This window comes from Sulfitobacter sp. M22, assembly GCF_021736025.1.
GTDB lineage: Bacteria > Pseudomonadota > Alphaproteobacteria > Rhodobacterales > Rhodobacteraceae > Sulfitobacter > Sulfitobacter litoralis.
In genome coordinates, this window is sequence record NZ_WMEC01000001.1 from 618,826 (window position 1) to 675,527 (window position 56,702).

Annotated in this window: 54 protein-coding genes and 1 tRNA gene (2 of these 55 only partly in view); 34 read left to right on the forward strand and 21 right to left on the reverse strand. The window is 59.0% G+C overall.

Going from position 1 to position 56,702, the window contains the following annotated elements; all coding sequences use genetic code 11:
• Positions 1–2,800, forward strand: the 3' portion of a protein-coding gene (locus GLP52_RS03025; protein ID WP_237271534.1) for an indolepyruvate ferredoxin oxidoreductase family protein. Its footprint begins 620 nt before the window's first position; the window shows 2,800 of its 3,420 coding nt (coding positions 621–3,420); the start codon falls outside the window, past its left edge; its stop codon occupies positions 2,798–2,800.
• Positions 2,801–2,897: 97 nt separating this feature from the next.
• Here the strand turns inward: GLP52_RS03025 and GLP52_RS03030 are convergent, their stop codons facing one another.
• Together GLP52_RS03030 and GLP52_RS03035 are read right to left on the reverse strand one after the other, a co-directional pair.
• Positions 2,898–3,605: an endonuclease/exonuclease/phosphatase family protein gene (locus GLP52_RS03030; RefSeq protein WP_237271535.1), complete on the reverse strand. Its 708-nt coding sequence runs from the start codon at positions 3,603–3,605 to the stop codon at positions 2,898–2,900.
• Positions 3,602–4,966 (reverse strand): phospholipase D-like domain-containing protein, encoded by a 1,365-nt coding sequence (locus GLP52_RS03035; RefSeq protein WP_093733618.1) that lies wholly within the window; start codon positions 4,964–4,966, stop codon positions 3,602–3,604. Before GLP52_RS03035 ends, GLP52_RS03030 begins: the two co-directional genes overlap by 4 nt.
• Before the next feature lie 371 nt (positions 4,967–5,337).
• On the opposite strand from GLP52_RS03035, the gene GLP52_RS03040 reads away from it, so the two are divergent.
• Positions 5,338–5,946, forward strand: a complete 609-nt coding sequence (locus GLP52_RS03040; RefSeq protein WP_237271536.1) for an outer membrane protein — start codon at positions 5,338–5,340, stop codon at positions 5,944–5,946.
• Positions 5,947–6,102: 156 nt separating this feature from the next.
• Here the strand turns inward: GLP52_RS03040 and GLP52_RS03045 are convergent, their stop codons facing one another.
• Positions 6,103–7,281, reverse strand: a complete 1,179-nt coding sequence (locus tag GLP52_RS03045) for a pyridoxal phosphate-dependent aminotransferase (protein WP_237271537.1) — start codon at positions 7,279–7,281, stop codon at positions 6,103–6,105.
• Between the two features lie 225 nt (positions 7,282–7,506).
• On the opposite strand from GLP52_RS03045, the gene cysS reads away from it, so the two are divergent.
• The 3 genes from cysS (at position 7,507) to GLP52_RS03060 (ending at position 11,494) form a co-directional block, all read left to right on the forward strand.
• Positions 7,507–8,997: a cysteine--tRNA ligase gene (gene cysS / locus GLP52_RS03050; protein ID WP_237271538.1), complete on the forward strand. Its 1,491-nt coding sequence runs from the start codon at positions 7,507–7,509 to the stop codon at positions 8,995–8,997.
• Positions 8,998–9,103: 106 nt separating this feature from the next.
• Positions 9,104–10,720: a citramalate synthase gene (cimA, locus tag GLP52_RS03055; RefSeq protein WP_237271539.1), complete on the forward strand. Its 1,617-nt coding sequence runs from the start codon at positions 9,104–9,106 to the stop codon at positions 10,718–10,720.
• Between the two features lie 6 nt (positions 10,721–10,726).
• Complete coding sequence (locus GLP52_RS03060) at positions 10,727–11,494, forward strand: squalene/phytoene synthase family protein (RefSeq protein WP_237272636.1); 768 nt, start codon at positions 10,727–10,729, stop codon at positions 11,492–11,494.
• Position 11,495: 1 nt separating this feature from the next.
• Here GLP52_RS03060 and GLP52_RS03065 read toward each other — a convergent pair whose 3' ends face one another.
• Positions 11,496–12,719: an MFS transporter gene (locus tag GLP52_RS03065; protein WP_237271540.1), complete on the reverse strand. Its 1,224-nt coding sequence runs from the start codon at positions 12,717–12,719 to the stop codon at positions 11,496–11,498.
• 75 nt (positions 12,720–12,794) lie between these two features.
• Between GLP52_RS03065 and GLP52_RS03070 the strand changes: the two genes are divergently transcribed.
• The 12 genes from GLP52_RS03070 to GLP52_RS03125 all read left to right on the forward strand — a co-directional run bounded on the left by GLP52_RS03070 (position 12,795) and on the right by GLP52_RS03125 (position 25,061).
• Entirely contained in the window at positions 12,795–13,553 is a 759-nt protein-coding gene (locus tag GLP52_RS03070) for a precorrin-6A/cobalt-precorrin-6A reductase (protein WP_237273357.1), read from the forward strand.
• Entirely contained in the window at positions 13,550–14,182 is a 633-nt protein-coding gene (locus GLP52_RS03075) for a DNA-3-methyladenine glycosylase family protein (RefSeq protein ID WP_237271542.1), read from the forward strand. The genes GLP52_RS03070 and GLP52_RS03075 overlap by 4 nt, the downstream gene beginning before the upstream one ends.
• Positions 14,179–14,844 (forward strand): alpha/beta hydrolase, encoded by a 666-nt coding sequence (locus GLP52_RS03080; protein ID WP_237271543.1) that lies wholly within the window; start codon positions 14,179–14,181, stop codon positions 14,842–14,844. The genes GLP52_RS03075 and GLP52_RS03080 overlap by 4 nt, the downstream gene beginning before the upstream one ends.
• Before the next feature lie 213 nt (positions 14,845–15,057).
• On the forward strand, positions 15,058–15,642 hold the full coding sequence (locus tag GLP52_RS03085) for an HNH endonuclease (protein WP_093733627.1): 585 nt from the start codon (positions 15,058–15,060) through the stop codon (positions 15,640–15,642).
• A gap of 180 nt (positions 15,643–15,822) precedes the next feature.
• Complete coding sequence (locus tag GLP52_RS03090) at positions 15,823–17,013, forward strand: ROK family transcriptional regulator (protein ID WP_336885917.1); 1,191 nt, start codon at positions 15,823–15,825, stop codon at positions 17,011–17,013.
• A 3-nt stretch (positions 17,014–17,016) separates the two neighbouring features.
• Positions 17,017–17,958 carry a carbohydrate kinase family protein gene (locus GLP52_RS03095; RefSeq protein ID WP_093733628.1) on the forward strand — a complete coding sequence of 314 codons (942 nt, stop codon included), beginning with the start codon at positions 17,017–17,019 and terminating at the stop codon, positions 17,956–17,958.
• A 192-nt stretch (positions 17,959–18,150) separates the two neighbouring features.
• Positions 18,151–19,182, forward strand: coding sequence for a LacI family DNA-binding transcriptional regulator (locus GLP52_RS03100; RefSeq protein ID WP_093733629.1), 1,032 nt, complete (start codon positions 18,151–18,153; stop codon positions 19,180–19,182).
• Between the two features lie 115 nt (positions 19,183–19,297).
• The gene (locus GLP52_RS03105) at positions 19,298–20,602 is read left to right on the forward strand and encodes an ABC transporter substrate-binding protein (protein ID WP_237271544.1); all 1,305 of its coding nucleotides are present in this window, start codon (positions 19,298–19,300) and stop codon (positions 20,600–20,602) included.
• Between the two features lie 118 nt (positions 20,603–20,720).
• Complete coding sequence (locus tag GLP52_RS03110; RefSeq protein WP_237271545.1) at positions 20,721–21,587, forward strand: carbohydrate ABC transporter permease; 867 nt, start codon at positions 20,721–20,723, stop codon at positions 21,585–21,587.
• Positions 21,588–21,599: 12 nt separating this feature from the next.
• Complete coding sequence (locus tag GLP52_RS03115; protein WP_237271546.1) at positions 21,600–22,430, forward strand: carbohydrate ABC transporter permease; 831 nt, start codon at positions 21,600–21,602, stop codon at positions 22,428–22,430.
• A gap of 15 nt (positions 22,431–22,445) precedes the next feature.
• Positions 22,446–23,450 (forward strand): ABC transporter ATP-binding protein, encoded by a 1,005-nt coding sequence (locus GLP52_RS03120; protein ID WP_093733633.1) that lies wholly within the window; start codon positions 22,446–22,448, stop codon positions 23,448–23,450.
• A gap of 72 nt (positions 23,451–23,522) precedes the next feature.
• Positions 23,523–25,061, forward strand: a complete 1,539-nt coding sequence (locus GLP52_RS03125) for a mannitol dehydrogenase family protein (RefSeq protein WP_237271547.1) — start codon at positions 23,523–23,525, stop codon at positions 25,059–25,061.
• On the opposite strand, the gene xth is transcribed toward GLP52_RS03125, so the two are convergent.
• Positions 25,028–25,810, reverse strand: coding sequence for an exodeoxyribonuclease III (gene xth, locus GLP52_RS03130; protein WP_237271548.1), 783 nt, complete (start codon positions 25,808–25,810; stop codon positions 25,028–25,030). The two genes, GLP52_RS03125 and xth, sit on opposite strands and share 34 nt — an antisense overlap.
• A gap of 361 nt (positions 25,811–26,171) precedes the next feature.
• Between xth and GLP52_RS03135 the strand changes: the two genes are divergently transcribed.
• A complete protein-coding gene (locus tag GLP52_RS03135) occupies positions 26,172–26,399 on the forward strand; it encodes a hypothetical protein (RefSeq protein WP_237271549.1) in 228 nt (75 codons plus the stop codon).
• Between the two features lie 60 nt (positions 26,400–26,459).
• Complete coding sequence (locus tag GLP52_RS03140; RefSeq protein ID WP_237271550.1) at positions 26,460–27,551, forward strand: DUF6902 family protein; 1,092 nt, start codon at positions 26,460–26,462, stop codon at positions 27,549–27,551.
• A gap of 70 nt (positions 27,552–27,621) precedes the next feature.
• Here GLP52_RS03140 and GLP52_RS03145 read toward each other — a convergent pair whose 3' ends face one another.
• A complete protein-coding gene (locus tag GLP52_RS03145; RefSeq protein ID WP_237271551.1) occupies positions 27,622–27,945 on the reverse strand; it encodes a HesB/IscA family protein in 324 nt (107 codons plus the stop codon).
• Between the two features lie 85 nt (positions 27,946–28,030).
• Between GLP52_RS03145 and GLP52_RS03150 the strand changes: the two genes are divergently transcribed.
• The 7 genes from GLP52_RS03150 to GLP52_RS03180 all read left to right on the forward strand — a co-directional run bounded on the left by GLP52_RS03150 (position 28,031) and on the right by GLP52_RS03180 (position 34,818).
• A complete protein-coding gene (locus GLP52_RS03150) occupies positions 28,031–29,173 on the forward strand; it encodes a deoxyguanosinetriphosphate triphosphohydrolase (protein ID WP_093733637.1) in 1,143 nt (380 codons plus the stop codon).
• A 63-nt stretch (positions 29,174–29,236) separates the two neighbouring features.
• The gene (gene argS, locus GLP52_RS03155; protein WP_237271552.1) at positions 29,237–30,979 is read left to right on the forward strand and encodes an arginine--tRNA ligase; all 1,743 of its coding nucleotides are present in this window, start codon (positions 29,237–29,239) and stop codon (positions 30,977–30,979) included.
• A 162-nt stretch (positions 30,980–31,141) separates the two neighbouring features.
• The gene (locus tag GLP52_RS03160) at positions 31,142–32,059 is read left to right on the forward strand and encodes an SPOR domain-containing protein (RefSeq protein ID WP_237271553.1); all 918 of its coding nucleotides are present in this window, start codon (positions 31,142–31,144) and stop codon (positions 32,057–32,059) included.
• A complete protein-coding gene (gene nagZ / locus GLP52_RS03165) occupies positions 32,059–33,063 on the forward strand; it encodes a beta-N-acetylhexosaminidase (protein WP_237272638.1) in 1,005 nt (334 codons plus the stop codon). Before GLP52_RS03160 ends, nagZ begins: the two co-directional genes overlap by 1 nt.
• A complete protein-coding gene (locus tag GLP52_RS03170; protein ID WP_093733640.1) occupies positions 33,056–33,841 on the forward strand; it encodes a segregation and condensation protein A in 786 nt (261 codons plus the stop codon). Before nagZ ends, GLP52_RS03170 begins: the two co-directional genes overlap by 8 nt.
• Before the next feature lies 1 nt (position 33,842).
• Positions 33,843–34,496: an SMC-Scp complex subunit ScpB gene (gene scpB, locus GLP52_RS03175; RefSeq protein WP_093733641.1), complete on the forward strand. Its 654-nt coding sequence runs from the start codon at positions 33,843–33,845 to the stop codon at positions 34,494–34,496.
• Positions 34,497–34,575: 79 nt separating this feature from the next.
• On the forward strand, positions 34,576–34,818 hold the full coding sequence (locus GLP52_RS03180) for a hypothetical protein (protein ID WP_093733642.1): 243 nt from the start codon (positions 34,576–34,578) through the stop codon (positions 34,816–34,818).
• A 28-nt stretch (positions 34,819–34,846) separates the two neighbouring features.
• On the opposite strand, the gene GLP52_RS03185 is transcribed toward GLP52_RS03180, so the two are convergent.
• The 8 genes from GLP52_RS03185 to GLP52_RS03220 all read right to left on the reverse strand — a co-directional run bounded on the left by GLP52_RS03185 (position 34,847) and on the right by GLP52_RS03220 (position 40,560).
• Positions 34,847–35,926: a 2'-deoxycytidine 5'-triphosphate deaminase gene (locus tag GLP52_RS03185; RefSeq protein WP_237271554.1), complete on the reverse strand. Its 1,080-nt coding sequence runs from the start codon at positions 35,924–35,926 to the stop codon at positions 34,847–34,849.
• Positions 35,927–35,990: 64 nt separating this feature from the next.
• Positions 35,991–36,067 (reverse strand) — tRNA-Pro (locus GLP52_RS03190).
• A gap of 69 nt (positions 36,068–36,136) precedes the next feature.
• On the reverse strand, positions 36,137–37,114 hold the full coding sequence (locus GLP52_RS03195; protein WP_237271555.1) for a MerR family transcriptional regulator: 978 nt from the start codon (positions 37,112–37,114) through the stop codon (positions 36,137–36,139).
• A gap of 4 nt (positions 37,115–37,118) precedes the next feature.
• Entirely contained in the window at positions 37,119–37,421 is a 303-nt protein-coding gene (gene ihfA, locus GLP52_RS03200) for an integration host factor subunit alpha (RefSeq protein ID WP_093733680.1), read from the reverse strand.
• A gap of 96 nt (positions 37,422–37,517) precedes the next feature.
• A complete protein-coding gene (locus GLP52_RS03205; RefSeq protein ID WP_093733645.1) occupies positions 37,518–38,489 on the reverse strand; it encodes a beta-ketoacyl-ACP synthase III in 972 nt (323 codons plus the stop codon).
• Positions 38,486–39,562, reverse strand: coding sequence for a phosphate acyltransferase PlsX (gene plsX, locus GLP52_RS03210; protein ID WP_237271556.1), 1,077 nt, complete (start codon positions 39,560–39,562; stop codon positions 38,486–38,488). The genes GLP52_RS03205 and plsX overlap by 4 nt, the downstream gene beginning before the upstream one ends.
• Positions 39,563–39,604: 42 nt before the next feature.
• The gene (gene rpmF, locus GLP52_RS03215) at positions 39,605–39,811 is read right to left on the reverse strand and encodes a 50S ribosomal protein L32 (protein WP_093733647.1); all 207 of its coding nucleotides are present in this window, start codon (positions 39,809–39,811) and stop codon (positions 39,605–39,607) included.
• A gap of 194 nt (positions 39,812–40,005) precedes the next feature.
• A complete protein-coding gene (locus GLP52_RS03220) occupies positions 40,006–40,560 on the reverse strand; it encodes a YceD family protein (protein ID WP_237271557.1) in 555 nt (184 codons plus the stop codon).
• A 91-nt stretch (positions 40,561–40,651) separates the two neighbouring features.
• Between GLP52_RS03220 and GLP52_RS03225 the strand changes: the two genes are divergently transcribed.
• The 3 genes from GLP52_RS03225 (at position 40,652) to GLP52_RS03235 (ending at position 43,772) form a co-directional block, all read left to right on the forward strand.
• Entirely contained in the window at positions 40,652–41,116 is a 465-nt protein-coding gene (locus GLP52_RS03225) for an outer membrane protein assembly factor BamE (RefSeq protein WP_093733648.1), read from the forward strand.
• Positions 41,117–41,125: 9 nt separating this feature from the next.
• Positions 41,126–41,875: a GNAT family N-acetyltransferase gene (locus tag GLP52_RS03230; protein WP_237271558.1), complete on the forward strand. Its 750-nt coding sequence runs from the start codon at positions 41,126–41,128 to the stop codon at positions 41,873–41,875.
• 85 nt (positions 41,876–41,960) lie between these two features.
• Positions 41,961–43,772, forward strand: coding sequence for an ABC-F family ATP-binding cassette domain-containing protein (locus tag GLP52_RS03235; protein ID WP_093733649.1), 1,812 nt, complete (start codon positions 41,961–41,963; stop codon positions 43,770–43,772).
• Positions 43,773–43,812: 40 nt separating this feature from the next.
• Here the strand turns inward: GLP52_RS03235 and tyrS are convergent, their stop codons facing one another.
• A complete protein-coding gene (gene tyrS, locus GLP52_RS03240) occupies positions 43,813–45,063 on the reverse strand; it encodes a tyrosine--tRNA ligase (protein ID WP_237271559.1) in 1,251 nt (416 codons plus the stop codon).
• A 65-nt stretch (positions 45,064–45,128) separates the two neighbouring features.
• Here tyrS and GLP52_RS03245 point away from each other — a divergent pair, with 65 nt between their 5' ends.
• Together GLP52_RS03245 and GLP52_RS03250 are read left to right on the forward strand one after the other, a co-directional pair.
• Positions 45,129–46,280, forward strand: coding sequence for an anhydro-N-acetylmuramic acid kinase (locus GLP52_RS03245; protein WP_237271560.1), 1,152 nt, complete (start codon positions 45,129–45,131; stop codon positions 46,278–46,280).
• 328 nt (positions 46,281–46,608) lie between these two features.
• Positions 46,609–47,295 (forward strand): hypothetical protein, encoded by a 687-nt coding sequence (locus GLP52_RS03250; protein WP_237271561.1) that lies wholly within the window; start codon positions 46,609–46,611, stop codon positions 47,293–47,295.
• 81 nt (positions 47,296–47,376) lie between these two features.
• On the opposite strand, the gene eno is transcribed toward GLP52_RS03250, so the two are convergent.
• On the reverse strand, positions 47,377–48,654 hold the full coding sequence (gene eno / locus GLP52_RS03255) for a phosphopyruvate hydratase (RefSeq protein ID WP_237271562.1): 1,278 nt from the start codon (positions 48,652–48,654) through the stop codon (positions 47,377–47,379).
• 69 nt (positions 48,655–48,723) lie between these two features.
• Positions 48,724–49,593: a DMT family transporter gene (locus GLP52_RS03260; RefSeq protein ID WP_237271563.1), complete on the reverse strand. Its 870-nt coding sequence runs from the start codon at positions 49,591–49,593 to the stop codon at positions 48,724–48,726.
• A gap of 133 nt (positions 49,594–49,726) precedes the next feature.
• Between GLP52_RS03260 and GLP52_RS03265 the strand changes: the two genes are divergently transcribed.
• Together GLP52_RS03265 and GLP52_RS03270 are read left to right on the forward strand one after the other, a co-directional pair.
• Positions 49,727–50,770 carry an AbrB family transcriptional regulator gene (locus tag GLP52_RS03265; RefSeq protein ID WP_237271564.1) on the forward strand — a complete coding sequence of 348 codons (1,044 nt, stop codon included), beginning with the start codon at positions 49,727–49,729 and terminating at the stop codon, positions 50,768–50,770.
• A gap of 315 nt (positions 50,771–51,085) precedes the next feature.
• Positions 51,086–52,387 (forward strand): DEAD/DEAH box helicase, encoded by a 1,302-nt coding sequence (locus GLP52_RS03270; protein WP_237271565.1) that lies wholly within the window; start codon positions 51,086–51,088, stop codon positions 52,385–52,387.
• 161 nt (positions 52,388–52,548) lie between these two features.
• On the opposite strand, the gene GLP52_RS03275 is transcribed toward GLP52_RS03270, so the two are convergent.
• From GLP52_RS03275 to GLP52_RS03290, 4 genes are all read right to left on the reverse strand, one after another.
• Positions 52,549–53,787 carry a multidrug effflux MFS transporter gene (locus GLP52_RS03275; RefSeq protein WP_093733658.1) on the reverse strand — a complete coding sequence of 413 codons (1,239 nt, stop codon included), beginning with the start codon at positions 53,785–53,787 and terminating at the stop codon, positions 52,549–52,551.
• Between the two features lie 100 nt (positions 53,788–53,887).
• On the reverse strand, positions 53,888–54,361 hold the full coding sequence (locus GLP52_RS03280; protein WP_093733659.1) for an adenylyltransferase/cytidyltransferase family protein: 474 nt from the start codon (positions 54,359–54,361) through the stop codon (positions 53,888–53,890).
• Between the two features lie 115 nt (positions 54,362–54,476).
• On the reverse strand, positions 54,477–55,118 hold the full coding sequence (locus tag GLP52_RS03285; protein WP_237271567.1) for a DsbA family oxidoreductase: 642 nt from the start codon (positions 55,116–55,118) through the stop codon (positions 54,477–54,479).
• Positions 55,115–56,629 carry a class I adenylate-forming enzyme family protein gene (locus tag GLP52_RS03290; protein WP_237271568.1) on the reverse strand — a complete coding sequence of 505 codons (1,515 nt, stop codon included), beginning with the start codon at positions 56,627–56,629 and terminating at the stop codon, positions 55,115–55,117. The genes GLP52_RS03285 and GLP52_RS03290 overlap by 4 nt, the downstream gene beginning before the upstream one ends.
• 64 nt (positions 56,630–56,693) lie before the next feature.
• Here GLP52_RS03290 and GLP52_RS03295 point away from each other — a divergent pair, with 64 nt between their 5' ends.
• Positions 56,694–56,702, forward strand: the 5' end (the start) of a protein-coding gene (locus tag GLP52_RS03295; protein WP_237272639.1) for a helix-turn-helix domain-containing protein. It continues 615 nt past the right edge of the window; the window shows 9 of its 624 coding nt (coding positions 1–9); it begins with the start codon at positions 56,694–56,696; its stop codon lies off the right edge, out of view.

Consider the following 56,702-nt stretch of genomic DNA (forward strand, 5'->3'; position numbering starts at 1 on the left):
CTCTGAAACGGTTGAAAGCGGACAATCCGTGGCGTTGCAACCTGACCGCACATTCACGCTGCCGCAATTCACCCCACCGCCCGGCGGTCTGCATGTACGCCGCTCTGATATGCCGAGCCCCGAGATCGAGACACGTCTGGAACACAAGCTGCGAGCCGTCGAAGCCTTTGTCGAAGCCAACCCGATCGACAAGCGCATCTATGATCTGGAAGACGCGATCTTTGGCATCGTCACCACCGGCAAGGGCCATCTGGACCTGATGGAGGCGCTGCGCCTGCTGGGTCTGGACGAGGCGGCGTGTCGGCGTCTTGGCATCGATATCTACAAGGTCGGCATGGTCTGGCCCTTGGCGCGACGGGATGCGCTGGCATTTGTGTCCGACACCAAAGAGGTCCTGGTGATCGAGGAAAAACGCGGCATCATCGAAAGCCAGCTTAAAGAATATTTTTACGATTGGCCGGGGCACAAGCCCGGTCGCATGGTCGGCAAACACCGGGCGGCAGGCGACCCTCTGCTGCCATGGACCGGAGAGCTAAGCCCGCTGGCCTTGGTGCCGGTCGTGGCTGAACGGCTTGATGCGTTCTTTCCGGATGAAAACCTGCCACGAAAAGCGCGTGCGCTGACTGAAAAGCCGCCTGTTTTGTTGAACGTGCCAGGGGCCAAGCGCACGCCCTATTTCTGTTCGGGGTGTCCGCATAATACATCGACAAAACTGCCCGAAGGCTCGCAGGCTGCATCGGGCATTGGCTGTCATGTCATGGCGGGGTGGATGGACCGTGAAACCGGCGGCTATGCGCAAATGGGCGGCGAGGGCGTGCCGCATGTGGTGGCGTCCAAGTTTAACGGTGGCAAGCATTTATTCCAGAACCTGGGCGAGGGCACGTGGTACCACTCGGGCTCGCTTGCGATTCGTCAGGCGGTCGCGGCTCAGACAAATATAACTTATAAAATCCTTTATAACGATGCGGTTGCGATGACCGGCGGGCAACCGGTGGACGGGCCGATCAGTGTGGCTGGTATCGCACAAACATGTCGTGCCGAAGGGGTGGCGCGGGTCGCGCTGGTGTCGGATGTCATCGACAAATTCGCCCGTGCTGATTTCCCGCAAGGCACCAGCTTTCATCCGCGTGAAGAGATGGACACCGTGCAGCGCGAACTGCGCGAGGTCAAAGGCGTGTCGGTGCTGATCTACGAGCAAACCTGCGCCACCGAAAAGCGCCGCCGCCGCAAACGCGGCCAGATGGAAGACCCGAAACGCTTTGCCTTTATCAACCCGGCCGTCTGCGAAGGCTGCGGCGATTGCTCGCTCGAAAGCAACTGTCTGAGCATCGAGCCGCTGGAGACTGAACTGGGCCGCAAGCGCAAGATCAACCTGTCGAGCTGCAACAAGGATTTTTCCTGTCTGAACGGTTTCTGCCCGAGCTTTGTGACCCTTGAAGGGGCTGTGCGGCGCAAGAAAACCGGTGCCGAGGTGGATATCGACGCGCTGCTGTCTGACATTACCCCGCCCGCTTTGCCAAAGTTACAGAAGCCGTTTGACCTACTGGTCACAGGGGTTGGCGGCACGGGGGTCATTACCGTGGGCGCGTTGATCACGATGGCGGCGCATCTGGAAGGCAAAGGGTCAAGCGTGCTGGATTTCACCGGCTTTGCGCAGAAATTTGGGACCGTGCTGAGCTTTATCAGGATCGGGATGTCGCCGGATGCGATCCATCAGGTGCGTATTGATCACGGGGCGGCGGATGCCGTGATTGGATGCGATATCGTTGTGTCTTCAGCCGCGCAGGCCTCGGTCTACTACGGGGCCGACACCAAGGTTGTGCTGAACCTTGCGGAAATGCCGACGGGTGATCTGGTGTTGCACCGTGATGCGCAGCTGCACACCGATCTGCGTGAGGAGGCTATCCGCGCGACGGTGGGGGCTGGCAACCTTATAGGTTTTGACGCCAATGCCATGGCCGAACGGTTTTTGGGTGATACGGTTTTTGCCAATATGATGATGCTGGGCTTTGCGTGGCAAAAAGGGCTCGTGCCGGTTTCTCATGGGGCATTGCAACAGGCGATTGTATTGAATGGCGTAGCGATAGACAAAAACCACCGCGCCTTTGATTTGGGGCGCATTATGGCAGCAACGCCCGATGCGCTTGCCCTGCCGCAAAAGACAAAGCCCTCAGCGGACAGTCATGCGATTATTGCCGACCGAGCTGAACGGCTACGTGCGTATCAAAACGATGGATATGCGCAGCGCTATGTCGATCGCCTAGCGCAATTCCGCCGCGCAATTCCAGATGCTCACGCCGAAGATCTGACGCAGGTTGCCGCCAAAGCTTTGTACAAGCTGATGGCGTTCAAAGATGAATACGAGGTTGCGCGTCTGCACAGTGACCCCGCCTTTGCTGCGCAGCTGGAGGAGGAGTTCGAGCCGGGGTTCAAGATCAACTACCACATGGCCCCGCCGATCGTATCCTTGCGCAAGGATGCACGCGGGCGCCCGGTTAAGCGTGCTTTTGGTGCGTGGCTCAGGCCTGTGCTGTCCGGCCTTGCGAAGCTCAGCCTGCTGCGTGGTACGACGCTGGATGTGTTTGGCTACACGCAAGAGCGCCGCGAAGAGGTTGCCCTGATCCGCTGGTACGAAGGTTTGATGGAGGAGCTGCCGGCCAAGGTTGACGATGCACGCAGTGAGGTCGTGCATAAGCTGCTGGCGTTGCCGTTGGATATACGCGGTTTCGGACCGGTAAAACACGCCGCTGTCGAAGCCGCGCGTGTGCAAGAGCTACAGTTGAGAGCGGCGCTAGAATAGAACTTAATATTTCAGTTTAACTTTGGATCTAAATCAAATAATATCAGTGGGATACGGTGGTTTTGTAATGTTATGCTTCAGCGCTAAGTGTCGGAATTCACTGACCCGCTGACTGCGTAAAATCAAGCCAGATCGGCAGGTGATCCGAGGCGCGGCGGGCGTCGTCCGTCTCGCATACGCCGCCGTCTGTGACATTCAGCGCGGCGTCTACCGCGATGCGGTCCAGTGCTGCCAGCGGCAGGCGTGCGTGATAGCTTTTGCCCGGAGCATAAATCTCAAAATGATGCGCCAGCCGTCCAAGACCGACGTTCAGCGACCACTCATTCATGTCTCCCGCGATAAGCGTCGGACGTTGAGACTGTTCATCCAGATGCGCGATTAACGCTGAAAGTTGCGCGCGACGCGATCGGCGCATGAGACCGAGGTGAGTAGCGATGATGCGCATGGGAATGTCGGCGAGGTCGAAATCGACCACCATTGCACCCCGGGGTTCAATTCCCGGCAGGTTCAGGTGTTTTACATCAACCAGCTTTGCATCAGGGCTTAGTAGGACGGCGTTGCCATGCCACCCGATGCTAACTTCGCTGGGGACGGGCACCGCGATCAAACCGGTTTGGGCGGTCACCTGATCCACCGGCAGTGCCGAGGGGCGGGGCCCAAGCCGCATGTCGGCCTCTTGTAGCACGACAATGTCGGCATTGAGCGTCTGTATCACCCGCATCACGCGGTCCGGATCGCGTTTGCGGTCCGTGCCCATGGCCTTGCGCATATTATAGCTGGCGATGCGAAGGGTGGTTTGGGTCACAAGATCGGTGCTCCTATGCGAAAGACGCCCTCGGCCAGGCGGCGGGGTAAGTGTGGGCTTGGCATATTCTCGTGGCACTCTGCCTCTCGGGCGTTGAACCAGTCCGACAGGATTGCCACGCTGCTTGCATCATAAACGAACAACATCGCCTCAAAGTTCAAAAGCATACTGCGAACGTCAAAGTTTGCCGTACCCACGAGGCCCACATCATCAATCAACGCGGCTTTGGCGTGGATCATGGCGGGTTCAAAATATTTGACTTTAGCACCCGCCGTATGGGCATCGCGCAAGTATCCGCCACGTGCAAAGTCGGCGATATGCTGGTTTGATTTATGCGGTACCAAAATACGCACATCGACCCCGCGCAACGCGGCGATGCGCAACGCATTCGCCAGCGGCTCTGTCGGGACAAAGTACGGCGTGGCGATCCAGATACGGGTTTGCGCCAGATGCAGCGCACGAATGATCCCGTCGTGCAGCGGGTCTTCGACGATATCAGGGCCCGACGGGATAAGCTGTACCGTGGCATTGCCCGCCGTTGTGGGGGCGGGTGTAGTAATATGGTCTACATCTTCGCCACAGGCGACTTCCCAGTCTGAGCGGAACACATCGCAAAATGTCTGTACCGACTGACCTTCTAGGGTAAAGGCCAGATCAACCCAGTGATCCGCGTGGGGATGGTCAGACATATAGTGTTCGCCAATATTCATCCCGCCCGAAAAAACGCGGGCGTGATCGGCGATGATCATCTTGCGGTGATTGCGCAGGTTCAGGTGGCCACTGCTGGGCAGTTGCAGGATCGGGGAAAAGAACAGCACCTCCCCGCCGGCCTTGCGCAGTGCCTTGACTGCCTTGGAGGGGCCGCGCAACGTGCCCAATCGGTCCATCAGCAAGCGGACTTTAACGCCGTTGCGGGCTTTCTCGGTCAGCGCAGTGACGACATGATTACCGGTATCGTCATCTGAGACGATATAAAACAGCACGTCGATGGTCTGCGTTGCGCTGGCAATCAGCTCCATCGCGGCGGTGTAGGCGGTTTGCGGGGTCTCGTACAAGTTGAACCGCTGCGCCTCTAGCGCGGGGGGCAGGCCGAAGTTCTGGAACATCTGGTCAAGCGCATGCACCGGCGTTTGGGGATCTTCTTTTTGAGTAAAGTGGATGGGCTCGTAGCGTTTCCCTTGTTTGCGGAACCCCAGTGCCAGAAACAGCGGAGCGGCAACATAAGGCATGACCACCAAAAACAGGATCCACGCGGCCGTTGATTGCGGGCTGCGGCGCTGTTGCAAGAGAATAAAGGCCACACCAAGCGTCAGCAAGATAACGCCAACAACCTCTATATGGGTGGTGAGAAATGCGATCATGGTCGTTTTGCCCCTGAGTCGAAGAAAATCCCGCCATCCGGGCTGCTCAGCTACCTAGCACATAGCGGTCTAGACGCCACATTTTGCAGCATTTTTGCCCAATTTTGACTTCAGTGCGCGTGGGTATGGTTCCAACTTTAGGAAAATTTATTTTCGAGTGTTGTGTCAGGGTGCGGTGAAACCGCCTGTGTGGCGTTATTTTTAAGGGGCTACGGCAGCAATGCCCTGCCGAAGGAATGTGCATTTGAGCAACATATTACCGATCACCAACCCGTGATTGGGAAATCCTGCAACCAGAGCTTAGCTGCCGTGTTGTGTCGATGAAGCGGGAAGCGCCCGCTCCGATGTAAACTGATCGAGGAGTTACGATTATGAAACGCACTATGAAACTTGCATCCGCAGCCGTTCTGGCATCTTCCGCATTCGCAGGCGCAGCATTCGCTGGTAGCCTGTCGGAGCCAGTGATCGAGCCCGTAATGACCGCGCCCGTTCCTGCACCAAACCTGGGCGGCGACTGGACAGGCTTCTACACAGGTCTGCAGTTGGGCTATTCCGAAGCCGACACCAACTTTGGTGTTGACGGCGACAACGGTTCCTACGGTTTCCACGCTGGTTATAACTACGACTTCGGTCGCTTCGTACTGGGCGGCGAGCTCGACTATGACAAAACAGACATCGACCTGGATGACGCAGCCGGCGTAACCCAAGGCAGCATCGACTCCGTTGCTCGTGCGAAAATCAAAGGCGGCTATGATCTGGGCAACACTCTAATCTACGCAACCGGCGGTTACGCTCGTGCCGACACGTCCATTGGTGACGAAGACGGTGCCTTCTACGGTATCGGCATGGATTACAAAATCACCGAGCAATACAGCGTTGGTGCAGAACTGCTCGAGCACAAGTTTGATGACGTAGGCGGTGTTTCCGGTGCAGACGCAGATGTAACCACATTCAACGTTCGTGGTTCCTACCGTTTCTAAGCTGATAAGCTGACAACTGGCGGTGTATCTGCCGAGGGCGTCGCAACGCGATTTCTTCGGCAGATGATATATAAAAAGTGCCAGTCAAAAAGGCCGGAGGATTATCCTCCGGCCTTTTTAGATTCTTTCATATCGGTTCTTGCCGGGATGCCGGTGTCAGGCCGCGAGCGCCTCGGCGAAATCGCACACTGTCGCCAGCGCTTGGGCAAAGCGCGTGTCCTCGATCGTCATTGCGACACGGATATGTCCCGCCGCGGCCTCGCCAAAACTTTCGCCAGGCATGACCGCGATGTGGTGTTTCTCGAGCAGGGCATAGGCAAAGTTCTCGCCCGTCATGCCGGTGCTGCGAATATCCAGCATCACGTACATCGCGCCTTGGGCAGGAACGAGGCTGACGGCGTTTTGCCGTGCCAGAATATCCTGAGCTAACAACCGGCGACGTTGGAAGGGGGCCGAGATTTCGGTCTCGAACGCGGTGCCTTGGTTCAGCGCGAACAAGGCGGCGTCCTGAATGTATCCCGGCACGCCATAGGTCGTGTGGGTCGCAAGATTGGTCAGATGTTCAATCGCGTCGACCGGCCCAACGATCCAGCCACAACGGGAACCGGTCATAGCGTGGCTTTTCGACATCGACCCCACGACCAGCGTGTGATCTGCCATACCGTCCAGCGCGCGCGGAGACAGATGTTCGCCTTCCCAAACCTGCGTGTCATACACCTCGTCCGAGATCAGCCACATGTTGTGATCCCGGCAGACCTGCGCGATGCCTTCAAGCGTCTTGCGGGAATAGACGACGCCGGTGGGGTTATTGGGGGAATTGACCAGCAGCGATGTTGCTCCGGTCTGCTTGGCTGCGGCGGCTATCGCGTCGGGTCGGGGCTGAAATGCATCATCGGCACTGGCGAACACGGCATGGGGCAGGGCGCTGACACCGCGGATCGTGCCGGGGTAGGTGGCATAGTACGGATCGATATAAAGCGCGGTATCGCCGGGGTTGCAGGTCGCCATATGCGCCGCAAACAGCGCACTTTGCCCACCGGGTGTGATCAGCACATTATCGCGCGTTGTGGGGACGCCGGTGCGTTCTTGCAGCCGCGCGGCCACGGCATCGCGCAGGTCGGTGGTGCCGGGAATGGCAGCATAGCCCGTGTGACCGGCCAGCGCTGCACGGTACATATCTTGCAAGATCGGCGCGGCAGTACGGATGTCGTGTTCGCCAATAGTCAGTTCGGTTACATCGGTACCATCTGCGATCATCTGGCGCGCGCGCAAGAATACGCCCCAACCGTCTGATCCGCCGCCAAGCAGTCCTGTAATACGCGATGATAGTTGCATGCCGTCTCTCCCTCGTAACGTGAAGACGCAGGGGCGCAGAGCAGGGTTGATTTGTCAATCAGGCTTGACCGCCACGGGCGGGTCGGGCTACGCAGACCGCATGAAGATGATGCCACCCCTTATTTGCTGTATTACCTGCTAAGACCTTCCGGCGGGCTTGCTCACATCGTTTTCTTCCCGAGATTTCAGTGCCATGCCCGCGCAATCCTTGCGTAAGGACGCGCCATGACCACAATCAAGCTGCACAATACGAAAACCCGCAAGCGCGAGGATTTCATCCCAATCGATGATAAAAACGTGCGGATGTATGTCTGTGGGCCGACGGTGTACGACCGCGCCCACTTGGGCAACGCGCGCCCTGTCATCGTGTTTGACGTGCTCAACCGGTTGCTGCGCCATGTCTATGGCGAGGATCATGTGACCTATGTGCGCAATTTTACGGATGTGGATGACAAGATCAACGCGCGGGCGGCCGAAAGCGGGCGGTCCATTGGCGAGATCACCGCTGAAACAACCCAGTGGTTTCTGGAGGACATGGCCGCCGTTGGCGCGCTAGAGCCCGACCACATGCCACGCGCCACGGCATATATCCCGCAGATGGTCGAGATGATCGAAGGGCTGATCGCCAAGGGGCACGCGTATCCTGCGGAAGGGCATGTGCTATTCCGCGTGCGTAGCTACAAGAATTATGGCGCGCTGTCAGGGCGCTCGGTCGATGATATGATCGCGGGTGCACGGGTGGAGGTGGCCCCCTACAAAGAAGACCCGATGGATTTTGTCTTGTGGAAACCGTCGGACGACGCGACGCCGGGGTGGGACAGCCCGTGGGGTCGGGGCCGTCCGGGCTGGCATATCGAATGTTCGGCCATGGCGGACGAGCTGCTGTGGAAAGAGCCCCTTCGTCAGGACCGTCTGTCTGAAGAGGCAAAGAGCCAACCGCACGTTTTTGACATTCACGGCGGCGGGCTGGACCTGCAGTTCCCGCACCACGAGGACGAAATCGCCCAAAGCTGCTGCGCCAATGGCACCGACGAAATGGCCCGCTACTGGCTGCACAACGAGATGTTGCAGGTCGAGGGCAAGAAGATGTCGAAGTCCCTTGGTAACTTCTTTACGGTACGGGACTTGTTGGATCAGGGCGTGCCGGGCGAAGTGATCCGTTTCGTCATGCTCAGCACCCACTATCGCAAGCCGATGGACTGGACGGAGAAGAAGCGCGACGAAGCGGAAAAGACGTTAGAAAAATGGTATCTTCAATTGGCTAAGGCTGGCTACTCGTCCGATATGGTGGAGTTGCTAATTGCAGAAGGACGGTGGAAACCAGCCGAAGAAGTAATTTTAGCTCTATGCGACGACCTAAATACGCATGGTGCAATCACAGCTTTACGAAAGCTGAATTCGGACGGCACAGCGGTTTCGATTAGCGAGTTTGCGGCAACGCTCGATTTCTTAAATCTAGTTGGCGATTGGGATCAACTTGCTTTGAAAGCGGGCATTGGAGTTACCTCCGTTGGGGATGATGAAAGCTACGACGAAATTGCCAACGCTCTGCTGAACCGCCAACAGGCGAAGAAATCGAAGAATTTCCAAGAAGCGGATAGAATTAGGAAAATCTTAGAAGACGCAGGCGTTAAGGTGATTGATGGTGTTGGCGGCACTTCGTCGTTTGAGTTGGCTCCCAACTTCGACCCTGACAAGCTGGATGCTTTGAAGTGATGTGCTTCGCGTTCAGCTCTGGTGCTTTTGCAACGTGCGGGAGTGAGGGGGCAGCCCCTCACGCTCCCCGGAGTTTATCTGGCAAAATGAAGGAGGGATCGCTGCGATGACCCGCGAACGCCTTTACCTTTACGACACCACGCTGCGCGACGGGCAGCAGACCCAAGGGGTGCAGTTTTCGACCGCGGAAAAGGTGACGATTGCCACTGCGCTCGACACTTTGGGCGTTGATTATATCGAAGCCGGCTGGCCGGGGGCGAACCCGACGGATAGTGCTTTTTTCGATGCCGCGCCCACGACGCGGGCGAAGATGACGGCCTTTGGCATGACCAAGCGCAACGGCATGTCGGCGCAAAATGATGATGTACTTGCGGCGGTGATGAACGCAGGGACGGATACGGTCTGTCTGGTGGGCAAAACCCATGATTTCCACGTCTCGGCGGCCCTTGGCATCACGCTGGAAGAAAACACCGACAATATCGCAAGGTCGATCGCGCATCTGGTGGCTCAAGGACGCGAGGCGCTGTTTGATGCAGAGCATTTCTTTGACGGCTACCGCGCCAATCCCGATTATGCGCTGACCGCGATCAAGGCGGCCTATGACGCGGGCGCGCGCTGGATCGTGCTGTGCGACACCAATGGCGGCACCATGCCAGCCGAGGTCGGGCGCATCACCGGCGAGGTCATCGCCGCAGGCATTCCCGGCGATAGTCTGGGCATCCACACCCACAATGACACTGAAAATGCGGTCGCCTGTTCGCTGGCCGCCATTGACGCAGGCGCGCGGCAGATACAGGGGGCGTTGAACGGTCTGGGTGAACGCTGCGGCAACGCCAACCTGACCACGCTGATCCCGATCCTACTGCTGAAAGAACCTTATATCAGCCGCTTTGACACGGGAATCCCCTTGGACAGCTTGGCCAACCTGACGCAGATCAGCCGCGCGCTGGACGAGATATTGAACCGCGTGCCGACCAAGCAAGCAGCCTTTGTCGGGTCGTCGGCCTTTGCGCATAAGGCCGGGCTGCACGCCAGCGCGATCCTGAAAGACCCGTCCACCTACGAACATATTGACCCCGCGCTGGTCGGCAATACGCGCATCATTCCCATGTCGAACCAAGCCGGCCAGTCGAACCTGCGCCGCCGACTTGAAAGCGCAGGGTTGACCATCGCCAGGGGAGATCCCGCCTTGGGGCAGATCCTTGATGAGGTGAAAGCGCGCGAGGCCGAAGGCTATAGCTATGACACCGCGCAGGCGAGCTTTGAGCTGTTGGCGCGCAAGGCCTTAGGGCAGATGCCGGATCTGTTCGAGGTCAAACGCTACCGCGTCACCGTCGAGCGGCGCAAAAACAAATATGACCAGATGGTCAGCCTGTCTGAGGCCGTTGTCGTTGTGAAGGTCGACGGCGAAAAACGTCTGTCGGTGAGCGAAAGTATGGACACAGAGGGCTGTGATCGCGGACCCGTCAATGCGCTGAGCAAAGCGTTGGTCAAAGATCTGGGGCAGTATTCTGCCTTGCTCGAAGACATGCATCTGGTCGATTTCAAGGTGCGGATCACTCAAGGCGGCACCGAAGCGGTGACACGGGTTATTATCGATAGCGAAGATGGGCAGGGGCGGCGCTGGTCCACGGTGGGGGTGTCGGCAAACATCGTTGATGCGTCATTCGAGGCGCTGCTGGACGCGATCCGCTGGAAGCTGATCCGGGACCGTAAAGGGTAAGACATGATGGAGTTTGATGCCGATCTGAACGCCTGCGCGGGAATCGTCGAGCGCGCCGATCCGCTGCGGTTTCGCGCCAGCATGGCCGCACCTGTTGCGGCGCGGCGCGTGCTTTTCCCGCTTTATGCATTTAACATCGAAGTGGCGCGGGCCCCATGGGTGACGCAGGAAACCATGATCGCAGAGATGCGGCTGCAATGGTGGCGCGACGTCTGTGACGAGATCGCGAACCGTGGTGTCGTACGGCGGCACGAGGTTGCGACACCCCTTGCACTGGCCATCTCGCCCGAGGACGCGTTACTGCTGGACACTCTGGCCGCGGCACGTCGGTGGGATATCTACCGCGACGCCTTTGAGGATACCGCGCATTTCGACGCCTATATCGACCAGACCGCCGGCAATCTGATGTGGGTGGCCGCGCGGTCTTTGGGTTCGGCGGAGGAGGCGACGGTGCGGGATGCGGCCTATGGTGCGGGGGTGGCGGCTTGGCTGCACGCAATCCCGCAGCTGGTCGAGCAGGGGCGCGTGCCGCTGTTGGACGGCACCGATGCAGGCGTCGTGGCGCTGGCGGAAAAGGCGCGGGCGCGGTTGCGACAGGCGCGGGCCAACCGTGGCAAGATCTCGAAAGCAGCGCGACCGGCGATGTATAGCCTCGGCGCGGCTGACAAGGTGCTCAGCGCGGCGATGGCCTCTCCCGCATGCGTTAGCGCGGGGGAATTGCCGCCGATGAATGATTTCCCGCTGTCATGGCGTGCTATGTCGGGGCGCTGGTAGGCTAGACCCGCTCGCTGCGCTGGCGCAGCATCAGCCAGATCAGCGACCCGCCTGCCAGCACCAGAAACGGGATCATCGCGATGTTGACGGCGGCCCAGCCTTCGACAGGGTTGCCGCCGGAGCAGTTCATCAGCCCGCCGCTTGACAGCGACGCAAAGGTCACCCCGCCAAACACCAGCAGATCGTTCAGCCCCTGCATCCGCCCACGTTCGTGGGGCTCGTGCGCACCGGCCAGCATGGATGTCGCGCCGATAAAACCAAAATTCCAACCGATGCCAAGCAGGATCAGCGCGATGTAGAAGTTGTTCAGATCAACCCCTTGCAGCGCGACCACACCGGCCCCCGCAAGGATCGCGATGCCAAGGCCAAGGATCTTCTCGACCCCGAATTTCGCGATCAGGTGGCCGGTGAAAAATGACGGCGCATACATGGCAAGCACGTGGCCGGTCACCACGTGGGATGCATCGACGATGTCATAGCCGCGGCCCACAACCGCCAGCGGGGTCGATGTCATCACGAGGTTCATCAGCGCATAGGACACCATCCCGCAGATCACTGCGACGGCGATGCGCGGGGTTTTCAAAAGCTCCATCCGGCTGCGGCCCTTGGGGGCATCCACGGCAGGCACGGGTGGTTTGGGGATGTTGAGAAAGGTGAAAAGCACCATGCCCACAGCGTTCAGCGCAATCGCGGCCAGATAGACCGGATAAAAGCGCATGACGGTCGCGTCACCGTTCGCGCCGGTCAGAATGCCCACCAGCTGCGGCCCGATGATGGCCGAGATCAACCCGCCCGCCATAACATAGGAAATCGCTTTGGGCCGGTACGCGTCAGAGGCGGTGTCCGTGGCGGCGAAGCGGAAAAAGCCTTGGGAGCTCATGTAGATGCCGATCAGATAACTGCCCAACAGGAAGATCATGAAGCTTTGCACCGTCAGCGCATATGCGCAAAGTGCGGCCCCCGTCATACCGCCAACCGCGCCCGTAACGAACCCCGCACGGCGGCCAAAGCGCTGCATCACAGTTGACAGCCAAGGTGCCGTGGTCATCGACCCGAACACGATCATCGAGATCGGCAGCGTGGCAAGGCAGACATTGGGCGACAGCTGCTGCCCCGCCAATCCGCCAACGACAAAATACATCGGCATCTGGCTGCCAAGAAAGGCCTGCGCGGTCACCAGCACGGCAACGTTGCGCTTGGCGCGGGTGTCATCAATCACTGTCATGGTGAATGCGTAGACCGGGCTTTGGGGGGCTGCAAGGGCCTTGCGTCCGGCGGCGGGCTCAACGATGGTCGCGCCATGAACCAGAGCCCGAATATCCTGCTGATCGCAGGCAGCGCTGAGGCGCATGAGATTGCTACTGCCATGGCGGCGGCGGGCGTGTCTGCACGGGCGGTTTTGCGACGGGCGGAGCGGAGCTTTGGCCCGTTGGCCGTACCTTCTGAAATCTGGTCACCGCGCGATGTCGATGAGGTTGAGGCCTATCTTTGCGTGCATAAATTTACCGCTGTTCTGGACGCGGGGCACGGGTTTGACGCTGATATATCCCAGATCGCTTTCGCCGCAGCGGCGCAGATGAACCTGCCCTATGTGCGAATAGTGCGGCCCATGTGGGATATCACCGCGCCAGCAGAGCGGGCTGCGTCAGTGGCCGAAGCTGCGCTGATGATCCGACCCGAGGCGCGCGTCTTTGCCGCGACCGGGCGGAGGACGTTAGACCAGTATCACCCTTTCTCAGGTGCGCGGCTGTATCTGCGTCAAACCAACGCACAGGCGCGATCCGCGCTGCCACCCTTTGCCGAAGCCGTCTTTGGTCAGCCGCCGTTTACGCGGGCAGCCGAAGCAGATTTGTTTCGCCGATTGCAGATCGACACGCTGGTCTTGCGCAATGTCGGAGGCGCGCCAAGCCGCCCTAAACTGGATGCGGCGCTTGACCTTGGGATGCGGGTGATCGCCATTGATCGCCCGCCACCGCCCGCAGGCGCTCAGGCGCTGGATGGGGCAGAGGCGGGGTTGCGGTGGATTGAAGCCTTGCCACGAAAGGGGGTAGGCCTATGAGTACTGGTCCGATTATTTCCTGCGACGCCGATGTCGTCGAAGGTGCTACGTGGCTGGCGGCCCATGTGCCGCAGTTTGCCATCGCATTGGACGCGACTGGCCCCTTGCCTCTGCGGTTGCGCGCGGACGGGTTCGACGCGCTGATCGGGGCGATCATCAGCCAGCAAGTCTCTGTCGCGTCGGCAAATGCAATGCGTGCCAAGATGGATGCGGCGGGGTTGACCCATGAGGCGGCGATTATCGCCGCGGGTGAGGAGGGCTTGCGCGCGGCGGGGCTGAGCCGCCAGAAAATCCGATATGCGTTGGCGTTGGCCGAGGCCGGGATCGACTATACTGCTTTACGGGACGCACCCGATGCCGTGGTGATTGACACGCTGACGGCGGTGCCCGGTGTCGGACTGTGGACGGCGCAGATCTATGCGATGTTTTCACTGGGCCGCGCCGATATCCTGCCGCAGGGCGATCTGGCCTTGCAAGAGGCGGCGAAAATCCTGTTTGATCTGCCTCAGCGACCAAAGCCGAAACAGCTTGCATCGATGGCGCAGGACTGGTCGCCATGGCGATCGGTTGCAGCCCGCATCCTGTTTTCGTACTACCGCGTGGCAAAACAACGGGAAGGGATTTCATGACACGAGTACTAAACGCAGAGCGCCGCGAACCGGTCTCGGGGGAAACGCGGTCTGCCGTCGTGTTCCTGCACGGTTATGGTGCGAATGGCGCCGATCTACTGGGGCTTGCCGACCCGTTGGGTGAACATCTGCCCGATACACTGTTCGTGGCCCCCGATGCGCCCGAAGCCTGCGCCGGTGCGCCCATGGGGTTCCAGTGGTTCCCGATCCCGTGGATCGACAATTCGTCGGAGGAAGAAGCCGAGCGCGGCATGATGCAGGCAGTCGATGACCTGAATGCCTTTCTCGACGCGCTGATGGTGGACGAAGACCTGCTGCCGGAACAGGTTGTGCTGTTTGGCTTTTCCCAAGGGACGATGATGGCGCTGCATGTCGCGCCGCGGCGCGAAGACGCGGTGGCCGGTGTTGTGGCGTTCTCGGGCCGCTTGCTGTCACCCGAAAGTCTGAAAGATGAAATCGTCGTACGCCCTCCTGTGCTTCTGGTGCATGGGGATGCCGATGATGTCGTCCCGCCGCAGTCCTTGCCCCAAGCCGCAGAGACGCTGCAGGAAGCCGGCTGGACCGATGTCTTTGCCCATATCATGAAGGGCACAGGCCACGGGATCGCCCCCGATGGGCTGAGCGTGGCGCTTGCCTTTATGCGCGACAAACTGGGTCTTTGACCTGTCCCCTGCGGCGGCCTTGGCTGTGCGCAGGGGGACCCCCGCGACGCAAGCCCCTTGCCGTCACATGCCTGTTACGTAATCGCCCTAATCCTTCTGCGACATCTTGTAGCCGTTTGCGACTTGTCAGACGCAAACCACGAGATATAGTCGAAAGCATCAGCGGGGCTGTCTCGCTGGACCGGACGCGGAACGGCAAGGGGCGATCGAACAATGGACGGCGACTTTAGAACTGAATTTACGCGAAGCCCGGCAGGGCTGAAAAATAAACCGGCCCTTGTGCTGAATGCGGATTATAGACCTTTGTCTTATTACCCGCTGTCGCTTTGGCCTTGGCAAGAAGCCGTCAAAGCCAAATGGCTAGACCGGGTGGATATCGTCGCCGAGTATGACGATTATGTTCACAGCCCGTCGATGCAAATTCGCATCCCGTCGGTGGTCGTTCTCAAAGATTATGTCAAACCTCAAAAGCGCGTGGCCTTCACGCGCTTTAATTTATTTCTGAGGGATGAATTTTGCTGCCAGTACTGCGGCGCGCGCGGGGATCTGACCTTTGATCACGTGGTGCCCCGTGCAGCGGGCGGAATCACCAGCTGGCAAAATGTCGTGGCGGCCTGTAGCCCCTGTAATCTGAAAAAAGGGTCCAGAGCGCTGCATCAGACCGGGTTCCAGCTGCGCAAACCACCGCGCCAGCCGCAGGCCGAAGACCTCCGGAATATGGGCCGTAAATTCCCGCCTAATCACCTGCACGAAAGCTGGATGGATTTTCTATATTGGGACGCTGAGCTTCAGGCCTGAGGCGCAGATACCCTTGTTTCCACAACCATCAGGATTTGAACGCGCCCATTGGAGGGCACGGATGAAGTTATTTGGCAAATTCTCCAATTAATAAATAAGAGTGATTTAATTATTGACTTGCTGTCGCTTGTTTGGGAGTTCTGCGGGTAAAGCTACACAGATACCAAAGGGGAGGACGGTTTGCAGGACAATCAATCGCACGCCGACCGACCGACGCGCGGGTCAAACCAAAGCGGGATGCGGGCCTATAACGAAAGGCTGGTTCTGTCTTTGCTGCGCCGTAACGGACCAACACCCAAAGTCGAAGTCGCCCGCGCGACGGGGCTCTCTGCGCAAACTGTCTCGGTCATCATGCGCGCGCTCGAAGCCGATGGTATGCTGAAAAAGGGTGTGCGGGTAAAAGGCAGGGTAGGGCAGCCATCTGTTCCAATCGGGCTAGCCCCCAAAGGTGCATTCTTCCTTGGACTTAAGGTCGGGCGGCGTAGCGTAGAGCTGATCCTCATCGATTTCGCGGGGAAGGTACTGCGCCACAGCAGCGAGGTTTATGCCCATCCGACTCCAAGCGCGGTTATGAAATTCACTGAGCGGGCGTTAGAAAAAATGCGCGCCACTCTATCCGCCACACAGCGCAGTCGGACGGCGGGATTGGGCGTCGCGCTGCCGTTCAACATGTGGGCATGGGACGTCGCGAACCAAAGCCTCGATGCGTGGCGCGACTTCGATATCGTGGCGGCGTTGGCAAAGTTTGTTGAGGGCCCAATCTACCTATGCAACGACGCTTCGGCGGCCTGCGGTGCGGAGCTGGTATTCGGTGCTCACGATAAACCGCGCGAGTTCCTTTACTTTTATATCGGTTATTTTGTCGGCGGTGGACTGGTGCTCGACAACAAGCTTTATACCGGCAAAAGCGGTGACGCAGGGGCGCTTGGCTCCATGCCCGTTACGGGTTCGGGTACATCCGGACAGCAGCTCGTCGATGTCGCGTCTCTTTCCACGCTGGAGGCGATGCTGCATGATGCTGGCCAGAGCCACAGCCATGGCTGGAACGATCCGGCGGCGTGGCATTTCCCACGAGACATTCGGGATAGTTGGCTTGATGCGGCCGCCAAGGCACTGGCACAGGCGATCCGCGCCGCGACCTGTCTGATCGATTTCGACACCGTGATGATCGATGGCTCGCTGCCCGAAGATACCCGCGCCGACCTGGTTATGCGGACCCGGCGCGCGCTCGAGCTCCAGCCGTTGCCCGGTGTGAATATCCCCGAAGTGCGCGAAGGTACCATCGGTGCTGACGCGCGTGCGCTTGGTGCGGCGAGCCTACCGCTCTCGGACCGTTTCCTCGTCGACCGCGACGCATTTTTGAAAGGTTAACAGATGATCCTTTGCTGCGGAGAAGCTCTGATCGATATGATCCCGACACCAACCAATGCTGGTCCTGACGGTTTCGTGCCGCATGCGGGCGGGGCGGTCTTTAATACAGCCATCGCTTTGGGGCGGCTCGGGGCGCAGGTGGGGATGCTCTCGGGTCTATCTTCCGATAGGTTCGGGCAGCAATTGGTCAATGGCCTTAAGGAGAGCCATGTAGATGTGTCGCATCTTATTGTCTCTGACCGCCCGACGACGCTTGCGTTTGTACGGCTGATCGGCGGCCACGCGACCTATGATTTCTATGATGAAAACTCTGCCGGGCGCATGATCACGGCGGACGACCTTCCCGCGCTTTCGGATGAGGTTTCGGCGCTCTATTTCGGCGGGATCAGCTTGGCGTGCGAGCCGGGGGCAGATACCTACGCCGCGCTGCTGGCGCGCAATGCCGACGGGCGTGGGGTGATGATCGACCCCAATATCCGCCCCGGTTTCATCAAGGATATAGCGCGTTACCGCGCGCGGCTCGATCATATGCTGGCGCTGGCGGACATTGTGAAAGTCTCGGACGAGGATCTTAACTGGATCAACCCCGCGCCGCTCGCGCTCCGAGATAAGGTGGCAGATCTTCTGAATAACGGACCGTCGGTCGTCATTCTTACACGCGGAAGCGAGGGGGCCACAGGCTATTTGGCGGATGGCGCAGAAGTGCAAGTGCCCGCTTTGAAAACGGAAGTTGTCGATACGGTCGGGGCCGGGGATACGTTCAACGCAGGCGTTCTGGCGAAAATGTCAGAGCTTGGGCAGCTGCACAAAGACGCCCTCAGACGCATCACGCCCGAGGTGCTGGCAGAAGCATTGGCCTATGGCGCGCAGGTCGCCGCGGTGACTGTTTCGCGTGCCGGTGCCAATCCGCCGTGGATCGAAGAGATGAGACAGGGGCCGCAATGACCTCTCGCGCCCGCTCAGGTATCAGGCGTCGCGATTAAACAGTTTAACCGCGCATCGCCGTAGGGGCGGTGTCGGCAATCCCACTATCGCGGCGTTTCTGCGCCAAGGCTCAGCGCTCTTGCGGTCCGGGCGAACCTTTCCCTATATTGACTAGAGTTTACGCGCGCAGCGTTTTGTTAAGCGAGGGTCAAGATGGGTGAGAAAAGAATCCGTAACATGGAGGAATTTGCCGCCGTCAGTGGGATTTCCCGGCCCACGCTGTCAAAGTATTTCAACGACCCTGACAGTGTAAGGCGCACCACCCGCGAACGGATCGAAGCGGCGCTTAGCCAGTATGACTACCGGCCGAATGTCTATGCGGTAAACCAAAATCGCCGCAAGACGCGCAACATCGGCATTGTCGTGCCCAACCTCGCTGACCCTTTCTTTTCCGAGATCGGGCGCGAGGTGGAACTTGCCTGTATGGCAGCGGGCTATAGCCCCATATTGCTCAGCTCGCACGGCAACCCCGCACAGGAGCGGGTTAATCTTGAATCCCTGAGGGCCCTTAAACCGGCGGGCGTTTTGCTGGCACCGTTTGGCAAAGCCTCTGACAGGGCCGATATTGAACGCTTTAGCAAAGACGTCCCCGTTGTGACCTTTGATGCAAATATCGAAGGGGTCTGCGAGGCGTTCGTCGGAACCGACAATTTTCAATGTGTCGATCTGATGGTTGAATACCTGTGTCGCAGCGGCGAGCCACCGTGTTTTTTCGAGATGAAGACCCCAAGCAATCCCAACGCCAACAAACGTCGTCAGGCCTATCTGGAGGCAATGGCGCGTCACGGGTTTGCGCCACATATCCATCAGGTGCCTGGCGAGGGATGGAAGTTTGAGGAAATTGGCGCCACCGAAGGCGGTAAACTGATGGCCGCGGGGGCGTTCGAGACGGATACGGTGCTATGCTCGAACGACCGACTGGCCATAGGGATGCTGTCGGCAGCCTACGAACTGGGGATGCAGGTTGGTCACGGCAAGGGCTGTGTCCTGCGGATCGCAGGGCAGGATGACCACCCGTTTTCGCGATACACATGCCCGCCGCTCACCACCATCGCACAGGATTATGGCGCCATCGCGAATCGTGCAGCCAGCACCTTGTTCGGTATCATCGAAAACGAAACCCGGCTGACCGAACGCGAAGAGACGTTGTTTGAGGGAACGCTGGTCATGCGGGCGTCGGCGTAAGTCGTTGTGTTCTCAGGTTGCCTGAAAAATAATTAACGCGCGTAAAATTTAAGTTGACTGCGCGTTGTATCACTGGCTACTCTCGCTTCATCATCTATAGAGGGAGGAACTATTGATGGTCTGCAAGAACTCACTGTATGCTGCTACGGCCTTGTCCCTGATCATGGGCGGGGGTGCGTTTGCTGAAACGATCACCATCGCCACCGTGAACAATGGCGACATGATCCGTATGCAAGGCTACACCGACAAATTCACCGAAGAGACCGGCCACGAAGTGGAATGGGTCACCTTGGAAGAGAACGTGCTGCGCCAGCGCGTCACCACTGACATCTCGACCAAGGGCGGCTCTTTCGACATCATGACCATCGGCATGTATGAAACGCCGATCTGGGGTGCGAACGGCTGGCTTGTACCGCTGGATGACCTCAGCGAAGACTATGACGCAGACGATATCCTTCCTGCTATGGCAGGTGGCCTGAGCCACGAGGGCACGCTTTACGCTGCACCTTTCTATGGCGAAAGCTCCATGATCATGTACCGCACGGACCTGATGGAGAAAGCCGGCATGGAAATGCCGAAAGACCCCACTTGGGAATTCATCCGCGAAGCCGCGGCTGCGATGACCGACCGCGAAAACGACATCAACGGCATCTGCCTGCGCGGCAAAGCCGGTTGGGGCGAGGGCGGCGCGTTTATCACAGCGATGTCGAATTCCTTTGGTGCGCGCTGGTTCGACGAGGACTGGAACGCCCAGTTCGATACCGAGGCATGGGCCAACACGATCAACTTCTACAAAGACCTGATGGATGAGAGCGGCCCTGCGGGCTATGCCTCCAACGGCTTTAACGAAAACCTTTCGATGTTCCAGCAAGGCAAATGCGGCATGTGGATCGACGCCACAGTTGCGGCATCCTTTGTGACAAACGGTGACGATTCCACCGTGGCCGATAAGGTTGGCTTTGCGCTGGCACCCGATACGGGCCTTGGCAAACGTTCCAACTGGCTTTGGGCATGGGCGCTGGCGATCCCGGCGGGCACTCAAAAAGAAGATGCCGCGAAAGAGTTCATCGAATGGGCCACCTCCAAAGACTACATCGATCTGGTTGCCGAGAACGAAGGCTGGGCAAACGTTCCTCCCGGCGCACGCAAGTCGCTTTATGAGAACCCAGAGTATCAAAAAGTGCCTTTTGCTCAGATGACGCTCGACTCGATCCTGTCGGCTGATCCGCAGAACTCCACGGTTGATCCGACGCCTTACGTCGGTGTTCAGTTCGCCGCGATCCCCGAATTTGCAGGCATCGCGACCGACGTAAGCCAAGAGTTCTCTGCCGCCTATGCCGGTCAGCAGACCGTCGAAGAGGCGCTCGAGAAGGCGCAAGCGCTGACCAACGACGCAATGGAAGCCGCCGGCTACCGCTAAGCCGCCGCTTCACCGGTATTAAGGGCGGCGGACCCCGCCGCCCTTTTCCACCCCACCACCTCATATGATACCCTTCACCTAAACGCGGCATCCGCCGCCAGCAGAGGAGATGTGCCAGATGGCGACCCAACATTCCCGATCAGCGGCACGCCTGATGATGGCCCCTGCGGTGGTCTTGCTCCTTGGATGGATGCTTATTCCGCTAACCATGACGCTTTACTTTTCGTTCAAGAAATACCTGCCCATGCGCGGCGGTGATCTGGGCTGGGTAGGGTTCGACAACTATGTGCGCTTCATCACATCCAGCGCCTTCTGGCCTTCGGTGGTGACCACGCTCATTATTGTCTGCAGTGTTTTGGCGATTACTGTGGGCTTGGGTATTTTGCTCGCCATCCTTCTGAACCAGCCGATGTGGGGGCAGGGTTTTGTCCGCATCCTTGTGATCGCACCCTTTTTCGTCATGCCGACCGTCTCGGCTCTGGTGTGGAAGAACATGTTCATGGACCCGAACTACGGGCTCTTTGCCTACCTTTGGGAATTCTTCGGTGCGACACCGGTGCAATGGATGAGCCAAGCCTCGCTGACCTCGATTGTCATCATCGTGTCTTGGCAATGGCTGCCTTTTGCGACGCTGATTCTGCTGACGGCAATTCAATCGCTCGACCGCGAGCAGTTGGACGCCGCCGAGATGGACGGCGCCCCCGCGACCAAGCGTTTCGCTTATATTACACTCCCGCATCTGTGCCGCGCGACCACCGTGGTGATCCTGATCCAGACGATCTTTTTACTGTCGATCTTTGCGGAAATCTTTGTGACCACGGGCGGTGCCTTTGGGACCAAAACGCTGACCTATCTCATCTACCAGCGGGTGCTGGAAAGCCAAAACATCGGCCTCGGATCTGCGGGCGGTGTCTATGCAATCATTCTTGCCAATATCGTTGCCATTTTCTTGATGCGCATCGTCGGCAAGAACCTGGACGCCTGAGGAGGAGATATCATGGCACGCGCAATCACCCAGAACCGCAAGATCTTCAACACCGCCCTCGCTTGGGGCATCGGTTTCCTGATCTTCTTTCCCATCCTTTGGACCATCCTCACCAGCTTCAAGACCGAGGCGCAGGCGATTGCCGATCCACCGATCTTTCTCGGCTTTGATTGGACACTGGCCAACTACCAAGCAGTTCTGGAGCGGTCCAACTACGGGCGCTTCTTGTGGAACTCTATCATCATTGCGGGCGGCTCTACCGTCCTTGGTATCTTGATCGCTGTACCTGCCGCATGGTCGATGGCCTTTGTGCCTGGCAAGCGCACCAAAGACATTCTGCTGTGGATGCTGTCGACCAAGATGCTGCCTGCGGTAGGTGTGCTTTATCCGATCTATCTGCTTTGCATCCAGTTCGGCGTGCTCGACAGCAAGATCGCACTGGTCATCATTCTGATGCTCATCAACCTGCCGATCATCGTCTGGATGCTTTACACTTACTTCCGCGAAATCCCCGGCGAGATCCTAGAAGCCGCACGGATGGATGGGGCGAGCTTGCGCGAAGAGGTGCTTTATGTGCTCACGCCGATGGCGATCCCGGGCATTGCCTCCACCTTGCTGTTGAACTTCATCCTCGCATGGAACGAAGCCTTCTGGACGCTTAACCTCACCGCGGCCAAGGCCGCTCCGCTCACCGCCTTCATCGCGAGCTATTCCAGCCCCGAAGGCCTTTTCTATGCCAAGCTCAGCGCGGCCTCCACGATGGCAATTGCGCCAATCCTCATCCTCGGCTGGTTCAGCCAAAAGCAGCTTGTCAGCGGCCTGACATTCGGCGCGGTCAAGTAAGTAAGGGACAGTCACATGGGACAAATCAGACTTAATCAGGTTTCCAAAAGCTTCGGCGACGTGCGGGTTATTCCGCCTCTGGATCTGACCATCGAAGACGGGGAATTTACCGTCTTCGTCGGCCCCTCGGGCTGCGGGAAATCGACATTGCTGCGGCTTATTGCGGGGCTAGAGGATATCACATCCGGCCATATCGATATCGACGGCATGGATGCGACCCATGTGCCACCTGCCAAACGCGGGCTGGCGATGGTGTTCCAATCCTACGCGCTTTATCCGCATATGTCGGTGCGCAAGAACATCGCGTTTCCAATGAAGATGGCCGGTCTGCCTGCGGATGAGCAGAAGCGCCGGATCGAAGCCGCTGCCAATGCGCTTAATCTGACCGACTATCTGGACCGTCGGCCGGGGCAGCTTTCGGGCGGGCAGCGCCAGCGTGTCGCCATTGGGCGTGCCATCGTGCGCGAACCTTCGGCCTTCCTATTTGACGAGCCGCTGTCGAACCTCGACGCCGCGCTGCGGGTGGGGATGCGTCTGGAAATCAGCGAGCTGCACAAGCGGCTGGCCACGACGATGATCTACGTCACCCACGATCAGGTCGAAGCGATGACAATGGCCGACAAGATCGTCGTGCTGCGCGCAGGCTATATCGAACAGGTCGGCAGCCCGCTTGAGCTTTACTATAAGCCGCGCAATGAATTCGTCGCGGGCTTCATCGGATCGCCCAAGATGAACCTCATCAAAGGTGCCGAAGCCGAAGCGCGCGGCGCGCCCACCATCGGCATCCGGCCCGAACATCTTGACGTATCCACCACCGCAGGCGCTTGGGAAGGCACCATCGGAGTGGCCGAGCATTTGGGCTCTGACACCTTCTTGCACGTCCACGGGGCCGCGGGCTCGGAACCGATGACTGTGCGCGTCGACGGCGAGTTGCCGGTGAAACACGGGGACCGGATTTACCTGACACCACAGGCTGACAAGCTGCACCGTTTCGATGCGCAGGGCCTAAGGGTCGAGTGATGCAATCAGCAGGAATGACAGGTTGGACCCCGCGCCGTGTTTCTGGCGCGCGATCCGACAAGGATGTGGATCATGGATAAGTTGGTAGACCTCTCAAATGCGACGCTCGGCGATCTTGATATCGTCCGGCCCACCTATGATCGCAGCGCGCTGACGCCTGGCATTGTCCATATCGGCGTCGGCAACTTCCACCGTGCCCATCAGGCGTGGTATCTACACAGGTTGATGCAGATCGGTCAGGCGCATGATTGGGCGATCCTTGGTGCGGGCGTGCGTCCCTATGATGCGGCCATGCGTGAAAAGCTTCTGGCGCAGGATTGCCTGACAACGCTGATTGAACTCGACCCTGCGCAAACCTCGGCAGAGGTTGTAGGATCGATGATCGATTACCTCCCGATCGAGGACGGCAACGGTGCGCTTATCCGGGCTATGGCCGATCCGGCTATTCGCATCGTCGGACTGACGGTGACCGAAAGCGGCTATTACATTGATCCGGTGAGCAAGGGGTTCGACGCGTCCCATACCGATATCGTCCATGACGCTGCGAACCCTGAAACCCCGCGCACGGCCTTTGGGGCCATTGTCGCCGCACTCTGTCTGCGGCGCGGTGCGGGGCAGGGGCCGTTCACGGGGCTGAGTTGCGACAACCTGCAAGGCAACGGCGATATCCTACGACAAACCGTCGTGTCCCTTGCACGGATGTCGGACCCGTCGCTGGCTGATTGGATTGACGCGAACGCCAGTTTCCCCAACTCCATGGTCGATTGCATCGCCCCGGCCACCGGCCCTGCCGAGATTGCGCAGGCGCGGGAGTTCGGCGTGAACGACGCGGCTCCGGTGACGCATGAAGCTTTCCGCCAATGGGTGATCGAAGACGATTTTTGCGCAGGCCGCCCCGATTGGGACAAGGTGGGCGCAACCTTTTCGGACGACGTCCATGCTTATGAGAAAATGAAGATCCGCATTCTCAACGCGGGCCATCAGATTTTGGCGAATGTTGGTGAAGTACTGGGGATCGAGACGATCTCTGGCTGTATGACACATCCAGCGATCCGCGCGATGTTCCACCGTGTGCAGGCTGACGAGATCACACAGACAGTTGCCCCTGTGCCCGGCATGATGCCGCTGACATATCTGGAGTTGATTGAGCAGCGCTTCTCTAATCCGCGCATTGTCGACACCACCCGCCGCGTCGCTTTCGACGGATCGGCGCGGCACGCAGGTTTCGTTCTTCCGATCCTACGCGATCAATTGGCCGCAGGTCGGTCGGTTGCCGGTCTGGCCTTGGTCGAAGCATTCTGGGCCCGAATGTGCGCAGGCACGCGGGAAGACGGCAGCGAGATCGTGCCAAACGATCCGATTTGGGACGCATTGCGCCCTGTTGCCGAAGCTGCGCGTACGCGCCCTGCGGCGTGGCTGGAGCAAGCGCGTCCCTACGGTGATCTGGCGCAGGCCGAGGACTTTAGCGCTGCGTTTTCCGATTGGCTTTCATTGATATGGGCAGAGGGGGCTGTCGCCGCGATGAACACCTATACATCGGCCGACAACCAAGATGGACGGGTTCAACCTGACAGGCCTCAAAGATCGAGGTCGACCCACACCGGCACGTGATCTGACGGTTTCTCACGTCCGCGCACATCCTTGTCGATCTGGCAATCGCGCAGACTGTCGGCGATGGCGGGGCTCAGCAAGAAATGATCAATGCGGATGCCGTTGTTGCGGTTCCACGCACCTGCTTGATAATCCCAAAAGCTGTAGTGCCCCGGCCCTTGGGTCCGCGCACGAAAGGCCTCTGTCAGGCCAAGCGCCAGCAAGCGTCGCCATGCGGCACGGGATTCCGGGCGAAACAACGCATCTTCGCGCCATGCGTCCGGCGTGGCCGCATCTTCGGCCTGCGGAATAATGTTGAAATCGCCGGTCAGCAAAAACGGTGTTTCTTCGGCCAGCAGCGCACGTGCACGGTCTTCTAGGCGCTGCATCCAGGCCAGTTTATAATCATATTTCGGGCCCGGCGCAGGGTTGCCATTGGGCAGATACAGCCCGCACAGCCGGACAGATGAATGATCCCCCACAACGGTCGCCTCGATATAGCGGGCCTGTTCGTCGCTGTCGTCCCCGGGCAGGCCACGGGTCACATCCTCAAGCGCCAGCTTTGACAGGATTGCGACGCCGTTAAACGATTTCTGACCGTGGGTTTCGACGTTATAGCCGCGGTCCTCAAAAAGTTCGCGCGGGAAACCTTCATCGACGGATTTTATTTCTTGCAAGATGGCGACATCAGGCTGCGCTTCGTCCAGCCATTGGGGCAGGGCATCGATCCGCGCTTTGATTCCGTTGATGTTGAACGTGGCGATTTTCATGACAGCCCCCCTTTATTGGTTCGCGCAGCTATCGCGCATACCGCGATATGGGGCAAGGGGGCTGCGCCGGCTTGGCCGGTTTCCGCACGCGATTCGGGTGTAGAGCACGCGTTTATCCAAAGGGGGTAGCGGCGTGGCAGGGGCGTGCAGGATAGGTCTTTAAAGTTGTCTCTAATGTGGAGAAGCCCACGTCGGTTCGCAATTTCAATGGGATCAACAACGTGCCGCATGTGAATGAATTACATCATTAAAATTCGATCTTTTTGACGGCTAGGTTCACGCTGCGCTGTGGTGATTGATGAGGGACGTGCAGCCTCAGGTTTAGCTGCCGATTTCAAAAACCACCTAAAAGGAAGAAAATATGACCGCAATTGCCTACGCCGAAAACACCCTTCCCTCCAGTCGTACCGCTGATGCATCGATGCAACTGGGGGCAGGCACCGGCCTCTATACCACCGGCTTAATTCGTACCGAACGCGACCCGCATTGTGGCCACGGGACCGGATTGTTCACCACCGGATTGCAGTCAGAGCTACAGGCAGCCCCCATGACGCCCAGGGGGATTAGCGGTCTGTTTACCGCTGGCTGATAATCCCGTGTCACCCTGCGCCAGAAACGGCGCAGGGGTAACCAACGAAAAGGGAGTTCTATGTCTAACGTTGTGACACTTTCGTCCGTTCGCGCCCGCGGTATTGCTGCGAAACACGCCGATATAGCAGCGATCAGCCGCATGTTTGCACAGCAGCGCCGTCGTGCTGGCGATGTGTTCTGGCTAAAGGAAAACGCCGAATGGCTTGGGGTGTTGGCAAGCTCGAATATGCCAGCGTCGTCGGGTGCCTTGATGCCCTACGCATCCTTTTATGATCAACTGGAGGAAACGATCCGCTTTTTCCCGCAGTATTACCGTTTTTTCCTGTCGCTGGCCCTCGATCTCGAGGATCTTGGCATGCCCGGAGAGACAGGGTTGCGATTGGTGCACTGGGTCTCGCGTATGCGCTTGGTCGATGGGGAACTATCCGATCTGCAACGCGCTGAGGCAGAGCGGTTGATGGCACGGCGGATGCTCGTCACCCGAGACGAAACCCTGCACGCGCGATTGCGCGGCTTTTTCCTGAGATCAGAAAACTTTGTGTTGCCGAATAAAAAGGCATCTTACGAGCTCGCGCATATTGTTTTCTACCTGTCCGATTATGGGCAACGCGATCCGGTGCTGCCTCTGGCGGCAATTGAAAGCCTGACCTTCGCCAGCATTTTGGCCTATCTGGATCAGGATATGGATTTGTTGGCAGAGCTCTGTGCTGCTTTAAGATTGGCCGGCTCGCCTGCGCCCGTATTATGGGAAGACGCTGTCCGTACTGCCGCAAACGCCTGCCAGATCGTGCCGCACCACGGGGAGGGGGCGGGCGACGGGTATCATATTTATTTGATGGCCGGCTGGCTGTCGCAGATGGCAGGGGCACCGGCGTTCAGCCAAGCGGTGCCACAGGGTCCGGTCTCCATCCGCTACGCGCCACCAGAGGGTGCGCTATTGGGGCTATCCGAAGCTCTTTTCAAAATGGGAGACACGCGGCAATCAGATTGGGCGCGTATGCGTGGGAGGATAATGGCGTCGCTTGCCCCCTCGGCACAAAATATCTTGGCACAGGCAGAGGCGTCCTGCCCGCAGTTCGACGCGTTCTTCGCCCGCTTCGCCCGGGCACCTGTCAAAATGGGGGAAGGTTCGGCACGCGTGCAGCTTTAAAGCGGCCGCATGCTGGCATGAGGCCAGCCTCCGGCGGGAGTTTATTGGGCAAAATGAAACGGGCTGAGTGTTACATTGAGAAGGACGTGCCGCAGCCGCAAGCGCTGGTCGCGTTAGGGTTTTCAATCACGAAACGCGCGCCGATCAGTTCTTCGGAGAAGTCGATGACAGCATTGGCAAGGAAGGGCAGCGAAATGCTGTCGACCACGACTTTTTGGCCGGCACCTTCCAGGATCAGGTCGTCGTCCTTGGGGGCATCGAGCGCGATGTCGTACTGAAAGCCGGAGCAACCGCCGCCTTCTACGGCGACGCGCAGGGCTTTGCCCTCGGCTGCGGCACCGATTTCGGCAAGGCGGTCAAAGGCGCGCGGGGTGACTTGGGGGGGCAGGTTCATTTTTCGGGCTCCGGGGTGATCGGTTTCCATCTGTCTTGTCATACAATATAGAAACCCTCAGGACAGGCCACAAGGACCACCGACTATGCGCGCTTCTTTTGCTTCTGATCCGGCACTGACCCGGGGACGGTTAATACCGGAAGAGGAAAGCACCTTTCGTTCCTGCTTTCAGCGGGACCGCGACCGGATTATTCACGCCAGCGCCTTTCGGCGGCTCAAGCATAAGACCCAAGTGTTCATCGAACATGAAGGCGATTATTACCGCACACGGCTGACCCATTCGATCGAGGTGGCGCAGGTGGCGCGCACGATTGCCGGTGCCTTGGGTCTGAACGCAGAGCTGACGGAGGCTGTCGCGCTGGCGCATGATCTGGGGCATCCGCCTTTTGGTCACACCGGCGAAGATGCGCTGGAGACGTTGATGGCCCCCTTTGGCGGGTTTGATCACAACGCACAGGCCATTCGAATCGTCACCCATCTTGAACGGCACTATGCGGAATTCGACGGGTTGAACCTGACGTGGGAAACACTGGAGGGGCTGGCGAAACACAACGGGCCGGTGACAGGAGTCCTGCCGTGGGCTCTAGCGGCTTATGGGCGGCAGCATGATCTTGAGCTGGATACATTTGCCAGTGCCGAAGCACAGGTGGCGGCGATTGCCGACGACGTGGCCTACAACCACCACGATCTGCATGACGGGCTGCGCGCGGAGCTGTTTTCGACGGATGAACTGGCCGAGCTTCCGATCCTCAAGGACAACTTTGCCGAGGTGGACCGGCTTTATCCCGGTTTGAACTACTACCGGCGTCGCCACGAGGCGTTGCGCCGGTTCTTTGGTGTGCTGGTCGAGGATGTCATTACAGTCGCGCGGACCCGTTTGGCTGAAATGAAGCCCGAAACCGCCACTGATATTCGCATGGCGGGGCGCACGCTGATCCAGTTTTCCGATCCGGTGTTCCAAGACCTCAAGGTGATCCGCGCATTTCTGTTTGACCGCATGTACCGCGCGCCGTCGGTGGTTCTTATGCGCAAGCAGGTGACGCAGGTGGTCGAGGATTTGTTTCCTTATTTTTGCGCGCATACGGATCAATTGCCCAAACAGTGGCGCAAGGACGTCGAGGACGCCGACGGCGATACGGCGCTCGCGCGGATCGTGAGCGACTATATCTCGGGGATGACAGATCGCTTTGCCCTGCAAGAGCACGAGCGGTTGATCGCTAAAGGCTGAACCGCCCTTGATTATGGGCGCATATTCAGGTGATACACGGGGCCAAGTCGAAGGAACCCCGTTATGAACCTATTTGCCGATATCCGCAGCCTTGTGCTGTCCACCCTTGATACGCTGGTTGCCGACGGGTTTCTGCCCGAGGGGCTGAGCTTTGACGCCATCACTGTAGAGCCGCCGCGCGATGCGGCGCATGGGGATATGGCGACCAATGCCGCGATGGTGCTGGCGAAGCCGGCCCGTATGAAACCGCGCGATATCGCCGAGAAGCTGGCTGCAAAGCTGGGTGAGGATGCGCGGATTACTGCGGCTGATGTGGCGGGGCCCGGTTTTTTGAACCTGCGGCTAAGCGCTGCGGTCTGGCAGGGCGTTATTGGCGCGGTTCTGGGGCAGGGGACTGATTTTGGCCGCGGCGATCTGGGGCAGGGCAGGCGCGTGAACGTTGAATATGTATCCGCCAACCCGACCGGCCCGCTGCATGTTGGCCACACTCGCGGGGCGGTCTTTGGGGATGCGCTGGCGTCGTTGCTTGATTTTGCGGGCTTTGATGTCACGCGCGAATACTACATCAACGATGGCGGGGCTCAGGTCGATGTTTTGGCGCGCTCTGTCTATCTGCGGTATCTTGAGGCACACGGCCAAGAGGTTGCTTTCCCCGAAGGCACATACCCCGGCGACTATCTGGTCGACGTGGGCGTGGCGCTGAAAGACAAGGTGGGCGACGCTTATATCGATAAGGATGAATCCGCCTGGCTTGAAGATGTACGCAATTTTGCCACCGACGAGATGATGAAGCTGATCCGCGAAGATCTCGCCTCTCTCGGGGTGGAGATGGATGTGTTTTATTCCGAAAAGTCGCTTTATGGCACGGGCCGGATTGAATCCGCGATTGATGACTTGAAAGCCAAAGGGCTGATCTATGAGGGCGTGCTTGAGCCGCCAAAAGGCAAGAAGCCCGAAGACTGGGAACCGCGCGAGCAGACGCTGTTCAAATCCACCGCGCATGGCGATGATGTGGACCGCCCGGTGATGAAATCGGACGGCGGCTGGACCTATTTCGCGCCCGATATTGCGTACCACTACGACAAGGTGCAGCGCGGCTTTGACATGTTGATTGACGTGTTCGGCGCGGATCATGGGGGCTATGTCAAACGGATGAAGGCCGCGGTGTCGGCACTGTCGGAAGGGGCTGTGCCGCTCGACATCAAGCTGACGCAGCTGGTCAAGCTGTTCAAGGACGGCAAGGAATTCAAAATGTCCAAGCGGGCAGGGACATTTGTGACCCTGCGTGATGTTGTTGATCAAGTGGGCGCGGATGTGACGCGTTTCGTTATGTTGACTCGTAAAAATGACGCGATGCTGGACTTCGACTTTGCCAAAGTGCTTGAGCAATCGCGCGAAAACCCCGTTTTTTATGTGCAATACGCCAACGCTCGCGTGCATTCCGTGTTGCGCAAGGCGGCAGAGGCCGGCGTCGCGACAGATATTGAAACGCTTCAACGCGCCGATCTAAGCAAGCTGGACCATGAGGCAGAGCTGAAACTGGCGCAGAAGCTGGCAGAGTGGCCGCGGATGGTCGAGACGGCGGCGCGTAGCAACGAACCACACCGGATCGCGTTCTACCTTTACGAACTGGCGGGTGATTTCCACGGGCTTTGGAACCGTGGCAATGACGTACCAGAGCTGCGTTTCTTGCAAGATGATGCGGCGGTCTCGCAGTCGAAAATCGCCCTTGCGCAGGCCGCAACGATTGTAATTGCGTCAGGTCTTGGTATTCTTGGGGTTAAGCCAGCGGAAGAGATGCGTTAACGCACACACGCTGGTCAGGCAGGTTCAAAAAACAGACCCGCGCAGGCGATGCCGGACGCGGTCAGTGAGGCAGAAATGGCAGATTACACGTCCTCCTCCCAGGGTGGGGGGTATTCCTTTGAGCATGACACCGGACTAGGCCCGCAAACACCGGCTAAGCCTTTGACAAAGTTTGCAAACTTCGCAGGTGCTGCGCTTTCTATCACCTTGATCATCGGGATCGGGGTGTGGGGCTACAAGCTGCTGGTGCGCGATGTGACGGGTATTCCGGTGGTCCGTGCGGCCCAAGGCGATATGCGTGTGCGTCCTGAAAATCCGGGCGGGCAACTGGCCGATAACCAAGGGCTGTCGGTCAACGCCGTTGCCTCTGAAGGGACGGCGAACCAGTTCGCTGAACAGTTGATACTGGCCCCCAAACCATTGGATCTGGAAGAAGAAGACCAGCCCATCCCCGTCGCGATGGTTGCACCTGTGCAACAGGCCCCTGTCGCCGCTGCGCCAGCGGTAGACGTTGTAGCGGCGTTGCAAAACGGGGATGTGGACGGTCTGGTTGCCTCTCTTACGGATGGGATGGAGCCACTGGAAGACCAGGAAGATGGGACTGCGCTGCCAGAGCCGATGAACGCGAGTGCCACGATGGATGTGGATCCGCTCGAAATGGCGGTGTCGAACGCTGTGGCCGTGGCCATGGGTGAAGAGCCCGGCGTACGTGCATCCTTGCGGCCACAAAATCGGCCCGGTGGCCGCATGGTTGCGACCAAAGCATCCTTTGAACCCGCCCCCGTGGCTGCGGCAGAAGTCAAAGAGCTGTCGCCCGACAGCCTGCCCACGGGCACACGTCTGGTGCAACTGGGCGCATTCGATTCACCGCAGATCGCACGGGCGCAATGGGTCCGTTTGAACGCGCGTTTCGGCGCCTATATGGAAGGCAAAGACCGCATCATCCAAGAGGCCAGCAGCGGCGGTCGGACGTTCTACCGTCTGCGCGCACATGGGTTTTCGGATATTGCGGACGCGCGGCGCTTTTGTTCGGCGCTGGTTGCTGAAAACACTGACTGCATTCCCGTCGTTACACGTTGATGCGGTACGGGGCGACAATACTGGATGCGTCGGGGCTGCGGCTGACGGCGCAAGAAAAGGCGTTGTTTCGCGCCGTAAAACCCTTTGGGTTCATTCTGTTTGCACGCAATATCGACACGCCTGATCAGGTACGTGCCCTTTGCGCTGAAATGCGCGACGCGGCGGGACATGATGCAGTGATTACCGTCGATCAGGAAGGCGGACGGGTGCAGCGTCTGCGTGCGCCGCAGTGGCGCGATTGGTCGGCTCCGCTTGATTTTGTGCAGGCTGCGGGCAGCCATGCGGCAGAGGCAATGTATCTGCGCTTTCGTCTGATCGCGCATGAGCTGCACCGCGTCGGCATCGACAGCAATTGCGCGCCGATGGTCGATGTCGCTGGCACGCAAACGCATGAGTTTCTGCGCAACCGATGCTATGGCACGACGCCGGACGTGGTCGCGGCTTTGGGCCGTGCGGCAGCAGACGGCATGTTGGCGGGCGGCGTACTGCCTGTGGTCAAACATATGCCCGGACACGGGCGCGCCACGATGGACAGTCATTTTGACTTGCCCTTGGTGGATGCGCCGCGCGAGGCGTTGGACCCCCATGATTTCGCGCCCTTCAAGGCATTGTGCGACCTGCCGATGGGAATGACAGCGCATCTTGTTTATGACGCGATTGACCCACGTCCTGCCACGCTGTCACCGGTGATGATGAACCTGATCCGCGAGGACATCGGCTTTGACAATCTGATCATGACCGATGACATCTCGATGAAAGCATTGGCGGGTGAAGTAGACCAGATTGCGGCTGATGCGTTGTCGGCGGGCTGTGACGTCGTTCTTTATTGCAACGCCACATTGCAAGACCGCGCCCGTGTGGCCGAGGCAGCAGGCGAAATGACCGACGCTGCGCAAACCCGTGCAGAACGGGCGCTGGCGATGCGCCGTGAGCCTGATGATGTCGACATTCCTGCCCTAAGCGCCAAGATCGACACGCTCTTGGGCGGGGCGGTAAATGGCTGATACGGTCATGGACGACGGGCAGACAAAAGTTGCTGAACGGCGCGCCGCCGAGGCGCTGATCGTGGATGTCGACGGGTTCGAGGGGCCTCTTGACCTGTTGCTGACGCTTAGCCGGACCCAGAAGGTTGATCTGCGCAAGGTTTCGGTGCTGCAATTGGCGCGGCAATATCTGATGTTCGTCGATAAGGCCAAGGCCCTGCGGCTGGAACTGGCGGCGGACTATCTCGTCATGGCGGCGTGGCTGGCGTTTTTGAAATCGCGTTTGCTGCTGCCGCCTGACCCCAAAGACGAAGGCCCCTCGGGCGAAGAGTTGGCCGCGCATCTGGCGTTTCAGCTGGAACGTCTACAAGCGATACGAGACGTCGCCTCGCAGCTTATGGCACGTGATCAGTTGGGACGTGATTTTTTTGCCCGCGGCCAGACCCAGGAAATGCAGCAGACCCGCCGCGTGACGTATACCGCGACCTTGCTGGACCTGATGCAAGGTTATGCCCGCATACGGACGCGCGACGAGTTTCGTCCCTTTGTGATGGATCGTGAAAAGGTTTTTACGATGGAGCAGGCGCTTGAACGGATGCGGGGTCTCATCGGGTTCGAGGGCGATTGGTCCGACCTGACCCGCTATCTGCCTGAAGGCTGGGGCGAAGAACCGGCAATGCGCCGCTCGGCGACGGCATCAACGTTTGCAGCGTCGCTTGAATTGGTAAAGGAAGGGCACCTGGAAATCCGCCAAGAGGGGATGTTTGCCCCGATCCAGTTGCGCAAGAAGGATTACTGACGTGGCCGACCCCGCCCAACAAACTGAAGAAAGCCTGTTTGACGCGCCACCTCTGGCCGAACAAGAACGCATGATCGAGGCGATCCTATTTGCCACCGCAGATCCCATGTCCCTGCGCGAGATTGCAGCCCGTCTGCCCCACGGCTGTGATCCTGCCGAAGCGCTGGTGCATCTGCGTAAACGCTATGCCGGGCGGGGGGTGCAGCTATGCCGGATCGGGGATGCCTATGCCATGCGCACGGCCGCCGATCTGGGGTATTTGATGCAGCATGAGACAGTCGAGATCCGTAAACTGTCCCGCGCCGCGATCGAGACGCTGGCGATCATTGCCTATCACCAGCCTACCACCCGTGCCGAAATCGAAGAGATCCGCGGCGTGTCGGTATCGCGCGGGACTTTGGACCAGCTTATTGAACTTGACTGGATCCGCTTTGGCCGCCGCAAGATGACGCCCGGCCGGCCCGTGACCTTTGTCGTGACCCAAGAGTTTCTGGCACATTTCGGGCTAGAAAGCCCGCGCGATCTGCCAGGTCTACAGGAGCTCCGCTCTGCCGGGCTGCTCGAGGGGCGTCCCGCATTCAGTGCAATTCCGGGTGTCGATAGCGACGAAGAACCAGAGGCCACCGAGGGCCAGAGCGAGCTGTTCGAGGATTAATCCCCACGGGCCTGAAAATCGCCGCAAAGGATGCTATATTAAGCTCGGATATAGACCTATGCGGGAGTGAAATCACGAAATGAACCAGATTGTGAACATGATCATGCGTCGCTTTATGGGGCGATTGATCAATAAGGGTATCAATATCGGCTTTGACCAAGCCTCTAAACTTGGGAAGGGCCGGAAAGCTGCGCAAGGTCGCGATAGCGATGCCGTGCCACCAAGCCCTGCTGAAAACGCACGGCGGAATAAAGCCGGTAACCAACAGGGAAAGCAGGCGCGCAAAATGGTGCGAAACATGCGCAAGCTGACGCGGTTCTAGCAACCGGCAGCGCGCCCTGACGCTGACCTTAACGCGGTGGGCTGAAATGCTTGCTTAGCTTGAGCCCTTGCCCCTGATAGTTCGACGCGATGCCTGCGCCGTAGAGCTGGGTTGGCACTTGGGTCATTTTCTCGTAGACGAGCCGCCCGACAACTTGACCGTGCTCAAGCACAAAGGGGGCTTCGTGACAGCGTACTTCGAGCACGCCGCGTGACCCTGCACCGCCTGCGGACGCATGGCCAAACCCGGGGTCGAAGAACCCTGCATAATGCACCCGAAATTCACCTACCATCGCGAGGTAGGGGGCCATTTCGGCGGCATATTCGGGGGGGATCGTCACGGCCTCGCGACTTACCAGAATATAGAACGCGCCGGGATCGAGGATAATCTGGCCATTGTCGCTGTGGACCTCTTCCCAGTATTGGGCAGGCGCGTAATAGCCGAGCTTGTCCAGATCAATCACACCGGTATGCGGCTTGGCACGATAGCCAACAAGCGTCGTATCAGGCAGCCGCAGATCGACGGAAAAGCCCAAACCATCGTCGATCACGGCCTCGCCATCGACCAGCGGTGTATTCGCATGCAAGGCACGCAGGGCGTCATCATCTAACGTCGCATCCCCGGTCGAGAACCGTATCTGGTTCAGCCGCATACCGGGGCGTACCAGCACCGAAAACGAGCGCGGGCAAATCTCGGCGTATAACGGGCCGGTATAGCCTGGCGCGATGCGATCGAATTCCGTGCCACCGTCAGTGATTGTCCGTGTGAGCAGATCCAACCGCCCGGTAGAGCTTTTGGCGTTGGCCGCCGCAGAGGTGCCTTGGGGCAGGGCGAGGGTCTCCATCAGCGGAACGACGTAGACACAGCCCTTTTCCAGCACAGCGCCTTCGGTCAGATCCACGCGGTGCATCTCGAACTCAGTCAGACGGTCTGCCACCTTGGCACCGTGTCCTGCAAGGAAAGAGGCACGTACGCGGTAAGCCACTGTACCCAAACGCAGATCAAGGCTGGCCGGTTGAATTTGAGCGTCATCAACGGGCGGTGTGCCGATGATCTGACCCGATGCGATCATGTCGGTGATATGCTGGTTGGGAACTACGCCGATCATATCCGGGCCTTTCAAATGCAAACACCCGCACCCATCAGGGTACGGGCGTTTGTTGTATGTCGGTTGGTCGGGCTAGCAGGACTCGAACCTGCGACCTTCCGTCCCCCAGACGGACGCGCTACCAGGCTGCGCCATAGCCCGACATGAGGCGTTTCATACCTGATAAAACCGGGCGCGCAAGGGGGAATTGTTGCAAATCGCACGGGCAGCTTAGACTTTTGTACGACGCAGCACATCAGCGCGCATGGAATCCCGTAATTCGGCCAAGCGGTTAAGCAATGGCGCAATATCCTGAGCCGATTCCTGTGACAGATCGCGGCACATCAGCGCCGCGGACAGCACAGAGGGTTTTGCCGGGAACGCGTCTTCTGCCAGCAGCGGGGGCAGGTCGATCACGCGTGGCTTTGGGCCAGCCTCAAGTGGTTCTTCTTGGTCCTCGTCATCCTCAAAGATGTTGTCGACGGTATGATCGATATCTGCCTCTGGCGGTAGCGCAGATGCGGCAGGTGTCTTGGTCACTTCGTCTTCGACTGGTGTCGCGCCTTGCGGTGCAGCAGGCGCTTCGTCAGGCGTGTTGTCGCTTGGCGGCACGGGTGCAGAGGTCATCGGATGGCGCAAGAAACTTGGCAGGTCTTCGTCGATGCCTTTATCCAGCGCGGATGGGGTAGGCTCTGCTTCGGCGGGGGCTTCGCCCTCAACCGGCGGAGTAGAAGGTGGGGTGTCAGCTTGCGCCGTCGGTGGCTCTGGCGCGTCGGGAGCTGGGGTTTGTTGCGGGTCTGAACCTTTTGCTGCCTTGCCCGCGCGCGATTCGAACGCAAGCACAACGCCTTCATGGGTCTGCTCTGCATCTTCGTGCATTGGTGCCATGTCGATGGTGTCGCCAGCCGTGGTCAGATCCTCTGGGGTGACGCCTTCAAGAGGGGCGGAAAGCGCGGCGACATGGCCCATGCCTTCCTCGCGCAGGACTTTCTGAACGCCTTTGATCGTCAGCCCGTCTTCGTGTAACAAACGTTTGATCCCGCCAAGCAGCAGCATATCATTGGGGCGATAATATCGCCGCCCGCCTGCACGTTTGATCGGTTTGACTTGTGTGAACTTGCTCTCCCAGAAACGCAGAACATGGGCCTGAATTTCAAGCCACTCTGCAACTTCTGAGATGGTTCGGAATGCATCCGGGGACTTGGGCATCAGGTTATCGCTTGTTCCCGTCTGCGACCCGGTCCTTCATCAGATGGGACGGGCGGAATGTCAGAACGCGGCGCGGGTTGATCGGGACCTCTTCGCCGGTTTTAGGGTTCCGACCCACGCGGGCCGATTTATCCCGCACAGAGAAAGTACCAAAAGAGGAAATTTTGACCTGCTCGCCATCGACCAGCGCGTCGGACATATGATCCAGCACAGATTCGACCAGCTGTGCGCTTTCATTGCGGGAAAGACCTACTTCACGAAAAACGGCTTCGCTTAAATCCATTCGGGTCAACGTCTTGTCGGCCATAACTTCCCCCATGTGTTTTAAGCAGCATAGGCTGTCATTTTTCCGCAAGTCAACAACTATGGGGCGTAACGTGCTGTTCGCGCGAAGAAAAGCCGCTTACCAGCGCAGAACAACTGCGCCCCATGCAAGCCCGCCGCCGATCGCTTCGGTGACCAGCAGGTCGCCTTTCTTGATCTGGCCGCGCTCTTGCCCGACTGAAAGAGCCAGCGGAATCGATGCAGCTGAGGTGTTGCCGTGGTCTTGAACCGTTACGACGACGTTATCCATCGACAGGTTCAGTTTCTTGGCAGTGCCTTGAATAATACGGATATTCGCCTGATGAGGGACAATCCAGTCAACTTCATCCGGCGACACGCCTGCGCGCTCCATCGCGGTATTTGCCGAAGCGGCGAGCTTTTCAACCGCGTGGCGGAAGACCTGATTCCCCTGCATCCGCAGATAGCCGGTGGTGCCTGTGCTGATGCCGCCGTCGACATACAGCAGATCTTTGTACCGGCCGTCAGAATTCAGGTCGGTCGACAGGATACCGCGGTCATCCGACGTACCTTCGCCGGTCTGGGCCTCGAGCAGAATCGCGCCGGCCCCATCGCCAAACAGGACGCTGGTGCTGCGGTCAGTCCAGTCCATGATTTTCGAGAAGGTCTCGGACCCGATCACAAGCACGCGGTCAGCCTGACCCGATATGATCAGTGCGTTGGCGTTGGCCAAGGCATAGACAAAGCCCGCACATACGGCCTGCACATCAAAGGCAAAGCCGCGTTCCATCTCGAGCTGTGCCTGCACCATCGTGGCGGCAGATGGGAACGTGAGATCGGGCGTAGAGGTGGCGACGATGACAGCATCGACATCGGCAGCTGTCTTGCCTGCATCAGCCAGTGCGGCCTTGGCAGCGGCGGTAGCCATCGTCGATGTGGTTTCGCCTTCGCCAACAAAGTGGCGGCGTTCAATGCCGGAGCGTGACCTGATCCATTCGTCAGTGGTGTCAATCTTGCCTTCAAACTCTGCGTTTTCGACAATGCGCTCCGGGAGGTAGTGTCCGGCACCAATTACGACGGCTCTTTTTGTCATTCTTCGGTCTCTTTCGTCGGCTTTGCTGAGGCCACACGTGCGGCCAGCCGATGTGTGAATTCACTTTCCGCTAATCGCGCGGCCAGCTTGATCGCCGATGAAACCCCTCTGGCATCCGCTGCCCCGTGGGATTTCACGACGGTTCCGTTCAAGCCCAGAAACACGCCGCCGTTTACGTTGCTCGGGTCAAAGCGTTTGCTGACGCGGCGCAGCGAAGTGTAGGCGAATAACGCAGCTGCGCGGGACCAGATCGAATTTTTGAACGCCTGACGTAGACCTGACCCGATCAACGTGGCGGTACCTTCGCCGGTCTTGATCGCGATATTACCAGTAAATCCGTCCGTGACGATCACATCTGCGGCATTACCCGCGATATCGCCGCCTTCGACGAAGCCGACGAATTCAAAGCCCGCTTCATCCGCGGCGTCGCGAATCAATTCGTGGGCTTCTTTCAGCTCCGTCCGGCCTTTGTGTTCTTCGGTCCCGACATTCAGCAGGCCGATGCGCGGGCGTTCGATGTCCATGCCGTTGCGGGCATAGGATTTGCCCATCAGCGCATAGCGCAATAGGTCATCGGCATCCGCACGCACATCCGCACCCACGTCCAGCAACACATTGAACCCTTGCGGGTTGGTCGACGGGTAAAGCACAGCGATTGCGGGGCGGTTGACGCCGGGTAGCTTTTTCAGGCGGATCATCGACAGCGCCATCAGCGCGCCGGTATTGCCACAGCTGACGGCGACAGAGGCCTCGTTGTCGCGCACGGATTCAATGGCAGACCACATCGAGGTGTCCTTGCCATTGCGTACAACGTTGCTGGGTTTGTCATCCATCGTGACAACCCCTTGAGCATCCCGAATAGTGCAGCGCCCTTTAAGTTCGGGACGTTTGGCCACCAGCGGTTCCAGCGTGTCGGCAGGGCCGTGCAGGATAAAGCTGATATCGGGATTTTTGAGCGCGGACGCAGAACACCCGGCAACAACGATTGCCGGGCCCTGATCGCCCCCCATCGCATCAACTGAGATAAGGGTGCGCTGAGTACTCGCGCTAGGCTGATCGGACGTGGCCGTCATCTGGTGCGATGCCTCTTATGAACTGCGATTGACGTGACGAACTTACGCTGCGTCTTCGTCGAGGTCGATCTCTTCGTTCAGAGAAACAACTTCGTTGTCGTCATAGTGACCGCATGCAGCGCAGATGTGGTGTGGGCGCTTGAGCTCACCACAGTTGGTGCATTCGTTAGGGTTCGCTGCAGTCAGCGAATCGTGCGCGCGGCGGTTGTTGCGACGCGATTTGGAAACTTTATTCTGTTGGACAGCCATGTCTGGTGCCTTTGCCTTCGGGGTCGTTCATCGGCTTCCTGCCAAAGACGACCGTGTTTCAGATCAACTCCCGGTTTGGGCGTGACGTGCGTTTAGGCCGAAGCCTATCCGATGTCCAACCTTAATTGGGGTGAAGGGCGCAAAATACTGCGAAAACCTGCCGAAGCAACCCTTATTCACCCAAACCGACAGGGTTATTCGCCGTTACTATCCTTTAGCTGGTCCTTTAGATTAGCCAGACCGGCGAACGGGCGGGCGTCTTCATCGGTCATCGGGGCCTCGCCGGGCTTGGTGTAGACGGCTTGCCCCAGTTCCGCCCCGTCGGCGCGGGGGTATTCGGGGATTTCTAGCGCCAGCGCTTCTATCATGACAACGGCAGGATCGATCCAGGCACCCAGAGGTTCGGTACGGTCATCCTCTGCCATCTCGACCTCGGTTTCCTCGGGCTCTTCGTAGTCCTGTACGAAAAGCCGCGTGACATCGACGTCGATCCGCGTCTGCACCGGCTCCAGCGTCACGACGCAGGGCTGCACCACAGTGGCCCCCAGACGCGCTTCGAGCTGCCAGTCGCTGCGCCCGAGCGCCTTGAGCCGCCCTTCGAACGAGAGTTTACGAAGCGCTGAGAGATCAAGTTCTTCTGCGATCTTGCGCAAGCTGTCGGCGTCAGGGCGCAGGGAGAAAGGGGTTTGCGCATTCTGCGACAGCTCTGCGACGCGCAATGCTGTGGGGCTTGGGGGCGTGCGAGACATGTTAGGGGTACTTTCGTTTCTTGAACCATGGGGCGTGCTTAGTGTATGCGAGATAAAAGCCATGATCCCCAAGGGCAAGAGGGCACCAAGAATGCGTATCGACCGCCATGTCAAAAAGACACTGCTGACCGCCACAGTTCTCGCTGCTGGTCTGACGCTTGGGGCCTGCTCCCCTCAGTATAGCAACCACGGCTATATCCCGCCGCAAGAAGACCTATCGAAGATCACCGTCGGTCAGGATACGCGCGACACTGTGGCCGAAACCGTAGGTGTGCCTGCATCGGCGGGCCTGTTGACCAATTCGGGCTATTACTATGTCCGGTCGCGCCGTCAGGCAATGTGGTTCATGGCGCCGCGTGAAACAGAGCGCGAAGTTGTGGCTGTGAGCTTTGACGGGAACGGTGTGGTGCAGAATGTCGAACGGTTCGGGCTTGAGCGCGGCAATGTCATCACCCTTGACCGCCGAGTCACCAGTTCGCCGATTTCTGACAAATCCTTCATCCGTCAGCTTTTGGGCAACATCGGGCGGTTTAATCCCGCGGCGCTGGCCGGCTAGGGCGCGGATTTGACGGTGCTGCGCGGCGCTGTACTGAAGCCGCTGCTGCGTGGTCCGTACCGTGCCTACCGTGCGACCTCGCCACAAGATATGGATGCCGCACAGGCGTTGCGTGCACGGGCCTTTGGTCTGGATCAAACACACGATAGTGACAGGTTCGACGCGAAAAAGCATCATATCCTCGTACGTGATCAAGGTAGCGGCGAACTGCTGTGTTGCTACCGTATCGGGGTGATGGATGGTGCGTCGCTGGACCAAAGCTATGCGGCGCAGTTTTATGATCTGACCAAACTTGCAGGTTTTGATGGCCCGATGATGGAACTGGGTCGGTTCTGTCTGGCACCGGAGGTGCAGAATCCTGACGTGGTGCGTATGGCTTGGGCCGCGCTGGCGCAGGTTGTCGACGCCCATGCGGTAACGCTGCTGTTTGGGTGCACGTCTTTCCGCGGCACTGATCCCGCTCCTTATCGTGATGTGATGCGCTTGCTGCAGGACCGCCACCTTGCGCCGTTGCAATGGCGGCCTCAGGTCAAAGCCCCCGAGACGGTGGCTTTTGCAAAGGGGCAGCTGGACAAACCTGCCGAGAAGGCTGCACTTCAGATGCTTCCGGCCTTGCTGCGCAGTTACCTGATGATGGGCGGCTGGGTCAGCGACCATGCGGTGATCGACCGACCGATGAAAACGCTGCATGTGTTCACCGGGCTCGAGATCGCGGCGATCACCGAAGGGCGCAAACGTTTGCTGCGCGGTACCGCCTAAGAGATTTCATGCCTTCGGCGAGGATTTTACCCCATTTGGAACAGGGGTCATTGACGCTGACGCGGCACGACGCTAGCTGGCTGTCATGGCACGCGCACCCCTTTTACAAGTAAACGAGATCTCGCTGACTTTCGGCGGCGATCCCGTATTCGAAGACATGTCCCTTGTGGTTCAATCCGGCGACCGTTTGGCGCTGGTGGGCCGGAACGGATCTGGTAAATCCACCCTCATGAAGGTCATGGCCGGATTGATCGAAGCCGATAGCGGTGATGTGATCGTCGGACCAGGCGTTTCGGTCGGCTATATGGAGCAGGACCCGGATCTTACCGGGTTCGAGACCTTGGGCGATTTCGCAGCGCACGGACTGGATGCATCCGAGATGTACAAAGTCGAACGCGCGGGCGAAGGGTTGAAGTTCGACCCCGCACGCCCCGTGAGCACCGCCTCTGGCGGGGAGCGTCGTCGTGCGGCACTTGCACGTCTGATGGCATCCGAGCCGGAGTTGATGTTGCTGGACGAGCCGACGAACCACCTGGATATCGAGGCGATCCGCTGGCTTGAAGACGAGCTGAAGGCGACCCGTGCGGCATTTGTCATCATCTCTCACGATAGGGCGTTCCTGCGCGAATTGACCCGTGCGACGCTTTGGGTCGATCGCGGCGTTGTCCGTCGTCAGGACATCGGTTTTGGTGGGTTCGAAGCCTGGCGCGACCAGATGTGGGAAGAAGAGGACATGCAGCGCCACAAGCTGAACCGCAAGATCAAGGCGGAAGCGCGGTGGGCTGTCGAGGGTATTTCAGCCCGGCGCAAGCGTAACCAGGGCCGCGTGCGCGCCCTGCAAGACCTGCGGGCCGAACGCGCCAGCCAGATCAAACGTCAGGGCACCGCCGCCATGGCGCTGGAAGCGGGTCCGAAGTCCGGCCGCAAGGTGGTCGAGGCTATGGGCATCACCAAGGCCTTTGGCGACAAGACGATTCTGCGCCCCTTTGACATCACGATCCAGCGGGGTGATCGCATCGCCTTGGTCGGGCCCAATGGTGTGGGCAAGACGACGTTGCTGAACATGCTGATCGGAAAAGAACAGCCTGACGGGGGCGAGATCAAACAGGGTACCAATCTTGAGATCGCGCTGTTCGACCAGGCGCGCGCGCAGCTTGATGGCGATATGTCGCTGTGGGACAGTCTGACCGGCGATCCGGAAATGCGTGTATCGGGTAAGGCGGACCAGATTCTGGTGCGCGGGCAGCCGAAACACGTGGTTGGTTACCTGAAGGAATTCCTGTTCGACGAAGGCCAGGCCCGTGCGCCCGTGCGGTCCTTGTCGGGGGGTGAAAAGGCGCGGTTGCTGCTGGCCAAGATCATGGCGCGGTCTAGCAACCTCTTGGTTCTTGATGAACCGACCAACGATCTGGACGTCGAAACCCTTGATCTGATGCAGGAGCTGCTGTCGACCTATGATGGCACCGTGCTGCTGGTCAGCCACGACCGTGACTTCCTTGACCGCGTTGCCGCGACCACCATCGCGATGGAAGGTGACGGCAAGGCGACTGTCTATGCGGGCGGTTGGACGGATTATCTGGCGCAGCGCCAGCAGGATGATTTTGACCAAAGCGTTGTTGCCAAATCAAAGCCATCGGCCAAAGGTGACAAGCCCAAGGCCGCAGCGCAATCGGGGCTGAGCTTTACAGAAAAGCACCGGCTTGAGGCGTTGCCGGCAGAGATGAAACGTCTCGAGGCCGAGATCGCAAAGCTCGAAGAATTGATGAGCGACCCGACGCTGTATTCCGAGCATCCGGTGAAGTTCCAAAAAGCGACCGATGCGTTGGTCGAACGGAATGAAAAGCTGCAAGATGCAGAGGCCGAGTGGCTGATGCTGGAAGAGAAAGCCGAAAGCTAAGGGGGCAGGGCGACCGGCCCCCTCGCATACTTCTAAGCGTTTACCCCAATTGCACCAGCGCGTGGCGTTTCTTGCCCGCGCTGAGCTTGATCGGTGTGGCCAGCGTGGCGGCGTCGACCATCAGGCCGGCATCCGTCAGCGGTTCGTCATTATAGCGCGCACCGTTTTCGGTGATCAGACGCTTTGCCTCTTTACCCGAACCAGCCAGACCTGATTTCACGATCAGCTGCACGATAGAGATACCGTCGCCAATGTCCGCAGCACTGAGCGTCAGGGTGGGTAGGTCGTCGCCTACACCGCCTTTTTCGAACACTTCGCGCGCCGTGGCTTCGGCGGTTTTGGCCGCTTCGGCACCATGCAGCAGGGTTGTAACCTCGTTGGCGAGGATGATCTTGGCCGCGTTGATGTCGGACCCTTCCAAAGCGCCCAGACGGTTACATTCCTCGACCGGTAGCTCGGTAAAGATCTTGAGGAACTTACCCGTGTCCGCATCGGTCGTGTTGCGCCAGAACTGCCAGAACTCATACGGCGACAGCATGTCACCGTTCAGCCAGATTGCGCCGCCCTGGGATTTGCCCATTTTTCGGCCATCGCTGGTGGTGAGCAGGGGCGTGGTCAGGCCGTAGATCTCTTGGTCCAGCACACGGCGGGTCAGGTCGATGCCGTTGACGATGTTACCCCATTGATCCGATCCGCCCATCTGCAGCAAGCAGCCATAGCGGCGGTTCAGCTCAAGAAAATCATAGGCTTGCAGGATCATGTAGTTGAACTCGAGGAAGGACAGCGACTGTTCCCGATCTAGGCGGGATTTAACACTTTCGAACGACAGCATCCGGTTCACGCTGAAATGCCGCCCGATGTCGCGCAGGAATTCGAGGTAGTTCAGATTATCAAGCCATTCGGCGTTGTTCAGCATGATTGCATCGTTGTCGCCGTCACCGTAACTCAGGTATTTCTCGAACACCTGCTGCATGCCAGAAATGTTGGCGTCGATGGCGGCATTGTCGAGCAGGGGGCGTTCATCCGACCGGAAGGACGGGTCGCCCACTTTGGTGGTGCCGCCGCCCATCAGCGTGATCGGTTTGCCGCCGCACTTCTGCAACCAGCGCAGCACCATGATATTCATCAGATGCCCCACATGAAGGGATTTCGCTGTCGCGTCATAGCCGATATAGGCAGGCACAGCCCCTTTCATCAGCGCGTCATCAAGGCCCTGATAGTCCGTACAATCGGCGAGAAAGCCGCGCTCCATCATGATGCGGATGAAATCGGATTTGGGGTGGTATGTCATGGTGCTTGCCCTCAGCTTGGGTGGTGGTGCACTCTATAGGTGCTGATCAGACAAAGGAAAAGGCCATGAATAAGGCCCAAGGGGCAAGAACCCCGAGACGGATCGCAAAAACAGGCCCGCTGCGCGCCGCAGGGGCGATGAGCGGCACGTCGCTGGACGGGGTGGATGTCGCGGTGATCGAGACGGATGGGCGCGATATCATCGGGTTCGGCTCCTCAAGCTACCGCAGCTATTCCGAGGCAGAGCGCCGCACCATCGCGGCCGGTTTCGGCAAATGGTCGGGGCCGGAGGTATCTGTCGCTACGCAAGTGGTTGAAGCCGCGCACCTCGAGGCATTGGCTCATTATACCGACGTTGATCTGATCGGCTTTCACGGTCAGACGCTGGCCCATGCGCCGCGTATGCAGGGCACGTTGCAGGTCGGCGATGGTTCTGCGCTGGCCGATCATCTGGGACTGCCCGTAGTTTGGGATTTTCGAAGTGCCGACGTGCAATTGGGCGGAGAGGGCGCACCGCTCGCGCCGTTCTTTCATCACGCCTGCGCCCGCTATGCGGGGCTGACCGGACCGGTCGCCTTTCTGAACCTCGGTGGCGTGGGAAACCTGACGTGGGTAGATCCGGCGCTGCCTTTGCCCGAAACCGATGGGGCCCTGCTGGCGTTTGACACCGGCCCCGCCAACGCGCCCATCAATGACCTGATGCAAACGCGTCTTGGGCTACCCTTTGACGAGGGCGGCAGGATAGCTGCGCGGGGTCGGGTAGAGACGGGCGCGCTGGAACTGTTTCTGGCAGAGCCTTATTTTGCGCGCATGCCGCCAAAGTCGCTGGATCGGAATGATTTCGATGAGATGGTGGCGCTTGTGACCGAGCTGTCTGATGCGGATGCAGCTGCAACCCTGACAGCGATGTGCGCCGCCGGTGTCGCCGAGGCCATGCAGCATTGCCCGCGCTTGCCGGACCGCGTGTTGGTCACCGGCGGCGGGCGGCACAACCCTGTGTTGATGCAGATGCTCAGCGTCAGTCTGGATTGTCCTGTCGTTCCGATAGAGGAAATCGGGCTGGATGGGGACATGCTCGAGGCGCAGGCGTTCGGCTATCTCGCCGTACGGGTGGCGCGAGGGCTGCCGACCTCTTGCCCCGGCACCACGGGGGTGCGGGCTGCGGTCGGGGGCGGCATGGTGAGCATGCCAAATGAGGCAAAATACCCCTTGGAATAAGGTTTATTCTGCGATGCAGCGCCGTACTTGGGGTGGCCTTACGACACATACTTTTTGCTTGACGATTACAAAGCAAGGCCGAATCACGATGTTGTAATGCGTGCTATGGTAGCAATTATTCCGCTTTTTCCCGAATAGGTTAGCTGTCTCCGACGGGCATATCTGTGCGCGGCGCTCTGTTGCGCAAAAGCCCAATCGGATTCGGACAACAGTCTGTTTCCTTACCAGAGGTTCGAGTGGTGCTACCTTAACGGGTACTATCCCAGAGCGGTCGCGCATTAAGTGAGGGCTTTGCTCGCGCCGCTCCTCATTAAAAAGGAGAGTGACCATGACGAGTATATTTTTGAAAAGCACCGCAGCTTCGGTTGCGACGGTATTCATCGCGACATCCGCCTTTGCCTTAGATGTGGGCGTCGGGGCGAGTGTAGGCGGCGTCGGTGTCGGTGCGGGGGCCAGCGTCGGCCACGGTTCTGTGGCGGACGCGGGTGTCGGTGCTAGCGTAGGCAGCGTTGGTGCAGGGGCAGGTGCCTCTGTCGGTGGCGATTCCGTCGCCGGTGTCGGTGCGGGTGCAAGTGTCGGTAACATGGGCGGCTCGAGCGGCGGAGGTTCAACCGGCGGCGGCTCCACTGGCGGCGGCTCTACCGGTGACGGCGCGACCGCAGGCAACGGCGGTACGACGGGCGGCGCGACCGGAGGTACAAATGGGGGCACCACCACGGCCTCTGCAGGATCGCAAAGCACCGGGGGCGGTGCCGCAGGACTTTCCGCATCAACGGTGCCAATCCAAGTCGCGTTGGGTGCAACGGTAGTGACATCAGACCGGCAGGTCGTCGGCATGATTGAAGATGTACGCCCCGCGACGCAGGGCAAATTCGTGGCGACCATCCGCATGAATGTTGCATTTGGCGCGGGGCCGCGGACCATTCAGATCAATATGCCGGTCCCAAAGAGCGCCACCGATAGTATTCGGCTTGGGTTCACGAAGTCAGGGTTGCTGCGGCAGATTCAAAGCTGATTATCCGACTAGCCATTAAAAAAGCGCGCCTTGTTGGGGCGCGCTTTCGTTTGCTAACAGGACAACAGCTGTTGCTAGAGATCAGCCCTTGAGGATGGAACGGCCAGCGTATTCCGCCGTTACGCCCAACGATTCTTCGATACGGATCAGCTGGTTGTACTTTGCCAACCGGTCGGATCGCGCGAGTGAGCCGGTTTTAATCTGACCGCAGTTGGTCGCCACAGCAAGGTCCGCGATCGTCGCGTCCTCTGTTTCACCAGACCGGTGGGACATCACGTTGGTGAAACCTGCACGGTGTGCCATGTCGACCGCTTGCAGCGTCTCGGACAACGTACCGATTTGGTTGACCTTAACCAACATTGAATTGGCAGAGCCGCGCTTGATGCCTTGGGCCAGACGTTCGGGATTGGTCACAAACAGATCGTCGCCCACTAGCTGGATCTTGTCGCCCAGACGGTCGGTCAGCAGTTTCCATCCATCCCAGTCGTCTTCGGACATGCCATCTTCGATAGAGATGATCGGATAGTCGGCGCAAAGCGCGGCCAGATAATCCACATTCTCGGCGCTGCTCAGAGTTTTCCCTTCGCCAGAAAGAACATAGCTGCCGTCCTTGAAGTATTCTGTCGCGGCGCAATCCAGTGCGAGGTAGATTTCCTCGCCCGGTTTGTAACCTGCCTTTTCGATGGATTTCAAAATGAAATCAAGCGCATCACGGGTGGAGCTAATGTTAGGTGCGAAGCCGCCTTCGTCACCGATACCGGTGGACAGACCTGCCGCCGAGAGCTCTTTTTTCAGCGTATGGAAGACTTCGGAGCCCATGCGCACCGCATCGCGGATGTTTTCAGCCGCAACGGGCATGATCATGAATTCTTGGATATCGATAGGATTATCAGCGTGTTCGCCGCCGTTGATAATGTTCATCATCGGCACGGGCAGCATCCGCGCAGAGGTGCCGCCGACATATCGATACAGCGGTTGAGAGCAGTAATCTGCGGCGGCTTTGGCAGCGGCCAACGATACGCCCAAAATGGCATTAGCACCCAGACGCGACTTGTTGTCGGTGCCGTCAAGCTCGATCATGGTGCCGTCGATTTCGACCTGCTCTGTCGCGTCAATACCGACCAGCGCGTCCGCGATCTCGCCGTTGACCGATGCACAGGCTTCCAGCACGCCCTTACCCAGATAACGGGATTTGTCGCCATCGCGGCGTTCGACGGCTTCATAGGCACCGGTTGACGCCCCCGACGGGACTGCGGCGCGGCCCATGGTGCCGTCTTCAAGGGTCACGTCGACCTCGACCGTGGGGTTGCCCCGGCTGTCAATGATTTCGCGGGCGTGGATGTCGATGATCGTGCTCATAAGGGGCTATCCTTTTGCAGATGACAATTGCGCAGCGGTTTACCGCGCCGAGGGGAGGATGGAAAGTATTCAGGCCTGTTCTTTGACCTTTCGCTCACGCCATACCGTATAGATGCCCGAGCCAACAATGATGGTTGCGCCAACATAGGTCAGCAGATCAGGGCGTTCCCCAAAGATCGTGATCCCGACCACCATAGCAAACAGCAGCCGCGCATAGCGAAATGGTGTGACAAAGCTGATTTCGCCAATGCGCATCGCCGCCACGATGCCGTAATAGGCCACCAGCCCAGTTGTTAGCGCAGCTGCCATAAAGATCCATTGTGTCCCGGACATGGGTACGAATGATGTTCCGGTGCCCAGCATGTACAGCAGGCTGGAGGGGACTAGCGCCAGAAACGCTAGAAAGGACAATTGAAATGTCGACGTCGATCTGGGCACGCGCCGTGTCGCCAGATCCCGCAAGGACAATCCCAGAACGCCCAGAACCGCAAGCAGTGACAAGGCTTGAAAGCTGTCCATTCCGGGGCGGATCACCAGCAAGACGCCGAACATGCCCACGAGAATAGCGCTCCACCGGCGCCAACCGACAGGATCGCCCAGAAACAACGCCGCCCCGAGGGTGACCACCAATGGGGTAGCCTGCAAGATAGCAGAGGCCGAAGAGATCGGCGTTAGCACGATTGCCGATACGAAGCCCAAGGTCCCGATAATCTCGCCCAAGGCCCGCAGCAGGATAGGGCGGGTCATCATGGCACGATCTGCCAGAGATTGCCCCTTGATCAACACCATCGCGCCATAACAAATGGCGCCGCCGGTCCCCAACAAAAAAATAATCTGCCCAATCGGGATATCTGTTCCGATCAGCTTGATGAACATGTCCTCAATGGCAAAGCCCAACATCGACAGCACCATGATCAAAGCGCCGCGCAGATTGTCCATATTCTATCCCTTCATACAATCGTTCTAAATATACTCGGTGGATGCATGTCCCTTTGTCAGGAGATGTGCAAGCCCCGGTCGATTTACGTTGTCGGGACTGGCGGGGGGCCAGGTCAAATGATAGAACAAGCGTATGAAATGGCCGCGCCCTCCGTCCAATATACTGACCACCATTCTGACCCTTGTTATTGGAGCCAGCGGCGCAGGGTTGGGTTGGCTTTTGAATGCCCCCATTTACATGTTGCTGGGGCCAGCCGTGCTGGTGTCTCTTGCCGGTCTGGCAGGTGCGCGGATGGGAATTGCGCTATCGCTGCGCAACGGCTGCTTTGTGATCATTGGCCTGTCGGTCGGTGCCGGGTTCGATCACAACGCGGTCGACGCAATGCTGCGATGGCCTTTGGCGTTTGTGGTGATGGCGGTGCTCGTTTGGGCGATGCTTGTGCTCAGCCGGTGGCTGTTGTCACGATTTTTCGGCTTTGACCGACGCGCAGCACTGCTTGCGTCGGCCCCGGGGCATCTCAGTTTCGTCTTAGCGATGGCGGCCGAAGGCGGCGACAACGTTGCCCGTATCTCCACAACGCAGTCGGTGCGGCTGTTGTCCCTGACGCTGGTTGTGCCGTTTGTCGCGCTTGCAATGGGCGTGGACCTTGGCGGGACGATTGCACCCGATGGCGCGGCAATGGGGGCCACCACGCTCGCGGTCATGGCCGGCTCGTCGGTTGGGGCAGGGCTGCTTCTGGGGCGCATACGTGTGCCTGCGCCAATGCTGATCGGTCCGATGCTGGTGTCGTCCCTTGCGCATGTAACGGATGTGGCACCGGGTGTGCTGCCGATGTGGCTGGTGATGCCGGCCTATATCGTGCTTGGTGCCCTGATCGGCACGCGGTTTTCGGGTGTGCGCCTTGATGATCTGATGAAAGGGCTTGCCGCCGGGCTTTCGGTGACCTGTCTTGCGGTGGGGCTGGCGTTGGTCGGCGCGATCCCCGTGGCGCTGGCGCTCGGTATGCCGCTGGCGCATATCCTTGTCGCCTTTGCCCCCGGCGGATTCGAGACAATGATCGCCATGGGCAGTGTGCTGGGGATCAGCCCGGGGTTTGTTGCGGCCTGCCATATGATGCGCCTGTTCATCCTAAGCGCCGTTTTGCCGTTGATGCTGGCACGCAGCGCACCGCGCTAGGCAATTTTTCACAGCCCCGTTGACTTTGCCGCCCAAACAGCCCATCTGGGGCGCAAGCGATGCCTTCTGCCGCGTGAGCAGACCAGCCTTGACCCGTCGATCTTTCGTCGCCGGTTCTTATGAGTGTTGAACAAAAGGCCGCCGATGTTCCCAAAATCACGCGTGGGGCCAAGCGCAACAGACAGGGTGTTGGCACTAGGCCGCCCCCTGCGATCTGCTTTGCGTCCCTCGCGGCCTCTCTCGAGAGTTAGGGCCCGCGTGACTGCTATGGCGGGAAGGCGCAATGCCTGTTTCCCGCGGAAAGACGACAATACTATGAGCGATTTTGAAATGATGGGCCTGCCGCGCCGTCTGGTCAAAGCATTGACCAACATGGGTATGACCGACCCGACCCCGATCCAGAAACAGGCGATCCCCCACGGGATGAATGGCCGCGACGTGATGGGTCTGGCACAGACCGGCACTGGCAAGACCGCCGCCTTTGGTATCCCGCTGATCGCGCAGATGCTGGAACGCGAAGCCCGCCCCGAACCGCGCACTGTGCGCGGGCTGGTGCTGGCCCCGACACGTGAACTGGCCAACCAGATCATGGAGAACCTCAAGGGGTTCTGCGAAGGTACCCAGCTGAAGACAATGATGATCGTAGGGGGCCAGTCGATCAACCCGCAAATCAAACGGATGGAGCGCGGCGTGGACCTTTTGGTGGCCACGCCGGGTCGTCTGCTTGACCTGATGGATCGCCGTGCGGTTCTGCTGCACAAGACCACTTTCCTTGTGCTGGACGAAGCGGACCAGATGCTCGACATGGGCTTTATCCACGATCTGCGCAAGATCGCGGCGGTGTTGCCCAAAGAACGCCAGACGATGCTGTTCTCGGCCACCATGCCCAAGCTGATGAACGAGATCGCCAACAGCTACCTCAACAGCCCGATCCGGATCGAAGTATCGCCTCCGGGCAAGGCGGCGGACAAGGTCACCCAAGAGGTGCACTTTATCGCCAAAGCCGAGAAAAAGTCTTTGTTGATCGAACTGCTTGGCAAACACACTGAAGAACGTGCGCTGGTTTTCGGACGTACCAAGCATGGCTGTGAAAAGCTGATGAAAGATCTGGTCAAATCGGGCTTCAAAGCCGCGTCGATCCACGGCAACAAAAGCCAGGGTCAACGGGACCGCGCGATCGAGGCCTTCAAAAAGGGCGAAGTGACTGTGCTTGTGGCAACAGATGTTGCCGCACGTGGTTTGGATATCCCGGACGTCAAACACGTCTATAACTACGAGCTGCCCAACGTGCCGGATAACTATGTCCACCGTATCGGCCGGACGGCGCGGGCGGGCAAAGATGGCGCAGCCATCGCGTTCTGCGCTCCCGACGAGATGGGCGAGTTGAAAGACATCCAGAAGACCATGAAGATCTCGATCCCAGTGGCCTCTGGTCGTCCGTGGGAAGCGATTGATGAACCCGCCAAACCGAAAGGCCGCGGCGGCCGTGGTCGTGGTGGTCGTCCGGGTGGCGGCGGCGGCGGTGGTAATGGCGGTGGTGGCAATGGTGGCGGCGCGGGCAAGCCCGCCGGCGCAGCTCGGCGCCGTCGCAAACCCAGCACTCAAAAAGCAGCCTAACGTCGCCCAACTGTTACGAAATGATAAAAGGGGCACCGCTATCCGCGGTGCCCCTTTTGCTTTGGGCCATATGCCTTAGCCGCCACTGCACTTCCAAATGGATTTAAATCCTCGCCCGCAGGGCGAAACCTACCCGCTTTAGGCCAGCGCAGTCGCTTAGCCTATTCCGCAGGTTCCGTCACCGGCTGTCGGTCGACCACCCGCCCGATAAGCAGCATCAGCGCAAAAGCAATCGTTGCCAGCACCAACACAGCGCCAATCAGCGGTGTGATCGTCCCGTTGAACGTCATCCCGATGGCCGAGGCAAGAACCGCCGCCATGACCGTCGACACCGCCCCGATGACCGACGCGGCCATCCCCGCAATATGGCCCAGTGGCTCCATCGCCAGAGCGTTGAGGTTGCCCATCACCAGCCCCACCTGAAAGAACAGCGACGCCTGCCACATCAGGAAAAACACAAAACCATAGGGCTCGGGCAGTTCCCCCAGACCAAGACCCAGCATCAGTCCTGACAGCACAATCTGCAGCCCCAGCGCCAGCGTCACGATCCGCTGCATCCCCAATCGCACAACCAGCAACGCATTCAGCAAGCTCGAGGTGCCAGAGATCAGCGCCGCAACGCCGAACCAAAACGGAAAGCTCTCGGCGCGGTCATAGACCTGATCATAGATCGGCTGGACCAGCATCAATGTTGAGAACAAGAACCCCATCACGAGGGTTTGTACTGTGATCGACAGGCACACCATCGGATTGCTGAAAATCTCTTTCACCGCGCGCCACAAAAGACCGATCTGCATCGGGCGGCGCTTGGGCTTGGGAAGGGTTTCGGGCAGGCGGAGCATGGCCCAGACGGCACAGGTCATTGAAAAGACAATAAAAGACAAGAACACGCCGCGCCAGTCGGACAGCGCGATAATCACGGCCCCCATGGCTGGGGCAAAGGCAGGCACAATCACAAAGATCATCATCACAAACGACATGATCTTGGCCATCTGCCGACCCGAATAAAGGTCGCGGATAATTGCAAGCGCGACAACACGAGGGCCAGCTGCTCCGATCCCTTGAACGACACGGGCCACCAGCATCAGCTCTAGGGATTGACTGATCCACGCCACGACCGCCCCTGCGATATAGATCGCCGACCCCAGATAAATGATATTCTTGCGTCCGAAAGCATCCGATAGCGGGCCGGTCACAAAGGTGCCCATTCCCATGCCCAGGATGAAAGCGGTGACGATCAGCGGCACTTTGGTCCCATCCATAGGGGACAGGTCGTTCCCAATTTGTGGTAGGGCAGGCAGCATCGCGTCGGTTGAAAACGCGATAATTGCAAACATCATCGCAATCAGCGCCACAAACTCGGGGCGGCTCATCTTAATGTCGGGTCGGTCGTTGGTCATCCACGGGCTCCATCGTGTCGGCGGGGCCACGTCGCGCAGCCATGACCGTTCATAAGGCTGCCTTACAGATAGTGCAATCGGCGGTGTGTCTCCGGCCGTCTCAGGCGCTGAAACGCGATGCTGTCTGGCGGCGGCGCATCGGCAGACGCAGCACTTGGACAATCTCGTCTAGCCCTGACATCGGCAGGCGAATATGTTCCGGAAGCGCCAGCACCGAGACATTGTAATTCACAATATCGCTGCGGGTCTGGTCCCATGTCTCAAGCGGAATGACCCGCGAAACAAAGCGGCAACGTTCCAGCACCGCACGACGGGCCGCAAAGCCTTTCTGGGCAGGCTGGCCTAGCCGAGTGCAAAACGCGTCGCTATGACATCCGACAACCAAATCGCTGCCCAGTTGGGACAGTTGACGAAGCCAATCGCCATGGCCAGTATGAAACCCGTCGAACCCGCCATAGGTCAGGATTGTCCGCGCCACAGGGCGCTTTAACGCACTTAAAGAAGGGGGCGTAGTTGGTGTCGCCACCGCCGCCCGCCCGCGTCCCAAAAAGGGAAAGGGTATATCGTAATTCATGCTGCCCGCTCGTATCCAAGAGGGGTCTTTGCCCCTTTATACAACTGATTCTAGGCGGGTTTCGTCACGATGGCAAAGGCTTTCTGTTTTAATGTATATCTCGTTCGACGGTGCCTCAGCCCTCGTTGCGCAGCTCTGTCAGAACCTTTTTCCAAAGCTCGGGTGGTTGCGCACCTGGCACAGCATGACGTCCGCCGACGATAAAGGTCGGGACCGACGAAATCCCCATCTCGCGGCTGTGTGCGTCGCGTTTGCGGATGTCGTCCATATCCTCATCCGTCGCCAAAAGACGCGTCACAACAGAGGCATCCATCTCGATTCCATCGGCGATGTCGGCCAGCACCTCTGCATCGCCAATATCACGCGCCTCGACAAAATACGCTTTGAACAACGCCGATACCGCAGCTGTCTGGCGACCCTCGATCCCCGCCCAATGGATCAACCGGTGGGCGTTCAGCGTATTGGGTGTGCGCTGCATCGCTTCAAAATTGATCTTCAGCCCGGCTTTCTCGGCATATTCCACCACGGGGGCATAAGCCCGAACCGCGCCGTCCTTGCCGCCGAACTTCCCCTCCAGATAGGCGCGTCGGTCCATGCCGTCGGCGGGCATATTGGGGTTCAGCTGAAAGGGGTGCCATTCAATCGCAAACGGGTGGTCGGGTTCGCTTTCCAAGGCACGGTCCAAATGCGCTTTGCCGATATAGCACCAAGGGCAAATCGGATCGGACATGATATCAAGCTTGATCGTTTGGGTCATCGTTGCGCCTCATAGGCCGCGCGCAAGGACCGGCGCAGCAGTTTGCCATTCGCGCCCATGGGCAGTTCTGGCAGGTGGATGAAAAGGCGCGGCTGCTTGTAGCGCGCCATGTTGTCTTGTGCATAAAGCGCCAGCGCGGCTTCGTCCAGCGGGCTGTCTGCGGTATAAAAGGCGGCGATCACGGTCACGTCGGGGCGCACTTCGACCTCCGCTACGCCGACGGCATGGATGCCGGGAAACTTGGCAAGGCTTTGTTCTACCTCAATCGGCGACACACGGAACCCGCCTGCGTTCATCATATCGTCATTGCGCCCCAGATAGGTGATCTGCCCATCCTCGGCCATCACTCCCTGATCGCCAGTCAGGAACCAGTCGCCCTGATATTTCTGCGCCGTTTGCTCGGCCGCGCCGAGGTATCCCAGCATCAGCCCCGGGTCGCTTTTGTGGATTGCGATGGTACCTTCCTTTCCGACCGCGACAGGACCATCGGCCCCTATCAATGCGATACGTCGTCCGTCTTGCGGCTGGCCGAGCGTGCGGATGCGCGCAGGCCGGTCGGGTGAGGCGGAGAGGAAGGTCGAGCACTCCGACATGCCGTAAGCCTCGAAAATCTCGGTTCCACTTGCGGCCTTCCATGCGCGTGCAACCGCGGCAGGCAGCTTCTCCCCCGCGCTCAGGCCATGGCGGAGGCTTGGGGCGTCAATGCGCTCGTGATGTTTCAGAATCTGGCGGTAAACGCCGGGTGCTGCTGCAAAGATACTTGCCTTATGGCAAGTCATAAGCTCCGGCAAATCAGCCGGAGCTACGCCTGCCGCGGGGATCAGCGCGGTTGCACCCGTGGTCCAAGGGTCCATCAAGCCGGTTCCGAGCGTATAGGTCCAATTGAACGCCCCTGCATGCATTACGCGGTCGTCGGGTCGCAAGTCGTACCAGCCGCGCACCATCATCTGACGCGCCCAGATGGCACGATGTGCATGCATCACAGCGCTTGGTTTTCCGGATGTGCCAGAGGTATAAATGATATAGCCCAGCCGGTCGGGGTCGCCCATGTGCCACTCGGCAGGGGGCAGGTCGCGCATGTCCCGCAACTCGTCCAGAAGGATGATGGTATCCGCAGGCGGGCAGGGCACGGCGGGGTCGCGCAAAATGGCTTTTGGCCCTAAGGTTGCGATAATCGCAGCGACTTCTGGCTCTGTCAGCGCAGCGGCTGTGGGCACGGGCACCAGCCCTGCGGCCAAGGCGCCCAGATACGCCAACGGAAAATCCACCGTATTCCCAAGGCGCATCAGGACTATGTCGCCCGGTGCCAAACCGCGCCGCAACAATCCGGTCGCTGTGCCGCGCACGGCAGATTCCAGATGGGCAAAGCTCCATGTCTCGTCAGTGTCAGGCCCAAGTATCGACAGCGCCGGTTTGGCACCCAAATCGGCCGCGCGCGCCAACACATGGGCAGCAAGATTGAACGGAGCGGGGCAGGGCGTAAACCCCGTTGAAGCAGAGAGTGATTTCATGCCCAATCGCTACCCCGCACGCAGCGGCGTTGCAAGCATGCCGACCCGACGCTATAGCCAGTTCATGACGCAG

Bases quoted from the DNA above. Each gene is read 5' to 3' on its own strand.
- GLP52_RS03035 (WP_093733618.1), bottom strand. From the start codon at position 4,966: ATGATCGCATTTCTCACCACCCATATAGAGGTTGTTGGCGTTATCTTG.
- GLP52_RS03040 (WP_237271536.1), top strand. From the start codon at position 5,338: ATGAAACGCACTATGAAACTTGCATCCGCAGCCGTTCTGGCATCTTCC.
- GLP52_RS03045 (WP_237271537.1), bottom strand. From the start codon at position 7,281: ATGCAACTATCATCGCGTATTACAGGACTGCTTGGCGGCGGATCAGAC.
- cysS (WP_237271538.1), top strand. From the start codon at position 7,507: ATGACCACAATCAAGCTGCACAATACGAAAACCCGCAAGCGCGAGGAT.
- cimA (WP_237271539.1), top strand. From the start codon at position 9,104: ATGACCCGCGAACGCCTTTACCTTTACGACACCACGCTGCGCGACGGG.
- GLP52_RS03060 (WP_237272636.1), top strand. From the start codon at position 10,727: ATGGAGTTTGATGCCGATCTGAACGCCTGCGCGGGAATCGTCGAGCGC.
- GLP52_RS03065 (WP_237271540.1), bottom strand. From the start codon at position 12,719: ATGACAGTGATTGATGACACCCGCGCCAAGCGCAACGTTGCCGTGCTG.
- GLP52_RS03070 (WP_237273357.1), top strand. From the start codon at position 12,795: ATGAACCAGAGCCCGAATATCCTGCTGATCGCAGGCAGCGCTGAGGCG.
- GLP52_RS03075 (WP_237271542.1), top strand. From the start codon at position 13,550: ATGAGTACTGGTCCGATTATTTCCTGCGACGCCGATGTCGTCGAAGGT.
- GLP52_RS03080 (WP_237271543.1), top strand. From the start codon at position 14,179: ATGACACGAGTACTAAACGCAGAGCGCCGCGAACCGGTCTCGGGGGAA.
- GLP52_RS03085 (WP_093733627.1), top strand. From the start codon at position 15,058: ATGGACGGCGACTTTAGAACTGAATTTACGCGAAGCCCGGCAGGGCTG.
- GLP52_RS03095 (WP_093733628.1), top strand. From the start codon at position 17,017: ATGATCCTTTGCTGCGGAGAAGCTCTGATCGATATGATCCCGACACCA.
- GLP52_RS03100 (WP_093733629.1), top strand. From the start codon at position 18,151: ATGGGTGAGAAAAGAATCCGTAACATGGAGGAATTTGCCGCCGTCAGT.
- GLP52_RS03105 (WP_237271544.1), top strand. From the start codon at position 19,298: ATGGTCTGCAAGAACTCACTGTATGCTGCTACGGCCTTGTCCCTGATC.
- GLP52_RS03110 (WP_237271545.1), top strand. From the start codon at position 20,721: ATGGCGACCCAACATTCCCGATCAGCGGCACGCCTGATGATGGCCCCT.
- GLP52_RS03115 (WP_237271546.1), top strand. From the start codon at position 21,600: ATGGCACGCGCAATCACCCAGAACCGCAAGATCTTCAACACCGCCCTC.
- GLP52_RS03120 (WP_093733633.1), top strand. From the start codon at position 22,446: ATGGGACAAATCAGACTTAATCAGGTTTCCAAAAGCTTCGGCGACGTG.
- GLP52_RS03125 (WP_237271547.1), top strand. From the start codon at position 23,523: ATGGATAAGTTGGTAGACCTCTCAAATGCGACGCTCGGCGATCTTGAT.
- xth (WP_237271548.1), bottom strand. From the start codon at position 25,810: ATGAAAATCGCCACGTTCAACATCAACGGAATCAAAGCGCGGATCGAT.
- GLP52_RS03135 (WP_237271549.1), top strand. From the start codon at position 26,172: ATGACCGCAATTGCCTACGCCGAAAACACCCTTCCCTCCAGTCGTACC.
- GLP52_RS03140 (WP_237271550.1), top strand. From the start codon at position 26,460: ATGTCTAACGTTGTGACACTTTCGTCCGTTCGCGCCCGCGGTATTGCT.
- GLP52_RS03145 (WP_237271551.1), bottom strand. From the start codon at position 27,945: ATGAACCTGCCCCCCCAAGTCACCCCGCGCGCCTTTGACCGCCTTGCC.
- GLP52_RS03150 (WP_093733637.1), top strand. From the start codon at position 28,031: ATGCGCGCTTCTTTTGCTTCTGATCCGGCACTGACCCGGGGACGGTTA.
- argS (WP_237271552.1), top strand. From the start codon at position 29,237: ATGAACCTATTTGCCGATATCCGCAGCCTTGTGCTGTCCACCCTTGAT.
- nagZ (WP_237272638.1), top strand. From the start codon at position 32,059: ATGCGGTACGGGGCGACAATACTGGATGCGTCGGGGCTGCGGCTGACG.
- GLP52_RS03170 (WP_093733640.1), top strand. From the start codon at position 33,056: ATGGCTGATACGGTCATGGACGACGGGCAGACAAAAGTTGCTGAACGG.
- GLP52_RS03180 (WP_093733642.1), top strand. From the start codon at position 34,576: ATGAACCAGATTGTGAACATGATCATGCGTCGCTTTATGGGGCGATTG.
- GLP52_RS03185 (WP_237271554.1), bottom strand. From the start codon at position 35,926: ATGATCGGCGTAGTTCCCAACCAGCATATCACCGACATGATCGCATCG.
- GLP52_RS03195 (WP_237271555.1), bottom strand. From the start codon at position 37,114: ATGCCCAAGTCCCCGGATGCATTCCGAACCATCTCAGAAGTTGCAGAG.
- ihfA (WP_093733680.1), bottom strand. From the start codon at position 37,421: ATGGCCGACAAGACGTTGACCCGAATGGATTTAAGCGAAGCCGTTTTT.
- GLP52_RS03205 (WP_093733645.1), bottom strand. From the start codon at position 38,489: ATGACAAAAAGAGCCGTCGTAATTGGTGCCGGACACTACCTCCCGGAG.
- plsX (WP_237271556.1), bottom strand. From the start codon at position 39,562: ATGACGGCCACGTCCGATCAGCCTAGCGCGAGTACTCAGCGCACCCTT.
- rpmF (WP_093733647.1), bottom strand. From the start codon at position 39,811: ATGGCTGTCCAACAGAATAAAGTTTCCAAATCGCGTCGCAACAACCGC.
- GLP52_RS03220 (WP_237271557.1), bottom strand. From the start codon at position 40,560: ATGTCTCGCACGCCCCCAAGCCCCACAGCATTGCGCGTCGCAGAGCTG.
- GLP52_RS03225 (WP_093733648.1), top strand. From the start codon at position 40,652: ATGCGTATCGACCGCCATGTCAAAAAGACACTGCTGACCGCCACAGTT.
- GLP52_RS03235 (WP_093733649.1), top strand. From the start codon at position 41,961: ATGGCACGCGCACCCCTTTTACAAGTAAACGAGATCTCGCTGACTTTC.
- tyrS (WP_237271559.1), bottom strand. From the start codon at position 45,063: ATGACATACCACCCCAAATCCGATTTCATCCGCATCATGATGGAGCGC.
- GLP52_RS03245 (WP_237271560.1), top strand. From the start codon at position 45,129: ATGAATAAGGCCCAAGGGGCAAGAACCCCGAGACGGATCGCAAAAACA.
- GLP52_RS03250 (WP_237271561.1), top strand. From the start codon at position 46,609: ATGACGAGTATATTTTTGAAAAGCACCGCAGCTTCGGTTGCGACGGTA.
- eno (WP_237271562.1), bottom strand. From the start codon at position 48,654: ATGAGCACGATCATCGACATCCACGCCCGCGAAATCATTGACAGCCGG.
- GLP52_RS03260 (WP_237271563.1), bottom strand. From the start codon at position 49,593: ATGGACAATCTGCGCGGCGCTTTGATCATGGTGCTGTCGATGTTGGGC.
- GLP52_RS03265 (WP_237271564.1), top strand. From the start codon at position 49,727: ATGAAATGGCCGCGCCCTCCGTCCAATATACTGACCACCATTCTGACC.
- GLP52_RS03270 (WP_237271565.1), top strand. From the start codon at position 51,086: ATGAGCGATTTTGAAATGATGGGCCTGCCGCGCCGTCTGGTCAAAGCA.
- GLP52_RS03275 (WP_093733658.1), bottom strand. From the start codon at position 53,787: ATGACCAACGACCGACCCGACATTAAGATGAGCCGCCCCGAGTTTGTG.
- GLP52_RS03280 (WP_093733659.1), bottom strand. From the start codon at position 54,361: ATGAATTACGATATACCCTTTCCCTTTTTGGGACGCGGGCGGGCGGCG.
- GLP52_RS03285 (WP_237271567.1), bottom strand. From the start codon at position 55,118: ATGACCCAAACGATCAAGCTTGATATCATGTCCGATCCGATTTGCCCT.
- GLP52_RS03290 (WP_237271568.1), bottom strand. From the start codon at position 56,629: ATGAAATCACTCTCTGCTTCAACGGGGTTTACGCCCTGCCCCGCTCCG.